A 54798-nucleotide genomic window follows, 5' to 3' on the forward strand; every position below is an offset into this window, starting at 1 on the left:
CGCTCATGCTGAGGCCCACCATGTCGCGGGCGCCAGCGCCGAAGTGCTCGATCTGCGAGCCGAGCATCGTGAGGAAAACATCGGCGCGGTCGAACCACCGGGACTCTTCGGCCAGCGCGTCCACCCACGAGTCGGTGATGTCGCGAAGGCTCAGGTTGGTGGTGGTGTGGCCGGCATCCCGCTCATGCGGAATGGTCGGGTAAACCGGCTTTAGTGGCGGAAGGATGGGAATCTGCGTTGGCTTGCCCCCGCCGAACTTGGCGACGATGGCGTCCATTGAGCCGCCCGTCTCCATGAGGATACGCAGTTCGTCGGTGAAGCCGCGCCGCTTCTCGGGATCATGGATGCCCAGCAGAATTGCCGTGTTTTCGCCGTCAATCATCGGTTCGGGCTTGCCGTCGATCTCCATAAGCGTCGCGGCAATCTCGACGCCATAGGGAGTCGCCCACATTTCGGTGTGGTTCGTCATGCCGCCACCTCCGCGAGCAGGGAGCCGGCGATGTTGGGCAGGACATCCTCAGGGAAGATCGGGCCGCTCATGTGCGCGCTCAGCAGCGCGGCGCCGATCCCCGGCATGTTCAGCCGGCCAAGTTGGCGCAAGCTGCCCCGGTTAGCCTCGAACCACCCGCGGGCGCAGGCTTGCAGGCCGTACTCGGCGGCCAGCAGGAGGACCGTGGCGGAGCAGATATCCCGAGCCCGCAGAACCTCCTTGCCCCGGCCGCTGCCGTCCAGCGACAGAAGGGCGACCGTCAGCACGGCACGTGCGTTCTTCACTGCCGTGGCGACATCGGCGGCAAAGGTGCCGCCCCGAATGAGGTGACCGCCGGTCGTGGTGCTTGCCAGGAGGGCTTTGAGACCCTTTGTGCCGACAGCGCCCTCGATACCGTCTGTCAACCGGTTGTCCACGAGGACAGCGCGGTCCAACCCCTGTCGCTGCCGGTACAGGGTACGGAACTCGCCTCCCTCCTTCAGGTTCGCCACGGCGTTGTCGGGATCGAAGGCGTGAGCCCAGTCGTGAGCGGAGATGTCCATGGATCAGGCCCTCCCCGGCATGGACGACACCAAGGGGGAAGCCTCCAGCACCGGCAAATGGGTCAACACGGTGATAGGCAATGAGGCGATTGCCCGGAACTCCACCGGGATTGTCGCCATGTTGGCTTTACGTTCTCCCATTGCGTTCTGGACGCACGGGAGCGTCGCCGCCATATTGCGGTCGCTCATTCGAAAACTCCTGCCAGGGAGGTTGGGTGAGTACTAGATCACCGCGCCAACGGTGATTTCAGAGCACGGCAGTGGGGCAGTCTCGCGCCAACGATGCGCCCCACTGACCGGCTCGATCGGTCTTCGCCTCTGGATCATGCGGCAGCCCCCATAGCCTTTGCCTCCTGCTCCTCAATCCACCGCAGCAGGGTGGACTTTCGAGCGCAGATTAGCGTTCCCATCCGAAAAACAGGAATCTTGTTAGTCTGTGCAAGGTGGTAGACCTGCCGTGGGTTGAGACCTGTAAAGGCTCCCACAGCATCGGCACCGTACAGGACATCTTGGCCGATGGTCTTCACCACAGCAGCGGGCATTACGTCCGCAAGCATTGAAGCCAATTCCTCAGAAAGCTTATCAGCAAGGCTGTCGCCGATTTGAACAGCAAGCGTGCACCCACCGGGAAGCTCAGATTTCTGAATAGTTGCCTTCGCAACCGCAAGGCAGAGAAGCTGGGTTGCCTCACCGCCAATCACCGCGTTCAACTTCATGCGCTCTCCTTTCTAAATACTATAATCCGGTTCAACACCCATATCAGACTGCTCGGCTTCTTCAAACTCCGTCTGACATTCGGCGATCCTGTATGGCAGCCCAAGAAGACGCCGAAGCATCACCTGCAAACCAATGTACAAATTTATTACAAGCGTAGAAAATCCATAGTTATTCACACCGTATATCGCGTAAGGAACCAAATCTGGCCCATCCCACAATTTAGCCCAGTATGCCTTTCCTTCCTCATCAGCACCACTCTCTCCCAGAACAGTAACCAGAAGAGAAGAAGGATCAATATCATCTACCCCAGTTCGGCGAGGGTGAGCATCTAGGTTGTTAGCTACCTTTCCCCAATAGAACTGCTCAAGGCGCTTGCGCACCACGAGCCGATTTGCCTCCCAATCAATAACACCCCACATGGTAGCAATACTGCCAAGCGCATCCGTATAAACATACTTGTTATTAACTATAAGAACATGACCAATTCGGCTTTCATGAGGAAATATCAACAGTTCTTCCGGAGAGAAAAAATCTATTCCAATGAATTTATTTCGCTCTTCAGCACTTTCGGAAATTTTGTCGAGCAAATCCAGGTCATAGAGCGACAACATATCATCCAAAGGCAGGGCATAAGCCATAGTATGCGCCATGCGCAAGCTAAAGCCAGAATTGGCGATCCGAGATGCAACGCAAATTCTGGCGATCTGCGAGGACTTCCAGAGTCGGACGCGGGATCTACCGCCGCCAGCTTGTGCTGGCACTGCTGCCTTCCAGGTGATTAGCTTCCGCAAGCTATCCATGCTGATGTCACAGGCGTGCATCACCTCCTCGTCTGTGAATAGCCGCTTCCCTGCAAATTCCGTCATGACTAACCCTTTCTGATGAGCACGCTACATACCTGCGCAACGCGGTGCAAGTTTAAACTTGCACCGCGTTGCGCAGGTATCATAAATTCCGATCCATTCCGCGCAAGCGTCATTCATGTCGAGAGGACACGGCATGGCATCAGTCCGAAAACGCACCCTGCCCAGCGGCAAGGCAGTCTGGCAGGTGGACTACAAGGATCAGTCCGGCAAACGCCGGTCACGGCAGTTCAAGACGAAGAAGGAGGCCACCGACTACGAAACCAAGGTCCGGGCCGAGATTGCAGCAGGCATCTACATGCATGCCGCCGACTCGGTTTCCGTCGAGGAGGCATGCCGCCAATACCTTGAACACCTGAAGGTGCGGCGCGACACCGGGCAGACGATGGAGCCGGCCACGTACGTGGTCTACGAGAGCTGCATCCGCCGGCACATCCTTGACCTCAAGGTCGGACTCGGGGCGGTGAAGCTGGCGAGTCTCCGAACGAAGACGGTCGCCGACTTCCGGGATCGCCTGCTGTCCTCCGGCCGCTCGGTCGCGATGACGAAGCGGATCATCGCCACGTTGGGCTTCATGCTCAAGCACGCCAGGGCGAACGACCTCATCTTCACCGACCCGGTCGAAGGCGTCGTCGTGCGCCGTCAGAGCCGGTCCAGCAGCGCCATCTCGCTTGAGGCGGCCCAACAACTCCGGGACAACGTGAAGAAGCTCCTCGGCGCCGCCGACGATGACTTCCGCCCCTATCTCGTGGTGGCGGCTCTCGCCGGCCTACGCGCGTCCGAGCAGCGCGGCTTGCGGTGGGAGAACGTGGATCTGACGAAGGGCATCATCCGCGTGAGGGAACGGGCCGACATCTTCAACAAGATCGGCGATCCCAAGAGCGAGGCCGGAACCCGCGACATCCCGATAGGGCCGATGGTCACCAACACCCTGAAGGCCTGGAAGCTCAAGTGCCCGACGTCCGAACTGGGCTTGGTGTTTCCCAACCGCAAAGGGGGCGTCCGGACACAGACCGACGTGCACCGCCTCTGGTTCAAGCCCCTATGCGGCAAGCTCGGGATCACGATGCGGTGGCACGACCTGCGTCACTTTGCCGTCTCAGCGTGGATCGACCAAGGCTTCAGCATCAAGGCCGTCATGACCTTCGCCGGCCACAAGGACTACCGGATGACGATGGAGCGCTACGGCAAGCTGTTCCCGTCCGAGGATCACCACAAGGCCGTCGCCGACATGGAGAAGCGGCTTTTCGGGTAACCGCGCCGCACGCAACACAGAAGCAACACGATTTTTATAAGCTATTGGTTTTTCTATAGCTTTCTCGCCTATTGTTCAGGATGCCCTTCTAAGGACAGCCATCACGGAACGGTCGAACGGAGAAGGGGAAGGGAGCATGGCTCCCTTCCCCCTTTCGTCGTTTCCGGACGGGCAGTTTCTGCCGCCCGGCATCTTCCGCCGCGCCCTTCCCTGCCCAGTTGGACGCGCCGATGCCCTGGAGCATTTGCGATCCCCACTTGCTTAAACATCAGGCTTGTCCCGCCAACGTGTTCAAGAGTCGCTTGGTTTCTGCTACGCTCTCTTTGGTAGCAATCGCGATCAACGAATCGCCGGATGAGAGATGGAACGGAGACCGAAATGCCGCAGCCGAGAATCTACGGAACCGAGAACAGCGATACCCTGACCATCGGTGGAAGAGGGACAAGCATCGTCTATGGCCTGGCCGGCAACGACAGCATTTCAGGTACCAATTTTGAGTTAGACGTGCTGTTCGGTGGCGACGGCATGGACTACATTTTCGGCGGAACCGGTGACTATGTGATCGGTGGCGCCGGGGATGACACCCTCTACGGCACCTATGTCACCGGTGGAGCTGGAAACGACCGTATCTCGAACGCTGTCGTCCTTCAGTACAGCGGCCCGCAAAGCGCCTATTCGATCACGTGGGTTCCCGAGATCGAATACCATTCATCGCGGAACTATACGTCGGGGTACTGGAGCATCGCCGACACGCGCCCCGGAAGCCCGGACGGGACTGATCGGGTCTATAGTTATTCCGCCATCACTTTTTCCGACACGTCCGACTTCCCGACCTCGACAACCACCGTTCCGGAATCGCAACAGACGAACGTTTACCGATTCTACAACACGCAAACGCTAACGCACTTCTATACCAACAACTTGGCAGAAGTGGACTTCATTCGGCAAAACCTGCCCACCTTCAATTATGAAGGCGCACGCTTCCAAGTCCCCATTAGCGCCGATGTTGCCGATGCAAAGCCCATGTACCGGTTCTACAACACGGTATCGCAATCCCACTTCTTTACATTCGACGAAAACGAGCGCGACTATTTAATTAGCAACTTGCCGGACTTCAAGTTTGAAGGCATCGGTATGTACGGATACACAAACAACGCGGTTGATGGCGCGCAGGAGTTGTACCGCTTCTATAACGAGGCGACGAGCCGGCATTTCTTCACGACGAGCGAGGTTGAGCGTGACTTCGTCCTCGACTCGTTGCCGAGCTATCGTTTCGAGGGCATTGCCGGGTGGGTGTTCGGCTAACACACCCGGCCCACAATCCTGCGTCATAAGCCCGCCCGCAAGGCGGGCTTTTTCATGCTTGTCAGCGGTTTCGATCGAACGGTCAATTGTGAATGGCCTGACGCGGGGCATCGTGGCGAGGACTCACGGCGGCCACATCTCCGAATCGAAAAGGCCCCCCGCCTGGATCGGTGGGAGGCCTTTTCGATTCGTGCGGACCGTGCCGGCGCGTCAGTCGTCGCGCTGGGTGCGTTCCATGCGCTCGTGCCGTTCCTGGGCTTCCAGGCTCAGCGTCGCGATGGGACGGGCGTCGAGACGGCGGACGGAAATGGGCTCGCCCGTCTCCTCGCAATAGCCGTAGCTGCCGTCCTGGATCCGCTCCAGAGCCGCGTCGATCTTGGAGATCAGCTTGCGCTCTCGGTCGCGGGTGCGCAGCTCCAGGGCCCGGTCGGTCTCGGCCGACGCGCGGTCGGCGATGTCCGGTTCCTGAATGCCGCCTTCCTGGAGGCTGTTCAGCGTCTCGTTGGACTCCGCCAGCAGCTCGGCGCGCCAGCGCAGCAGCTTCTGGCGGAAATACTCCCGCATGGCGGGGTTCATGAACTCCTCGTCTTCCGAGGGCGTGTAGTTCTTAGGCAGGAGCGGCGACGTCATCCGAGAGCATCCAACGCAAAAGGGTGATCCGGGCGGCGCGGAGTATAGGTAGGCGCTTCGCCAACCGCAACCCTGCGGTTGGCCCCGCGGCACCGGAACAAGCCCTTGGAGAAGCGAAGTTTTATAACGCCGGACCGAGCCCGGCCGAACGGCCTGGACCGGAGGCCGGTCAAGAGGTGAGCTTCGCCAGCTCGACCTGGGCACGCAGGTCGATCTGGTCGAGAATATCGGCCAGCTGCGGATCGTCCACATGGACGCGGCGCGACTGGATCACCTTGGCGAGATCCATCAGCTTCTGCGCCGGCAAGGTGCCGGACAGCAGGCCGTGCTGGATCTCCTCCAGCTTGTCGAGCATCTCCTCGGCGCGCATCTTGCCGCGCGAGGCACGAGCCGTCGCGTCGTCGACCTCCTGCAACGCCAGGACACTGGCGATGCCGGCCAGCGGCGCAGCCGCGTGGACGCCGGCCGTGCTGCTCGTCTCGCCGACGAGCTGCTTGGCGAACGTCCCGCCGGACGCACCATCGGTCTTGCCGGTACGCCGGACCGAGGAGCTGCCGCGAAGATTTCCGGGGCCTTCGACTTTCATGTTCCGTGCAACCGGTTTCGGTAATGCTCGTACTGTAGATGGAACAACCTTAACATCTGGTCAAGGCTTGCCGCAATTGGGCAAAAATTGCCGCTTCCCTGTGACAGAGAACGGGTCCTGGCGGTGCGATTTTCCGGACAACAGGACGGGAACCGGCGAATTCACCCGATCCGCGCCATGGCATGGCTTTTGTATATGCTTCGGCGTTCGTTGAGGAGTGTTCCCGTCATGCCGACCAAGACCACCGCCTTCCTGCCGATCCGCACCGCCCTGAACGCTGTCGCCGCGGCCCTGTTCGCGGCCCTGCTGGCGTTGCCTCTTGCGGCCGAAGCCTCGTCGGCCCGGATCAAGGACGTCGTTGATGTGGAGGGCGTGCGCGACAACATGCTGATCGGCTACGGCCTCGTGGTCGGCCTGAACGGCACGGGCGACAGCCTCAACAACTCCCCCTTCACCGAGCAGAGCCTCGTCGGCATGCTGGAACGGATGGGCGTCAACACCCGCGGCACCAACCTGCGCACCAAGAACGTGGCGGCGGTGATGGTGACGGCGACGCTACCGCCCTACGCCGCCCAGGGCACGCGCATCGACATAACCGTGTCGGCCATGGGCGATTCCAAGAGCCTGCTGGGCGGGACGCTGCTGGTCACGCCGCTGCTGGGCGCCGACGGCGAGGTCTACGCGGTCGGCCAGGGGCCGATCGCCGTGTCCGGCTTCTCCGCCCAGGGCCAGGGGGCCAGCGTCACGCGCGGCGTGCCGACCTCCGGCCGGATCGCTTCGGGCGCCATCGTGGAGCGCGAGATCCAATTCGCGCTGGCCGAAATGCCGGTGCTGCGCCTGTCGCTGCGCAACCCCGACTTCACCACCGCCCAGCGCGTTGCGGTCGCCATCAACACACAGCTGCGCGGCAACATGGCGCAGGCCACCGACCCGTCGTCGGTCCTGCTGACCGTGCCGGAGGTGCGGCGCGGCGACATCGTCGGCCTGATCACCGAAATCGAGCAGCTGCGCGTCACCCCCGATCAGGTCGCCCGCGTGGTGGTGGACGAGAAGTCCGGCGTGATCGTGATGGGCGAGAACGTGCGGATTTCCACCGTCGCCATCGCTCAGGGCAATCTGACCATCCGCGTCACCGAGACCCCGCAGGTCAGCCAGCCCGGCCCCTTCAGCCAGGGCGAGACCGCCGTGGTGCCGCGCACCGACATCCAAGTGGACGAGCAGTCCAACAACCGCCTTGCCGTGATGCAGTCCGGGGTGACGCTCCAGGAGTTGGTACAATCCTTGAATGCGCTTGGCGTGGGTCCGCGCGACATGATCTCGATCCTGCAATCGATCAAGGCCGCCGGCGCCCTGCAAGCCGATATCGAGGTGATCTGATGGACACGGCCCTTTCCCTCCCCAGCCTTCCGGCTCCGCGTATTCCGGCGCTGGCGGAACGCGCCCTGCAGCATCAGGCGGGCCACTCGCGGACGGAAGCCCGGCCGGACGTGGACGAGAGCAAGGTCGATCCCGCCACGCGCGCCAAGATCCGCAAGTCCGCCAACGAGTTCGAGACCATGTTCGTGAACCAGATGCTGGGCCACATGCTCGACAGCGTCCCGGTGGACGACACCTTCGGCGGCGGCCAGGGCGAGGAGATGTTCAGGTCGATGCTGAACGAGCAATACGGCAAACAAATCACCGGGCGCGGCGGCCTGGGCATCGCCGATCAGGTTTACCGCGAGCTTCTGCGCGCACAGGAGGGCAGCCATGGACAAGGTTGACGTCCGTTTCCCGCAGCCGGAAAAGAAGGCCGGCCCGCCGCCGAACCTGCCCAGGAACGCCGAGGAGCGCGCGGTCGCGCTGATCGACCTGATGGGCCGGATGAGCGCCCATCTGCGACGGGAGAGCGCCGCCGTCCTGCGCCACTGCGGCGTGGCGGAACTGGCCCGGCTGGCCAATGAGAAGCAGCCGATGATGCTGGTTTATGAGGAGGTCTCGCGCATGCTGCGCGTGGACCGCGACGGCATGGCGAAGCTGCCGGACGAGATCAAGGGCAAGCTGCGCGAGGCGACCCGCGCGCTGTACGAGGCCTCCGCCGAGAACGCGGAGGTTCTGCAACGAAACGGGGCCGCCCAAAAGGTTCTGGTGGACACCGTCGTCGGCGCGATCAACCGCGCGCGGCAGGTCACCACAGTCGCCTACGGCTCCGGTGCCTCCCCCGCCCGCGCCTACGGCCCGCCGCCGCGCGGCCAAGCGAACGCCGCCACGCTGAACACCCAGCTGTAGCCGCTGATCGCGTCTACTATTCGACCTTGAAGGGCCGCCCGCACAAGCGGCCCTTTTCTTTTGGACACCGACGCGGCAAGAAGCGCACCGTCACCCGGCGGAATTTGCCGCCCGCCGGCCGGAACTGCCGGGCTCCTCTCCCACCGGCCGCGCGGCCCTCGGAAATCCCAGGCTCCAAACCGCGTCGAGTTTGGCCCGAGAGTTGCTAGAGAAGGCATGCGCATCGCAGCCTTGAGGAATCCGTCCCATGGAAATTCAATCGAACGCCACGGCGGCGTCCCTGTTCGAGAGCCTGTCCCAAAAGGAAGGGGCCGGCGCCAAGGGCGACATGTTCGCGTCGATGATGAACCGGATCCTGACCGAGGCCGCGAACCGCAAGCGCGAACAGGCGCAGGCCGACGCAGAGGCCGCCGACCGGAAGGCGCCGGTCCGCGCCGACCGGCCCAAGCCGCGCCACGCCGACGTCAGCGCGCAGCCCCCGCGCGCACCGGAAAAGGTCGAGCCGCCGCCCGCCAAGGAGCGCCCGGAACCGAAAGCCGAGGCCAAGGACAACGCACCGCCGCGCGCGGAGAAGGCTGAGGCTCCGCAACGGGATCCTCAGGCCCCGAAGGCGGACAAGGCGGAACGCGCGGCGAAGAAGGATGCGACGGACGGCTCCCGGAAGACGGATGACACCCAGGCCAAGGACGCCCCGGCCGACCAGACCGCCGCCGGTGCGGACGAGGCGCCGCAGGACGGCAACGCCAAGGTCGCGGCTGACGGTGATGTCCCGAGCGACGCGCCGCAGGAGCTGGCCAAAGGCGACGAACTCATCGTCATCGACGCCGAACTGACGATCACCGAGACCACCATCGAGGTCATCACCGACGAAGGCGCCTTCGCGCTGGCGATGACGGAGCAGACGGCCACCCTCGACATCGAAGGCGCCGAAGCTGGAGCCGAACAGGCCGCCGAGGCGCTGAAGGCTATCACTGGCGCTGGCACTGGCGATGCCGACGCGGCCCAGCCGGCGGCCGAAGTCGATCCGGCGGTCCAGCTTGCCGCCGCCCAGGCGGCTCTGGCAGCCCAAGCCGCGGCGCAGACTCCGCAGGACGCCGCCACGGCGGGGGCCGACGCGTCGAAGGCGGCGGAGGCGGTGCACGCCGTCAAACCGGGCGAGGCGGTTCCGCTGGAGACGGTGCCGGGCGATCTGGCCGCCGATCTGGCCGCCGATGCCTTGTCGGAGACCGACGACGATGCGCCGCTGCCCGGCAATCTGGCCGAACTGGCCGCCGCGAAGGCGAAGGGCTCGGACAAGTCCGGTGCCAAGGGCGATGGCGATGCCGGCACCAAGGGCGACGGGCAGAACCAGGGCGGAAACCCGGCCCTGGCGCAGGTCCAGACCCAGCCGGCCCAGACCGCCGAATCGGCGAAGAGCACGGCGGAAACCGCCTTCGCGGCCGCCGTCGCCACCGCCGCGGATGTTGTGCCCACGGCGAAGCCGGCCGAGGCCGCGCCGACCAGCACCCATCCGGCCATCGCCGCGATGGAAGCGCCGCGCGGCGCCGCCGGCGTGGACGAACCGCAGGCCACGGCGCATCTGCGCCCGTCGCGCGGGTCGGCCGCCATGCCGCAGGGCGTGCACGAGCAGATGGCCGTCCACATCCAGAAAAACGTGTCGGACGGTAACGATCAGTTCACCATCAACCTGCGCCCGGTCGAGATGGGCCGCATCGACATCCGGCTGGAAATCGCGGCGGACGGCCGCGTCAGCGCGATGGTCGCGGTGGAGAAGGCGCAGACCCTCGAACTTCTCCAGCGCGACAGCCGCAATCTGGAACGGGCCTTGCAGGACGCTGGACTGAAGGCGGACAGCAACAGTCTCAACTTCAGCCTGCGCGGCGAAGGCGGCAATCCTTTCCAGGATGACGCCCGCCAGGGCGGCACCGGCCGACGCGGCCGGCGCGGCGGCGGAGGCGGAGGCGAGGTCGAGGATGTCACCGCCGCCTACACCGCCACGCTGGCCCCCGGCCGCGTCGATATCCACGCCTGACCAGACCAGCCTGAAGCCGAAGGACAAACGCCATGACCACGACCAACACCGACTACGGCAGCAGCTGGAACCTGAACCCCTACGGCACGGCCAAGAACACCAGCAACACCGGCAAGACATCCGGCACCGACAAGACGTCCGACGCGAACAAGACCGAGGACGAGAAAAAGCTGGATGTGGCGACCAAGGGCCTTGGTGACAATTTCGAGCACTTTCTGAAGCTGCTGACCACGCAGATGCAGAACCAGGACCCGCTGAAGCCGATGGACACGAACGACATGACCAAGCAGCTGGTCGAGTTCGCAAACGTCGAGCAGAACATCGGCACCAACAGCCGCCTGGACAGGCTGCTGAAACTGCAGGGGTCCACGGCCGCCTCGACCAACCTCGCCTATCTCGGCCGCACGGTCGTCTTCGAGGGCGACGGCTTCCAGTATACCCAGGGCATGACCCAGGCGCCGCTCGGCTACGAGCTGGAAACCGCCGCCAAGTCGGTGCGCGTCGACATCCTGGACAGCCAGAACCGCATCGTGCGCTCCGTCAAGGGCGAAACGGACGCCGGGACCCGGCACGTCGTCAACTGGGACTTCAAGGACGACCAGGGCCGCGCGGTTCAGCCCGGCAGCTATCGCCTGAACGTCGCGCCGACGTCCGAGAACAAGGACGAGACCATCAAGGCGACGACCTACACCTTCGGCACCGTCAGCGGCGTCGGCCCGAACAAGGACGGCGAGACGGCCGTCACCGTCAACGGCCAGGAAGTGCCGCTGACCAAGCTCGACAAAGTCTATTGAGCCGCGATCGCCACCACACCCCTGCCCTTTGGCTCCCGCCGCCATGCGCGGCCGGGGGCCCGCGGCGTGCCTGCGACGGGTTGGGGCGGAATGCTTTAACCTTAAAACATTAACCCTATCGTTTAGGCTTTTGTTAAGCGGAGAGGGGGTAGGTTACCACCAAATCGTGGAATACACTTGTTGATGGTGGAGCGTCCGCGCATGTCATCTCGCGAGCTCGAATTAAGCGACGATGCCAGTGGAGCGTCGGTCATCGGCCCCGCAGGGCGGCCAATGACGGAAAATGATCTTCCCCCGCCCGACACCAAGCGCTGGGTCATGCGGCGCAAGGCGGAGGTGGTGGCCGGTGTCCGCTCGGGGCTGATCAGCCTTGAGGAGGCATGCCGTCGCTATACCCTGTCGGTGGAAGAGTTCCTGTCCTGGCAACGTCTGATCGACAGCCACGGCATGCGGGGCCTGCGCGCCACGCGGCTGCAGGATTACCGTGGCGGTCCGCCGCCGGTGCGGGCGCGCATGGCGAGCCCGGCCGCAGAGTAGCCGTTTCCCCAGCCGTTCCGGTGAGACACAACGCCGCAGGCCAAGTCTGCGGCGTCTATGTTTATGGGGATTCGCGTTTCGACGCGCAGGCAGCCTCGATCAGGGCGTCGGCGGCGGAGGCGACAGATTCGCCCGTCCCTTCGGAGGCGAGCGTCTGGCCGCCCACATAGGCCCCCTCCATCAACAGCTGAAGATGCCCGGCCAAGCGGTTGGGATCGGCCGCCCCCGCCCTTTCCGCAAGATCGCGCAGCCGCGCGCGGACGGCCTGCTTGTGGCCGATCACGATGGCCCGGCCGGGATGGTCGGGATCGCGGAATTCCACCGCCGTGTTGATGAAGGGACAGCCCCGGAAGTTCGGGCTTTCGATCCAGCGGCTGAGCGAGGCGAACAGCGCCTTCAGCTGCGCCTTCGGGTCGTCGGGATGGCGCGCCGCCACCTTGTCCCACCAACCCCAGAAGGCTTGCCCGATCGCCTCCAAATAGGCGCAGACCAGATCATCCTTTGAGGCAAAGTTGCGATAAAGACTCATTTTCGCGACGCCGGAGCGGGCGATGATGGTGTCCACGCCGACCGCGCGGATGCCCTCGCGGTAGAAGAGATCCCCCGCTGTTTCCAAAATCCGCTCGCGTGCCGATTTCCGCTCCTCGCCCATCGCACACTCACCATTTGGCCGGCACCATTCGGCCGGTTGACAATGATACAGACCTGTCTCTACCATCGCAGCGGATGAGACAGACCCGTCTCTAACATAATCGTGCCGTGCGGCAGTGGAAATACGGAGGAACCCGACCGATGCGCTATCTCGACGACCTCAAGCCCGGCGATCGCTTCGGCGGCGGCCCGGTGACGGTGACCGAGGCGGAGATCATCGATTTCGCGAGCCGTTACGACCCGCAGCCCTTCCACCTCGACCCGGAAGCAGCGAAGGAGACGGTGTTCGGCGGGCTGGCGGCCAGCGGCTGGCACACGGCCGGGCTGACCATGCGGATGATCGTCACCGGGGACGGCAAGCTGGCCGGCGGTTTTGTCGGAATGGGCGTGGAAGAAGTCAGCTGGCCCAAAGCCACGCGCCCCGGCGACAGCCTGCGCATTGAGAGCGAGATTCTGGAGGTCCGCCCCTCTGCCAAACGCCCGGACCGGGGCATCGCCCGCGTGCGCACGACCACCTTCAACCAGCACGACGAGGTGGTGCAGGTCATGACCGCCAACCTGCTGGTGGCCCGCCGGGTCGGCGCCGAGGCTGCGGAGTAGTTCAGGCCCGAACACGAGCCCAAACGCACACGCCCAAACGCACAAAGGGCCGCTGAACAGCGGCCCTTTTGTGTGCGGAGATGGAATGGTGGGCGCACAAGGACTCGAACCTTGGACCCGCTGATTAAGAGTCAGCTGCTCTACCAACTGAGCTATGCGCCCATTCCGTCTAAGCTGGGAAGCGATGGTGGGCGCACAAGGACTCGAACCTTGGACCCGCTGATTAAGAGTCAGCTGCTCTACCAACTGAGCTATGCGCCCATCGCTTTCACACCGGCGGCGGCACCGTCGCTTCAACCTTGCGGCATCGACTAGGGTTCCCGTCCGGCCAAGCCGTCGTCCCGGCCGGTGTGGCGCGGTTTATAACCAAGGCCCCGGACCTTGTCGATACCAAAATGGATAGGCTTCGCATTTTTTTGGCAGCACCCCGGACCGCCGCCAAGGCGTTGTTTTTACCCGAAAGAGACCATCCGCCTCCCCGGACGCGCCATGGGCGACAAGGGATTCGGGGCCCTACACTTTCGATCGGAGAGGATGCCCGACCAAGGAGGCAGCGGCATGTGGACCAGCACCGCCGATGGAGCGCCCGCCGGCCGACCGGAGCCGGTTGCGGGCATCCCTCCCGCCCAATTGCGGCGCAAACGGCGCCCGGTCGCGCGGCGCGGCTGCGCGCTGGCCCGCCCTGCCCGGCCGGGCGAAACGCCGGCCTGCACCGCCGCGTCCTGCTGCGGCTGCCCGCGCATGGTGGACTGGCTGTCGGCGGAGACCTTCGGGTAAGACTTCCCAAGGCCGGGGTTGGCCGCTATCACCGTCCCGATCAAGGAGGGGCGGACCATGGGCAACTGGACGGAAGGTTACGTCGGCGGGATCGACTACATCCGCGCCTTCTATCGCGAGCTGTCGCCGGCGCTGCTGTCCTTCGCGCTGGTGCTGCGCGGCTGGCGTCCCCCGGCGGCTCTGACCGGCGCGTTCACCTACGCGGAACTGGGCTGCGGCCATGGCGTCAGCAGCGCCGTGCTGGCCGGCAGCCACCCGGACGCCCGGTTCGAGGCGGTGGACTTCAACCCGGCGCACATCGCCGGCGCGCGCCGGCTGGCGAACGAGGCCGGGCTCGGCAACGCCACCTTCCTGGAGGAAAGTTTTGCCGACTACGCCCGGCAGGAAGAACCGGACCTGGACATTGTTGCCCTGCACGGCGTCTGGTCCTGGGTCAGCGCCGACAACCGCGCGATTCTGGTGGACATTCTGCGCCGCCGGCTGAAGCCCGGCGGGCTGGTCTTCGTCAGCTACAACGCCCTGCCCGGCACGCTCGCCTACATGCCGCTGCGGCGGATTCTGGTGGAGCACACGGGCGACCGCAACGGAACGCTGCCGGAGCGGATCGAGCAGGCGGTGGCTTTCGCAAGCAAGCTTACGGCGCTGAACGCGGGCTGGTTCGCGCAGGCCGACGAGGTGCCGGCGCGGCTGGAATCGCTGAAGCGGAAGTCGCCCAACTACATCGCGCACGAATATCTGAACGGCGACTGGACCGCCTTCTACCACGCCGACGTGGCACGCGAACTGGCCGGGGCCAAGCTGGATTTCGCCGGGCCGTCCGTGCCCATGGAGCAGATCGACGAGCTGTCTCTGTCAGCGGACGCGCTGGCGCTGGTGCGGGAGGCGCACGACCCCGCCTATCAGGAAACCCTGCGCGACGTGCTGACCAATCGGGGCTTCCGCCGCGACCTGTTCGTGAAGGGGGCCGAGCGCCTGACGGCGGCGGAACGCTCCGAATGGCTGCGCGCCACGCGCTTCGCCCTGCTGGTGCCGCCGGACGATCTGCCGGAGGTCGTCATGACGCCGGTCGGCCGCGTGTCGTTCGAGCGTGGCCTGTATGAGCCGCTGGCGGCGGCCTTGGCGGGCGGGGTGTTGTCGCTGGGCGATCTGCTGGCCCTGCCCGATCTCGCCCGGCATGGAGAGGACGCGGTGCTGCGGGCGCTGATGATGCTGACCAGCTTGGCGCTCGTCTCCCCCGCCCTGCCCGAGGATGGGTACGAGCGGCGCAAGGCGCAGGCCGACCGCTTCAACGCCGTGGTGCTGGAACGCAACCGGACCAGCGACGAGCTGGGCTATCTGGCCTCGCCGGTGATCGGGTCCGGGGTGGCGGTGTCACGCATCGAGGCTTTGTTCCTGCTGGCGCAACGCACGGGACTGGACCCGGCGGTCTTCGCCTGGGAACGGATCGCGGCCGATGGGCTGGCGCTGTCGCGGGACGGCGTGCGGCTTGCCACGGCGGAGGAGAATGTGGCGGAACTGTGCGGGCGCTTCGACAGCTTCACCCGGCGGCGTGTGCCGGTGCTGACGGCGCTGGGGGTGCTCTAGCCCCTACCCTCGCGAACGGTCGCCCGGCGGGGCCGGCGGCGGCGCGCCGTCGGCCACGGCGCCACGGCCGGGGTCGCGCTTCTGGCATTCCAGAAGGATGTCGCGGGCAATCGGCGCCGCCGCGGTCGAGCCGCCGCCGCCGTGCTCCACGAACACCGAGCAGGCGTAGCGCGGCGAACTGACCGGAGCATAGGAGATGAACAGCGCGTGGTCGCGCTCCCGCCAGGGCAGATCCTCGTTCTTCTTCACGCCGGTGGCGCGCTCGGCCATGGTGATGCGGCGCACCTGGGCGGAGCCGGTCTTGCCGGACATCTCGAAGCCGGGCTCCGTGATGCGCGACTTGTAGGCCGTGCCGTTGGGGGCATTGGTCACCTCGAACATGCCACGCAGGACGAGATCGAGGTTCTCCTTCTTCACGCCGATGGACGGCCAGGAGGTCTGCTCCGACGACAGCGCCTTGATCTGCTTGGTCAGGTGCGGCTTCACCGCGTAGCCGCCGTTGGCCAGCCGCGCGGTCATCAGCACGAGCTGGAGCGGCGTCGAGAGCACATAGCCCTGGCCGATGGAGGCGATCAGCGTTTCGCCCGGCGACCAGGGCTTGCCGAGCGCGCCCTTCTTCCACTCAATCGACGGGATCAAGCCCGGCCGCTCGTGCGGGAGGTCGAGGCCGGAGAGTTCTCCCATGCCGAAGCGGTGCGACATCTCGGCGAGGCGGTCGATGCCGATGCGGCGCGACACGTCGTAGAACCAAACGTCGCAGGAATGGCGCAGCGCGCCGACGACATCCACCGTGCCGTGCCCGCCCTTTTTCCAGCAGTGGAAGCGGTGGTCGCCCAGGTCCATGTGGCCGGGGCAGAAGACCGTATGGTTGCGGCTGATGATGCCCGATTCCAGCGCGGCCAGCGCCACCACCGGCTTGTAGGTGGAACCCGGCGGGTACTGGCCGGCCACCGCCTTGTTGCTCAGCGGGGTCGCGGGGTTGGACAGCAGCTCTTCCCACAGTTCGGCGTTGATGCCCATGGTGAACTGGTTGGGGTCGTAGCTGGGGTGAGAGCACAGCGCGTAGATGCCGCCCGTGTGCACGTCCATCACCACGGCGGAGGCGCTGGTTTCCTGCGCCAGACGCTGCTGGACGAAGCGTTGCAGGCCGATGTCGATGGTCAGCTGAACCTCGCGGCCCGGCTGACCCTCGTCGCGGGACAGTTCACGGATGACGCGCCCGACCGCGTTGACCTCAAGCTGGCTGGTGCCGGCGGTGCCGCGCAAGGCCTTCTCGTGATACTTCTCCACGCCGGCCTTGCCGATGCGGAAGCCCGGCAGCGACAGCACGGGATCGCCGTTCAGCTCCGCCTCCGACACGGCGCCGACGTAGCCGAGGATGTGCGCGGTCGCCTCGGCGTGCGGGTAGTGGCGGATCTCGCCGACCTCGATGGCGACGCCCGGCAGGTCGGGGGTGTTCATCTCGATGGTGGCGACCTGCTCCCAGCTCAGGTTCTCGCGCACGGTGACGGGCACGAAGCGGCGCTTGCGGTGCAGCTCGCGCATCACGCGGCGGCGGTCGGCGTCGGTCAGCGGGACGATCTTGGAGACCTTGTCCAGAGTCTCCTGGATGTTGCGCGTGCGCTCCGACACCACGACGACGCGGTAGTTCTGCTGGTTGGTGGCGAGCGGCGTGCCGAACCGGTCCACGATGGGGCCGCGCGAGGGGGCGACCAAACGCAGGCTGATGCGGTTTTCCTCCGCCAGCATCGTGTATTTCTGCGACTCGACGACCTGCAGGTAATAGAGCCGGCCGACCAGCCCCGAGAGCGCGCCGAGCTTCAGCCCGCCCAGAACCAGGGCGCGACGCGTCAGAAGACGGTAGCGGTCGGTGTCGCGGTCCATGGAGCTCATCGAGAGAAACTCACGGGGGTGCTCACCCTTGCAGGAAGGCGCGGTGCACGCGGATCAGGAACCACGCCACGGCCGGGAACATCGCCATCGTCAGCAGCGCCTGGAACAGCACCGGGTTGAACGGCAGCACGGTCGCGTTCAGCGCCGAAAAGGCCAGCCACTGGATGCAGGCGACGCCCAGCATCACCATGGCGAACCCGAACCACATCAACGCGAATGTGCTGGACATCAGCACCCGGCGCTGGCTCAGCACCGCCCAATGCACGATCACCAGAACCAGCGCGTTCACGCCCAAAGGTCCGCCGGTCAGCAGATCCTGCAACAGGCCGATCAGGAAGGCCGTGCTGGGGCGCATCAGGTCCGGCCGGTGGATCGCCCAGTAGTACACGGCAATCGCCGTCAGGAACGGCGCCACCGGGGCGTAGGACGGAAGCGGCACCGGCACGAGGCCGAGCAGCACCAGCATCACGGTCACGGCAAACGGGGCGAGGTTGCGGCCCGTCTTGTCCAGCCGTTGCCAGAGGGTAAGGGTCATTTCCAATCGTTGGACGCGTCCGCTTCGCTTCCGGGCAGGCCGAAATCGATGAGCCGCAGATGCTCCACCCGCGACAGGTCGGCGTTCGGCTGCACGCGCACGCCACGCTCGCCCACCGAGGCGACGACGCCCACGGGGAGGCCCGGCGGGAACAGCCCGCCATGGCCGGAGGTCACCACCCGCTCGCCCACCTGGATCGGGGCCTCGGGCGGCAGATAGAGAAGACGGGTCTGGTCGGAGTTGTCGCCGGCCATCACCGCGCGCTGGCGCGAGCTTTCCAGCACCACGGGGATCCGCGCGTTGATGTCGGTCAGCAGCAGGATGCGCGACGACCACTCCCCCACCTCCACGACGCGGCCGACGAGGCCGGCACCGGCGATGGCCGCCTGCCCCTTGCGCACCCCGTCGCGGCGGCCGGCGGTGACCACCAGCGCACGCAGGAAGGAGGAGCCGGGCGCCGCGATGACGCGGGCGGTGATGAAGGAGGAGGATGGTTCCGGAACCGCGCGCAGCAGGGAACGGAGGCTGTTGTTCTCCGCCTCCAGCCGCAACGCCGCCTGCTTCCACTGGAGCAGACGCGCGTTTTCCGCCTTCAGCCGCTGGTTTTCCTCGAAGGCGTTCTGCACCTCCACCACCGACTCCACGACGTGCGCGGCGGTGGCGGCGGGGCGGGAAATGGCTTCGAGGATGGGCGCGAAGGCGTCGGTGACGCGGGCGCGCGCGTTGTCCACGGACAGCGCGTCGATCTTGCCCACCATCATCAGGGCGATGGAGGCGAGCACCAGAAGAAGAAAGGAGAAACGCTGGGCGAGCGCCCGGAGCGGGGCGGCAAGGCGTACGACGGATCCGGAGGTGCGAGGCTTCACAGGATCATCCCGTCCAAGTACCGGTCGAAGTACGCGGCCTGCCTCCGGCGCGCATTATCCCAGGGATTTCAGGCGCCGGAGGTATCCAACCGAGGAATACACCAATCAGTAAGCGCTGACCAAGACGTTTCGGAGCGTCTTCATCTCCTCCAGCGCGCGGCCGGTGCCGAGCGCGACGCAGGAGAGCGGGTCGTCGGCGATCGACACCGGCAGGCCGGTGGCGTGCCGCAGCACGAAGTCCAGATTGCCCAGCAGCGCGCCGCCGCCGGTGAGCACGATGCCCTTGTCCACGATGTCGGCGGCCAGTTCCGGAGCGGTGTGCTCCAGCGCCACCTTCACCGCCTCGACGATGGCCGACACCGGCTCCGCCAGGGACTCGGCGATCTGCCGCTCGGAGATGATCAGCTCCTTGGGCACGCCGTTCATCAGGTCGCGGCCCTTGATCTCCAGGATGCGGCCCTCGCCGTCTTCCGGCGGGCAGGCCGACCCGATTTCCTTCTTGATCCGCTCGGCCGAGCCTTCGCCGACCAGCAGATTGTGGGTGCGGCGGATGTAGCCGATGATGGCCTCGTCCATCTTGTCGCCGCCCACGCGCACGGAGCGCGAATAAACGATGCCGCCCAGCGACAGCACGGCCACCTCGGTGGTGCCGCCACCGATGTCGACGACCATGGAGCCGGTCGGCTCGGTGACCGGGAGCCCGGCACCGATCGCAGCGGCCATGGGTTCCTCGATCAGGAAGACCCGGCGCGCGCCGGCGGCCTCGGCCGATTCCTGGATCGCTCGGCGCTCCACGGCGGTGGAGCCCGACGGCACGCAGATGATGACCTGCGGGCTGGCGAAGCTGCGCCGGTTGTGCACCTTGCGGATGAAGTGCTTGATCATCTCCTCGGCGACTTCGAAGTCGGCGATGACGCCGTCGCGGAGGGGGCGGATGGCCTGGATGTTGCCGGGCGTCCGGCCGAGCATCATCTTCGCCTCGTCACCGACGGCGAGGACCTGCTTCTTGCCGCGCACGTTGGCGATGGCCACGACGGAGGGCTCGTTCAGAACGATGCCTCGGCCCTTGACATACACCAGGGTGTTGGCCGTCCCCAAATCGATCGCCATGTCGGCGGAAAGCACGCCGAGGAGTTTGGAAAGCATGGACCCGACTTACTCTTCAATGCGGTTGAGACGGCCTTGGCGATGGTGTGGAGAACCACGTCCGCCAACGGTTCCATAGACGAATGCCCCTTTCCGCTCAAGCGGAGAGTGCAACCGTGAAGCCTGACCCGGACACTGGACCAGCCCTCTTGCGAGGGCCGGCCCGAGAGGACCGTCAGGCCCCGAAGTCCCGGCGAAGCGCCGTGCTCCGGTGCCTGCGACACTGGCGGATCAGGGTTAATTTTCCGTCAACGGAAGGATCGAAACCTTCGCCCGCCGGCCAATGGCCCCGCTTGCGCCGGTCGTATCTCTAGGCCGAATCCCGGCCAGCCGCAACGGCTTTGTGGCCGCTTCAAAGGCTGGGGCACGGGCCGCCGGCGGGCATTTATTTGTGGTTACCACCGCCGTTGCCATGGCCGTTCGCGTGCTTGTGGTGCCCTTCCAGCCGATCCATCAGCGCCAGCAGAACGCCTGAAACGACGAAGGTCATGTGGATGATGACCAGCCACATCAACTCGTCCTGGCTGACGTTCTTGATGTTCATGAAGGACTTCAGCAGATGGATGCCCGAGATGGCGACGATGGAGGCGATGAGCTTCAGCTTCAGGCCACCGAAATCGACCTTGCCCATCCAGTCCGGCCGATCCTCGTGGTCGGCCACGTCGATCTTGGAGACGAAATTCTCGTAGCCGGAAAAGATCACCATCAGCAGCAGGTTGCCCGCCAGCGACAGATCGATCAGCGTCAGCACCGCCAGAAGGACGTCCTTCTCCTGCATTTCCAAGACGTGCGGGAAAATATGCAGAATTTCCTGCCCGAATTTGATCAGAAGCATCAGCAGCGACACGACGAGGCCCAGATAGAACGGGGCCAGAAGCCAGCGGCTGGCAAAGATGATCTGTTCGAAACGGCGTTCGATCATGGCGGTCGGCGTCCGTGATGTTTGGATGAGGTGCGGCGGGATGGTCTTTGCTGCACCCGCGTTCTGCCATTTCGGCGGTGCAAAATCAACCGCTTGCCGGAGGCGGTGAACGCTGGTCTTCCCCGGCGCAAAACGGTAACGTCGCGGAATATTTCCGCTTTTGGGCCGCCAGTCTCCGGTCCGTGTCGAAAGGTTTGAACCGATGAGGAACCCCGCCCCGCACATCGTCACCGCCTTCGAGGACGCCATGAAGCGCCTGAAAGCGAGCATCGTGCAGATGGCGGGCGCGGCCGAGGCGCAGATCGACCAGGCGCTGGCCTGCCTCACCCAGCGCAACCCGGACCTGGCGCGGGAGATCGTGGAGTCCGACGCCCGCCTCGACTCGTACGAGCATGAGATCGAGGCGCACTGCATGCGCATGCTGGTGCTGCGCCAGCCGGTCGCCGATGACCTGCGCGAGGTGATCGCGGCGCTGAAGATTTCCGGCAACCTGGAGCGCGTGGGCGACCACGCCGCCAACACCGCCCGGCGCGCCGCCGCCATGGCGAGCTTCCCGGAGACGGCGCCCATCGCCGCCCTGCCGACGCTCGGCCGGCTGGTGCGCGAGCGGCTGACCACGGTGATCGACGCCTATGTGGACGGCGACGTGGAGGCAGCCCTGCGCGTCTGGCGGTCCGACGACGAGGTGGACGAACTGTACACCAGCCTCTACGAGGGCATCGTGCGCTCCGCCCAGAAGTCGCCGGAGATGTTCGAGGCGCACATGCACCTGCTGTTCATCGCCAAAAGCCTGGAGCGCATCGGCGACCACGCGACCAACATTGCCGAGGTCGTGCATTTTGTCGCCACCGCCCGCCCCCTGCTGGACGAACGCCCCAAGGCCGACCGCTCGCGCGGGACGACCTGACGCCGACCAACCTGTAAAGGCGGAAATCCTGGCCGAACAGGCACCAATTTGTCATTCCCGCGAAGGCTCTCAGCGGATCGGCGATCCGCCGGACGCCGTCAGCGCTGGCTACGCCAGCGCGAGAGGCGGGAATCCAGTCCGTCCAAGGGCTTACCCGTCAAACGTCTGGATCCCCGCCTGCGCGGGGATGACGGTGAGGGAAGGTGGTCGTTGGCTGAAAAGCCCAGGCAATAACCTTCCCGCCCTGGCATGGGAGGGAAACACCCCCACAAACGAAAAAGCGCGCCGCAAGCGGCGCGCTTTTCCTTTGAACAAAGCGGAGACGCTCAGTTCTTGGACTTGTCCACCAGACGGCGCTCGGCGATCCAGGGCATCATGGCGCGCAGCTTTTCGCCGACCTGCTCGATCGAGTGCTCGGCGTTGCGGCGGCGGGTCGCCTTGAAGGACGGCTGGCCGGCCTTGCACTCCAGCATCCAGTCGCGGACGAAGCGGCCCGACTGGATGTCGTCCAGAACGCGCTTCATCTCGGCCTTGGTCTCGGCGGTGATGATGCGCGGGCCGGTCTTGTAGTCGCCGTATTCGGCGGTGTTGGAGATCGAGTAGCGCATGTTGGCCATGCCACCCTCGTACATCAGGTCGACGATCAGCTTCACTTCGTGCAGGCACTCGAAGTAGGCCATCTCCGGAGCGTAGCCGGCCTCGGTCAGCGTCTCGTAGCCGGCCTTGATCAGCTCGGTCAGGCCGCCGCAGAGCACGGCCTGCTCACCGAACAGGTCGGTCTCGCACTCTTCCTTGAAGGTGGTCTCAATGATGCCGGCGCGACCGCCGCCGATGGCCGAGGCGTAGGACAGGGCGATGTCCAGCGCGTTGCCCGAGGCGTTCTGGTGAACGGCCACGAGGCAGGGGACGCCGCCGCCGCGCTGGTACTCACCGCGCACGGTGTGGCCGGGGCCCTTCGGGGCGATCATGAACACGTCGAGGTCGGCGCGCGGCTCGATCAGGTTGAAGTGCACGTTCAGGCCGTGCGCGAAGGCGAGCGCGGCGCCCTCCTTCATGTTCTTCGCGAGGTCGTCGCGGTACAGGTCGGCCTGCAGCTCGTCCGGGGTGAGGATCATCACCACGTCGGCCCAGGCGGCAGCCTCGGCCGGGGACATGACCGTGAAACCGGCGCCTTCGGCCTTCTTGATGGTGGCCGAACCCGGACGCAGGGCGATGCGCACATCCTTCACACCGCTGTCACGCAGGTTGTTGGCGTGGGCGTGGCCCTGACTGCCGTAGCCGACGATGACGACCTTCTTGCCCTTGATCAGGTTCACGTCGGCATCACGATCATAATAGACGCGCATGGTGGTGCTTCCTTGGATTTTTCAGGCTGGTGACGCGGGTTTTTGCGCAGCGGAATTACTCCACCGGCGGTAAGGCCGCGTCAAGCAAAACGCCGTGAGTCCGGTGATGAAAGACGGCGGGCCACCGCGACCCGCCGCCGTGATGGGCCGGGATCAGAACCCGGCGGCTCCCTTCGACATGGCGACGACACCGGTGCGGCTGGCCTCGACGAGGCCGAGCTGGGCCATCAGGCCGACGAAATCGTCCACCTCGGCGGTCGTGCCGGTCAGTTCGAACACGAAGGAGGTCAGCGTGGCGTCCACCACCTTCGCCTTGAAGATGTCGGCCAGACGCAGCGCCTCGATGCGCTTCTCGCCGGTGCCCGCGACCTTGACCAGCGCCAGTTCGCGCTCCACCGAGGGGCCTTCGTCGGTCAGGTCGTGGACCTTGTGGACGGGCACGAGGCGGTCGAGCTGGGCCTTGATCTGCTCGACCACCATGCGGGTGCCCGAGGTGACCAGCGTGATGCGCGACAGGTGGTCGGCGTTGTTCACCTCCGCCACCGTCAGGCTTTCGATGTTGTAGCCACGGCCGGAGAACAGGCCGATGACGCGGGCGAGCACGCCGGGCTCGTTGTCCACCAGCACGGCGATGGTGTGCTTTTCGATCTTCTCTTCCACGATCCTCACTCCCCTATCCCGTGCTGCGCTTACACCAGAACCATGCCGTCTTCCGGCGTGGCGTCGGACGGGCTGTCATCCGGGCCGAGCAGGATTTCGTTGTGCGCCTTGCCGCCGGGGATCATGGGGAAGCAGTTTTCCTTCTCGTCCACGGCGATGTCGACGATGACCGGGCGGTCGGTGACCTCCAGCATCTTCTGAATGACCTGATCGACCTCCTCGACCTTGGTCGCGCGCAGGCCGACGCAGCCCCAGGCCTCCGCCAGCTTCACGAAGTCGGGCAGCGCCTCCGAGTAGCTCTGCGAGTAGCGCGAGCCGTGAAGCAGCTCCTGCCACTGGCGCACCATGCCCATGTACTTGTTGTTCAGGATGAAGATCTTGACCGGGGCGCGGTACTGAACGGCGGTGCCGATCTCCTGCATGTTCATCAGGAAGGACGCCTCGCCCGACACGTCCACCACGATGGCGTCCGGGTGCGCGAGCTGCGCGCCGATGGCCGCCGGCAGGCCGTAGCCCATGGTGCCCAGGCCGCCGGAGGTCATCCAGCGGTTCGGCTGGTCGAAGGGCAGGAATTGGGCGGCCCACATCTGGTGCTGGCCGACCTCGGTCGTGATGTAGTGGTCCTTGCCGCGCAGGGCCTCGCGCAGGCGTTCCAGCGCGTACTGCGGCTTGATGACCGATTCAGTGCGGTTGTAGTTCAGGCAGTTGCGGGCGCGCCAGCCTTCGATCTGGCCCCACCACGCCTTCAGCGCGGTCTGGTCGGCGCGCTTCTGCTTCGCCTTCCAGAGGCGGAGCATGTCCTCAAGCACCGCGCCGCAGTCGCCGACAATGGGGATGTCCACCGCAACGTTCTTGTTGATGGAGCTGGGGTCGATGTCGACGTGGATCTTCTTCGAGCCCGGCGCGAATTCCGACAGCTTGCCGGTCACGCGGTCGTCGAAGCGGGCGCCGATGTTGATCATGACGTCGCAGTTGTACATGGCGAGGTTCGCCTCGTACGTGCCGTGCATGCCCAGCATGCCCAGCCACTGCTGGTCCGACGCCGGGAAGGCGCCCAGGCCCATCAGGGTCGAGGTGATCGGGAAGCCGGTGGTCTTCACGAACTGCGTCAGCAGCTTGGCCGCGAACGGGCCGGCGTTGATGACGCCACCGCCGGTGTAGAAGATCGGCCGCTTGGCCGAGGCGATCAACTCGATGGCTTCCTCGACGCGGGCGATCTCCGGCTTCACCTGCGGGCGGTAGGTCTTGTGCTTCACCTCGGTCGGCGGCACGTAAATGCCGTCGGCGAACTGCACGTCCTTCGGCAGGTCCACCACCACCGGGCCGGGACGGCCGCTGCGGGCGACGTAGAACGCCTCGTGCAGCGTGCGGGCCAACTGGTTCACGTCCTTCACGAGGTAGTTGTGCTTCGTGCAGGGACGGGTGATGCCGGTGGTGTCCGCTTCCTGGAAGGCGTCGTTGCCGATCAGGTGCGTCGGCACCTGACCCGACAGGCAGACGATCGGAATCGAATCGCACAGCGCGTCCAGCAGGCCGGTCACCGCGTTGGTGGCGCCGGGGCCGGAGGTCACCAGCACGCAGCCCACCTTGCCGGTGGAGCGGGCGTAGCCTTCGGCCGCGTGCACGGCGGCCTGTTCGTGCCGGACGAGGATGTGCTTGATGTCGTTCTGCTGGAACAGGGCGTCGTAAATGGGAAGTACCGCGCCGCCCGGATAGCCGAAGATGATGTCTACGCCCTGATCCTTCAGGGCCTTGATGACGATCTGCGCGCCGGTCAGCTTCTGTTCGGACATGACATACGACCTTCCTGATGGGGCCCCTCGTTCCACGGGCGGCCCTGTTCCTTCGCGGTTCCGGTCCTGGCCTTGAGGCAAAACAACGGCTTAGCCCAAAAGATCAGGACCGGGAGCGGCAACCTAGACAATTCACATGTCCGTGGTCAACCCATTTTGCGAATGTTCGAAAAGCTTTTTTGACGCAGCTTTTCCGAATATTTCGCGTTTCGGGTTACGCCGCGACCGTCTGCAGAAGGCCAGTCAGGCGGCGGATGCCCTCGCGGATGCGCTGCGGGTTGGTCGCCGAGAAGCTGAGGCGCAGCGTGTTCTTGCCCGACCGGTCGGCGTGGAAGGCCGAGCCGGGGACGAAGGCCACGTTCGCCTCCCGGATGGCGCGCTCCAGCAGCGCGACGCCGTCGGTGCCCTCCGGCAGCTCGATCCAGACGAACATGCCGCCCTGCGGCTTGGTCCAGGTGACGCCTTCGGGCGCGAACTCCTCCAGCGCCGACAGCATGGCGTCGCGGCGCTCCTTGTAGGCGACGCGCAGGCGGCGGATGTGGGCGTCGAAGATCTCCGACACCACGTCGTGCAGGATGACTTGGTTGATGGTGCTGGTGTGCAGGTCGCCGGCCTGCTTCATCAGGACCAGCCGGTTGATGACCTCGGCCGGGCCGTTGATCCAGCCCACGCGGAAGGCCGGCACCATCGTCTTGGAGAAGGAGCCGCAATAGATCACGTTGGTGATCTTGCCGCCGTTGCGGGCGGCGTCCAGCGCCACGATGGGCGGCAGCGGCTCGCCGTCGTAGCGCAGCTCGGTATACGCGGCGTCCTCGACGATCGGCACGCCGTGCTTGGCGCAGAGGTCCAACAGCGCCTCGCGCCGGGCCAGCGACACGGTGGTGCCGTTGGGGTTCTGGAAGTCGGGCACGAGGTAGAGGAACTTCGGCTTCTGCTCCAGCGCCGCCTCGACGGCGGCCAGTTCCGGCCCTTCCTCGTCCATCGGGACGGAGAGGTAGGACGGCTCGTAGGGCGAGAAGGCCTGGAGGGCGCCGAGGTAGGTCGGGCGCGTCACCAGAATCTTGTCGCCGGGGCCGATCAGCAGCTTGCCGATGAACTCCAGACCCTGCTGCGAACCGCTGGTGACCACCACCTCGTCCAGGCCGGCCTTGATGGCGTGGCGGCCCATGTAGGCGCAGATCCACTCGCGCAGCGGCGTGTAGCCCTCGGAGATGGTGTATTGCAGCGCGCCGCCGGCCCCAGCGTTGGACTGGAACAGCTTCTCATAGGCGCGGGCGATGGCCGAGGTCGGGAAGAAGTCCGGGTCGGGGATGCCCCCGGCGAAGGAGATGATTTCCGGCCGGTCGACCAGCTTCAGCAGCTCCCGGATCTCCGAGGCGCTCATGCCGCCGACGCGGCCCGCAAACACGTGTGCCCAATCGACCGTCACTTTCAATCCTCCTACGGCTCAACGACGCAACGTCGTTTCAAGATAGGTCAGTATTACGTCACTATTTTCGGATGCATAGAGCGAATTCACCGTATGGCAGCCATGCGCCGACGATTCCGGCGGGCGTGCGGCCAGCTGGTGCCGGAACCACGTCACCTGACGCTTGGCGTAGCGCCGGGTCGACTGCTGCGCCAGGGCCACGGCCTCGGCCTGTGACAACTCTCCGTGCAGGTGGCGGCGCAGTTCCGGCACGCCCAGCGCCTTCATGGCCGGCAGGTCGGGATCGAGGTTCCGTGCGTCCAACCGCCGCACCTCGTCCAAGGCCCCCTGCCCCATCATGACGACGAACCGGCGGTCGCAATTGGCGTAGAGCGCCTCGCGTGGCGGGTCGATCACGATGACGGAGAAGCGCAGCCCCTCCGGCGCGCCGTCGGCGGTCTGGGTCTGCCAGTGGGACAGTGGGTGGCCGGTGGCCTCCAGCACCTCCCAGGCGCGGGTCAGGCGCGTGGTGTCGCCGGGATTCAGCTTGGCCGAGGCCGGGTCGCGACGGACAAGGTCTTCGCGGAAGGCTTCGCCGCCCAATTCCCTCAGGCGGGCGTGGGCGGCCTTCCGGATGTCGTCGGGGATGGCGGGAACGGCGCTGAGGCCCTGCATCAAGGCGCGCAGATACAGGCCGGTGCCGCCGACGACGATGGGCAGGCGCCCCGCCGCGTGGGCGGCGTCGATCTCGGCCAGCGCCATGGCCCGCCAGCGCGCGGCCGAACCGCGTTCGGAGGCCGGGAGGACGCCGTAGAGGCGGTGCGGCGCGCGGGCCAGATCCGCCGCGCCCGGCCTTGCGGTCAGCACGTCGAGGTCGGCGTAAAGCTGCATGCTGTCGGCGTTGATCACGGTGCCGCCCAGCGCCACGGCGATGTCGAGCGCCATGCCCGACTTGCCCGACGCCGTCGGCCCGCCGATCACCACCACATCTCTGTCCCGTGCCCTGTCCTGAGCCATCATGTTCGCCCGTTTCGCCTGCCGGACCAGCGTATGGCAGGGGAACAGGCCGGCGCGCAAGCTGTGGCTAACGCACGGCGCCTAACGCACGGCAATGGTCCCCGACATGCCGAAGGCGGTGTGCAGCGGCTCCTCGCAGGTCAGCGGGTAGGTGCCGGCCTGCACGGGCACGAACTCCACCACGTAGGTTTCCCCGGCGGGAACGACGAGGTTCACCAGGGCCGGCGTTTCGATGACCTTCTGGGGCGTGGTCACGCGGCGCGCGGCGATGGCCTTGAAGAAGCCTTCGGACGTGAAGGTGTGCGACTTCTTACCGACATTCTCCAGGGACAGGCGGTAAGGCGTTCCCTGGTCGAAGCTGAGCCGCTCCGGCTGGAAGGAGTACTCGTCCAGGCGCACGGTCACCGGCGTGGCCTGCTCCCAGTTGACCGCCGACACGCGGGACGCGACATCGCCGACATAACCGGGGGGCGGACGCTGGGCCAGTTCGGTGTTGGCGCAGGCGGAGAGAAGAAGAACGGCGAGAAGGGCGGAGGCCAGACAGGTCATGGCGCGGATCATGGCGCGATCCTCCTGAAGGTTTTTGTAGGGAACGCGGAAGGTGGCGGGTCGGCTCCATGATGGTTGGTGGCCGCAACGGTTGGCGGCCACGCCCCGGCTGTGCTAGGGAGCGGCCGCGCGCCCTCCACGCAGGAAGTCCTTTCCATGAACGCTGTCGTCACGCTGATCGCCGCCACCTCCGCCGCCCTGGACGAGGACGCGGCCCACGCCGCGCGGTCCGCGCTGGCCTCGCTGGGGGCGGACGCCGGAAAGCCGGATTGGCTGGCGCCCGGCCGCGCCTGCGATATCGCCTTCGGCGGTCTGGCGCCCGAGCAGGGCGAGGCCGCCGTGCGGCAGGCGCTGGGCGGAATTCCGGTGGACGTAATCGCGCAAGGGGCCGCGAACCGGAAGAAGCGTCTGCTGGTCGCCGATATGGAATCGACGATCATCGAGCAGGAGATGCTGGACGAGCTGGGCGACTATGTCGGCCTGAAGGACCACATCGCCGACATCACCGCCCGCGCTATGAACGGCGAGATCGACTTCAAGGCGGCGGTGCGTGAACGCGTCGCCCTGCTGAAGGGTCTGAACGAAAGCGTCATCGACGAGGTGTGGCAGCGCGCCACCCTGATGCCGGGTGCCAAGGCCCTGGTCGCCACCATGCGCGCCAACGGCGCCACCTGCGTGCTGGTGTCCGGCGGCTTCCGCTGCTTCACGGAGCGGGTGAAGGATTGGGTCGGCTTCGACGACGACCGGGGCAACGTGCTGGAGGTCGTGGACGGCGTGATGACCGGCAAGGTCGTGGAACCGATCCTCGACAAGGACAGCAAGCTTCAGGCGCTGCTCGCCTACGCGGGGGAACGCCACATCCCGACCGCCGAGACCATGGCGGTGGGCGACGGCGCGAACGACCTGCCGATGCTCCTGGCGGCCGGGCTGGGTGTCGCCTACCACGCCAAGCCGTCCGTCGCGGCCGAGGCGCGTGCGCGGGTGGACCACGGCGACCTGACGGCGCTGCTGTACGCCCAGGGCTACCGCGCCGGGGAAATCGTCGAGGGGTGAGCAAGCCCCTCTCCCGCCCTGGGAGAGGGAAACAAAAAGCCCCGGCGGTTTCCCGCCGGGGCTTTTTGTTTTGAGCGTTCGCCCGATCAGCCCTGGCCGAGCGGGATGGCGACGAAGCGCAGGTCACCGTGGCGATCCACCAGCAGCAGGATCGACTTCTTGCCCTGCTCCTTGGCCTTCTGGATCTTGGCGGCCACGTCTTCCGGCTTGCGGACCTCTTCCTGGCCGACCTCGATGATGACGTCGCCGGGGCGCATGCCCTTCTCGGAAGCCGTGGAATTGCCCTGAACCTCGGTCACGACCACGCCCTTCAGCTCGGGCTTGATCTCGAACTGCTGGCGCAGTTCGGGGGTGATGTTGGTCAGCTTCAGGCCCAACGCCTCGGTCGGCTTCTGCGCCGGGGTCTGCTGGGGCTGGCGGCGCTCCTCCGGAACGGCGGCGAGCAGGCCCGATTCCTCGGCGGCCTCAAGCTCACCCACCTTGACCTGAAGGTTGACGGCCTTGCCCTTGCGCCACACCTCCACCGGGACCGCCTTGTCGATGGCGGTGTCGGCGACGACGCGCGGCAGGCGGCGCATCTCGTTGATTTCCTTGCCGTCGAACTTGGTCACCACGTCGCCGGCCTGGATGCCGGCCTTGGCAGCCGGACCATTCGGGGTGACCGAGGCGACCAGCGCGCCCTTGTGGGCCTGGAGGCCGAGGCTCTCCGCGATTTCCGGGGTCACGCCCTGGATGCGCACGCCGAGCCAGCCGCGGCGGGTCTTGCCGTAATCCTTCAGCTGCGCGACCACCGACTTAGCGAGGTTCGACGGAATGGCGAAGCCGATGCCGACCGAGCCGCCCGACGGCGAGAAGATCGCGGTGTTGATGCCGATGACCTCGCCGTTCAGGTTGAACATCGGGCCGCCGGAGTTGCCGCGGTTGATCGAGGCGTCGGTCTGCAGGAAATCGTCGTACGGGCCGGCGTTGATGTCGCGCTGGCGGGCCGAGATGATGCCGGCCGTCACCGAGCCGCCGAGGCCGAACGGGTTGCCGATGGCCAGAACCCAGTCACCGACGCGCATGGCGTCCGAATCGCCGAAAGGCACGGCGACCAGCGGGTGGTTGGTCTTGATCTTCAGCAGCGCGACGTCGGTCTTCGGATCCTTGCCGACCAGTTCCGCCTTGATGTTGGTGTCGTCCTGAAGGATGACGGTGATCTCGTCGGCGTCCTGGATGACGTGATTGTTGGTGACCACGTAGCCGTTCTTGGCGTCGATGATGAAGCCGGAACCGAGCGAGGTGGACTTGCGCTGCTGCTGTGGCTGATCCTGCTGCTGGCGGTCGAAGAAGTCGCGGAAGAACTCCTCGAACGGCGAACCCGGCGGGAACTGCGGCATCTCCGGGCGGGCGCCCGGCTGGCGCTGGGGAGCGGCCTGGCTGGTGGAGATGTTGACCACGGCGGGAAGCAGCTTTTCGGCGAGGTCGGCAAAGCTGTTGGGAGCCTGCCGCGCCTGAGCCGCCGCCGGGCTGGCGACGGCGATCATCAGCGCCCACAGGAGAGCGGCAATCAGGGGAAGAACACCCGCCCAGAGGATCAGACGGTTGCGCCGGTCGTCAACGACCGCGACGGCAGCGCGCTTGGTGCGATTGTTATGGTTCAACTCAGCTCTCCCTGCCGGACGTCCGGCCGCGATTTCGTCCCGATTGGGGTGCGGACCGGGGGCGCTCACCCGATCCGTGTAGCGGATGTAGGCCCCGTACGGCACCGCTTCAAGCGACCGCACGCGGGCCGGCCGCTGCACGGCGGGCGGGCGAGTGTATGGGCACAAGTATGGCCGGAAAATGACGCGCGGGTCCATAGATCACGCGAAGAATCAGGCCACTGGACTTCACGCGGAAACATTCACGGAGCGCGCAGCAGCCAGACGAGGCCGACGCCGATCACGGCGGCGGTCAGCCCGGCGATGCGGAGCTGGTTTTCCGGCAAAGCCAGGGCTTCGGCGATGACCCGGCGCATGGTGGCGGGAAACATCGCGTAGAGAAGGCCCTCGATCACAAGGACGAGGGCCAGTGCGGTGAAGAAGTCGGTCATGGATTTGTTTCAGGTGAAGACACTTGCCCCCACCCTAACCCTCCCCCGCATTCGCAGGGGAGGGAATTCGAGACCTTACTGCGAGGCCGTCGCCGGGGCCGGCGAGGTCGGGCGTTGCGGGGCCGGGGTGCTGGTGGGGGCCGGAGCGCCCTGCCCGCCGCCGCTGGCGTCGCCGAAGTAGCGGAAGAACTCGCCGCTCGGGGACAGCACCATGGTGGTGTCGTCCTTGTTCAGCGACTTCCGGTACGCTTCCAGCGTCCGGTAGAAGCTGTAGAACTGCGGATCGACCGAGGTCGCTTCGCCGATCAGCTTGATCGCCTGGTTGTCGCCCTCGCCGCGCAGGACCTGCGAATCGCGCTGGGCCTCGGCCAGGATGACGGTGCGCTCGCGCTCGGCGCGGGCGCGGATCTGCTGGGACTGCTCCTGACCCTGCGCGCGGGCCTCCGCCGCCTCGCGTTCACGCTCGGACCGCATGCGGGCGAAGATCGACTGGCTGGTCTCCTCCGGCAGGTCGGCGCGGCGGATGCGGACATCGACGATCTCGATGCCGAAGCGCTGGGCCTCGCTGTTCACCTGACCGCGGATGTCGTTCATCACGCGGGGACGCTCGTCGGAGAGGATGGCGAGCAGCGTTACGCTGCCGAGAACGCGGCGCAGCGCCGAGTTCACGATGGCGTTCAGGCGCGTCTCGGCCACCGCCTCGGTTCCGGCGGACTGGTAGAAGCGCAGCGGGTCGAGGATGCGGTAACGGGCGAAGGCGTCCACGTCCAGGCGCTTCTGGTCGGCCAGAATGACCTGCTCGACCGGCGGGTCGAGGTCGAGGACGCGGCGGTCGAGGATGCGCACTTCCTGGATGAAGGGGATCTTGGCTTTCAGGCCCGGTTCGCGGATGACGCGCATCGGCTCGCCGAACTGGAGGACGAGGGCCTGCTGCGCCTCGTTCACCGTGAACAGGGAGGCCGAAGCAACGATGCCCGCGGCGAGGATGCCGATGCCGGCGAACAGAAGGGTACGGTTCATGGCGTCGCCTCCTCAGCGGTTCGGCTGCTGGCCGGGCTTGGCCGGCACGGTGGCGGTGGGTGCCGCCGCGGCGGGCGCCGGCTGAAGCTGGCCGAGCGGCAGGTAGGGCACGACGCCCTGGGCGCCCTGCGCGTTGCCGTCGATGATGACCTTGTGGGCGCCGCGCAGGATCTCTTCCATCGTTTCCAGATACATGCGCTTGGCGGTCACGTCGCGGGCCAGCGAGAAGGCCTCGTACACCTTGCGGAAACGCTCGGCGTCACCCTGCGCCAGGCTGACGACCTGCTCGCGGTAGGCCGAGGCCTCCTGGATCAGGCGTTCCGCCTCGCCTCGGGCGCGCGGGATGATGTCGTTGCGGTAGGCTTCCGCCTCGTTGCGGGCGCGTTCGCGGTCGGCGCGGGCGCGCTGCACGTCGTTGAAGGCGTCGATGACGGGCGCCGGCGGGTCGGCCTTCTGCAACTGGATCTGCGTCACCTCGATGCCCGCCTGATATTCGTCCAGCATGGCCTGGAGCAGCTGGCGGGTGGAGGTTTCGATCTGCTGGCGGGCCTCGGTCAGGGCGGGCTGCAGGTCGGTGCGGCCGATGACCTCACGCATCGCGCTTTCAGCCGCCTTCTTTACGGTGACCTCGGGCTCGCGAATCTTGAACAGATACTGGCCCGCGTCCTTGATGACCCAGAAGACGGTGAAGTCGATGTCGACGATGTTCTCGTCGCCGGTCAGCATCAGCGATTCGTCGGAAACGTCGCGATCGCCGCGCCGTCCCTCGCCGGCCGAACGGTAGCCGATCTCGATTCGGTTGACGCGCGTGACCTTCGGCAGAAGCACCGTCTCGATGGGCGCCGGCAGGTGATAGCGCAGACCCGGCTGTTCGGTGCGGACCCACTGGCCGAAGCGCATAACCACGCCCTGCTCGTCCGCCTCGACCCGGTAGATGCCGCTGGCAAGCCAGATGGCGGCGAGCAGGCCGACGACCAGCGCGATGCCCCGGCCACTGCCGACGCCGCCGGGCATGACCCGCTTCAGGCGATCCTGGCCACGGCGCAGCAGATCCTCAAGGTCGGGCGGCTGCGGGCCGCCACCGCCCCCACCTCCACCGCCGCCACCCGGCGGACGACCCCACGGATTCGGGCCGCCGCCCGGCGGAGGTCCCCAGGGGCCGCCACCGCCACCCCCACCCTGATTGGTCCAAGGCATTCCGTTCGTTCCCCTTCGCGCTCTCTCGTTCCTGGACCGATCCCTTGCCGGTATGAGCTTGCCGGATGGTTCGGTCCCTTTACCATTATTGCCCGACGGCCCTATAGTGCCTCTCCCTTCGGAGAGGATTCCACCGACGGATATCCGCCAATATCGGGAAGGCAGCGGAGTTTTCAACCATGGCGCAGGTCAGCGAAGCTCAAGTCCTTGATGCTCTCAGGACCGTGATCGATTCGGACCGGGGCAAGGACATCGTCAGCCTCGGCATGTTGTCGGGCCTTGTGGTCCGGGACGGCAACGTCGCCTTTTCCATCGAAGTGGACCCCAAGCGCGGCGCCCAGGCCGAGCCGGTGCGCCACGCCGCCGAGAAGGCCGTGGAAAGGCTGCCGGGCGTTCTGTCGGTCACGGCCGTCCTGACGGCCCACCGCGAAGCCGGTCAGGCCGCCCCGCAGCAGGCGCATCAGCATGGCGGTCATCAGCACGGCGGGCACGGGCACGCCCACGGCGGCGCCGGCGAGCAGAAGGCGCTGGTTCCGGGCGTGAAGGCGATCATCGCGGTCGCTTCGGGCAAGGGCGGCGTGGGCAAGTCCACCACGGCCAGCAACCTCGCGCTGGCCATGGCGGCGAACGGGCTGAAGGTCGGCCTGCTCGACGCCGACATCTACGGCCCCTCCATGCCGCGCATGCTGGGGATATCCGGCCGGCCGACCAGCCACGACGGCCGCATCCTGGAGCCGATGGAGAACTACGGCATCAAGGTGATGTCCATGGGCTTCTTGGTGGCCGAGGACACGCCGATGATCTGGCGCGGGCCCATGGTGATGAGCGCGCTACAGCAGATGCTGCGCGACGTGAACTGGGGCACGCTGGACGTGCTGGTGGTGGACATGCCGCCGGGCACCGGCGACGCACAGCTGACCATGGCGCAGCAGGTGCCGCTGGCCGGCGCGGTCATCGTCTCGACCCCGCAGGACATCGCGCTGCTGGACGCCCGCAAGGGGCTGAACATGTTCCGCCGCGTGGACGTGCCCGTCCTCGGCATCATCGAGAACATGAGCTATTTCTGCTGCCCCAACTGCGGCCACCGCAGCGACATCTTCAGCCATGGCGGCGCCCGCAAGGAGGCAGAGACGCTGGGGATGGAGTTCCTGGGCGAGGTGCCACTGCACATCGACATCCGCGAGACCTCCGACCAGGGCCAGCCCATCGTGGTCTCCCAGCCCGAATCGGAGCACGCCAAGGCCTACCGCCGGATCGCCACCCGCGTCTGGGAGAAGGTCTCCGGCGACCAGGGTCCGGTCCGCGCCGCACCGCGCATCGTGGTGCAGTGAGAGAACGCCGAACTCCCTCCCCCGTAGAGAGAGGGAGTTCGGCGCCTCACGCGTCTTCCAGGAGCCTGACCAGATCCTGGCTGCGGATCGGCTTGCGCAGCAGTTGGGCGCCGGCGCGGCGGGCCTGCGGCTCGATGTCGTCGGCCGGGTCGCCCGTCACGATGCAGACCTTGACGTCGTCGCCGAGCCGTTCGCGAACGGCTCGGATGACGGCCAACCCGTTGGCGTCGCCGGGAAGCCGATAGTCGGAAATCACCAGATCCGGGTCGAGATCGGCATCCTCGGCCAAGGCCATCGCCTCGGCCGCGCTCTCCACGCTCACCACGTCGCAGCCCAGTTCGTCCAGAACCAGCGCCATGGCCGCCGACACCAGCGGGTCGTCCTCGACCACCCACACCCGCTTGCGCGTCGCGCCGGAGGGCTTCGCGGCGGACGCCGTCACGGCCTGCCCCGGAAATGCGGAGGTCCCGGCGAGCGGCACGCTCACCTGGAAGCAGCTGCCGCGCCCCGGCGTGCTGTCCAGCCCGAGGGGATGGTTCAGCAGATCGGCCGTCCGCTTGGCGATGGCGAGGCCCAGACCATGGCCGCCGTCGCGCTGCCGTGCCGGGTTGGCCAGCTGGAAGAACTCCTCGAAGACGCGCCGCTGGTCCTCCGGCGGGATGCCGGGGCCGGTGTCGTGCACCTCGATCCGCAGGACATCGCCGCGACGGCGGCACCCGACGAGCACCTTGCCCGACTCCGTGTAGCGAATCGCGTTGGACACGAGGTTGCGCAGAATCCGCTCCAGCAGGGGCGCGTCCGTCATCAGCACCCCCCGGCTGGGCACGACGCGCAGGTCCAGCCCCTTCGCCTTCGCCATGCCTGAGAAATCGGTGCGCAGCCGTTCCAGAATCGGCGCGGCGGGGACGGGTTTCACCTCGATCTCCACGGCGCCGCTTTCCAGCTTGGACAGGTCGAGGAGCGCGTTGAACAGCTCGATCATCGCGTCGAGCGAGGTCTGGATCTGGGGCACCACGGTCTTGCCCACCTCATCGACGTGTGTTTGCAGCACGCCCAGGAACAGGCTCATGGCGTTGAGCGGCTGGCGCAGGTCGTGGCTGGCGGCGGCGAGAAAGCGGGACTTGGCCCGGTTCGCCCGCTCCGCCTCCAGCCGGGCAGCGTGCAGGGCCTGCTCCGCCCGCTTGCGGTCGTCGATGTCCGCCGCCGACCCCATCCAGCGGCGGATGTCCCCGTTGGCATCACGGACGGGAAAGGCGCGCACCACGAACCACCGATAGCCGCCGTCGGCCATGCGCACCCGGCATTCATCCTCGAAGACCGCCCCGGTGCGGCCGCTGCTCGCCCATCGCTGGAGGTAGCGTTCGCGATCGTCGGGGTGCAGAACCGCCGTGCCGTAGGTGCTGGCCTCCTCAGCCATGGAAAGCCCGGTCAGATCGTAGAAGCGCTGGTTGTGATACTCGCAGGTCCCGTCCGACCGTTGAATGAAGAGGATGTCGGGCACGGAGTTGGCCATGGTCCGGAACCGCTCCTCGGATTCGCGCAGCGCCCGCTCCATCCGCCTGCGCTCAGTGACGTCGCGCAGTACGCCGAGATATCGCGGCGCCAAGTCGTCCGGCGACGGCATGACCTCTCCCCGCGAGGAGATCCAGCGCACCGTTCCATCCGGCCAGCGCACGCGGTATTCGATGTTGACGTGGCCGCCGCTGCTCGCCGCCTCCCGGAAGACCCGCCGCACCTCCACGGCGTCCTCCGGATGGACGCGGGCGTAGAACTCCTCCCCGTCCCGTTCGACGCCGTCCAGGGGAAAGCCGAACATCTCGTCCACCAGCGGAGAGCGGATAAACCGCCCGCTTCGCAGGTCGTAATCGGCCATGCCCATCGCGGCGCTTTCCAGCGCGATCCGCAGGCGCGCCTCGCTGGTCGTCAGCGCCTGTTCGCGCGCCAGCAACTCCTCAGCCATCCGGTCGTAGGCATCGCCCAGCAGCCGAAGCTCGGCCGCACCCGCCTCCGGCACCGTCGAGCGCACGCGCAGATCGCCGTGCGCCAGACGCTCCGCCTGCTGCATCAGGCTGCGCACGCCCCGCAGGATGAGGAAATCGGCCGCCGCCCAGAACACGGCCATGGACAGCAGGATGACGGCGGCAAGGACGGCCAGCCGGTCCCGCAGGTCGCGGTCGAGGTCAGCGTCGATCGTCGCGGCCGGGATGTAGGCGGCGATGTGCAAACCGCCCAGCATGTCGTCGCGCGTGACGAAACTGGCCAACACCCGCACACCGTTCGGGTTGAGGTACTCGCCGCGCCCTTCCCGCCTTTCCGCGACGAGTTCGCCGAGCGGAGCGGCAACAGAACCGGGAGAGGCGGCGGGCGACGTGCCGGCCGCCGGCAGTTGGGCGAGGATGGATCCCCGACTGTCGAACAGGACCAGCCCGGCGTTGTCCTTGGGGACCGCCTTGGCGAGTTCCGCCTGAAACCAAGCCAGGTCCAACCCCGTGTTGACGATGCCGATCGCGTCGCCGGACGGATTCAGGATGGGCAGGGAAAAGACGATGATCCGCTGGCCGGATATCGGTCCGGTGGCGACGGGGCTGACCAATGCGATCCGGCTGGAGAAGGCGTTGAGGAGCGCCGGGTCTCCGGAAACGTCCAGCGGCCGTCCGATCGGCTGGGAGCTGCAGGTGATGCGCCCCCGCGCGTCCACCCGCGTGAAGGCGGTGTATTGCCGATACTGGGTCGCGACACGGGCCAGCGTTTCGGAACAGGCCGCGTCATCCCCGCTTCGCACCGCTTCGATCTGCGACAGGGCGCGGAGAATGTCGTGGGTTGCCTGGAACAGGACCGACTTCACCTGCTCGGCCCCGTCCACCCGGTCGCTCAGCATGTCCAGTTCATGCTGGAAACGTTCCTGGCGGTTCTTGACCTCCATCACCACGCCGTGGGCGACGATCGGCAGCAGGAGCAGAAGGAACAGAATCCACAGCCGCACCCCGGTGCGACGATGCAGGGGGATGCCCAGAGCGGCGGTTTCCGCCGCCCGTCTCCGCCCCGTCAGGAGCGAAACTTCGGGAATCGCACGCACCATCACCGCCTCGACCGGGGTTGTCGTCCTCAGACAGAGGGTTTCGGTCATAATACTGCAGCAATGCCCAAGTCATTGAAATTAACGCCATAGCATCCCGGCCGTCATGCATACTTGAGTATGCCGAACCGCGTAGCACGAGAACGCTTTTCCGATCCGGGGCTTGGCCCCGTGTTCGCCGCACTATCGCCGCCGCCCCATATACTCACCCGAATGCAAAGGCCGGGGCGGGGCGCATGTCGGATCTCATCACACTGGTGGTTCTGCTGGCGGCGGTGGTGCTGGCCGTGCCGGTGGCCAAGCGCCTCGGCTTCGGGGCTCCGCTGGGCTATCTGGCGGCGGGGCTGGTCATCGGGCCGGGCGGCTTGGGGCTCGTGACCGACGTGGAGGCCATCGCCCACGTGTCGGAACTGGGCGTGGTGATGCTGCTGTTCCTGATCGGGCTGGAGCTGCGGCCGGCGCGTCTGTGGGTGATGCGCAAGGCCGTGCTGGGGCTGGGCGGCGCGCAGGTGGTGGTGACGGGTGCCGTGATCGCCGGGGCCGCCGTGATGCTGCTGAAGCTGCCGCTGGCGGCCTCGGTGGTGATCGGGTTCGGGCTGGCGCTGTCCTCCACCGCTATGGTGCTGCCCATGCTGGCGGAGCGGGAACTGCTGACGACCAACGCCGGGCGCAGCGCCTTTTCCATCCTGCTGTTCCAGGATCTCGCCATCATCCCGGCGGTGGCGCTGCTGCCGCTGCTCGGAAACGGGGGTGAACTGCCGGATGCCGACGGGGCGTGGGTGGCGGTCGCCAAAGGGGGGCTGGCCGTCGCGGCGATCCTGATCGGCGGGCGCTATCTGCTGCGCCCGGTGTTCCGGGCGGTGGACGCGGCCAAGACGCCGGAGATCTTCACGGCGACCGCCCTGCTGATCGTTCTGGGCACGGCGGAGCTGGCGGCCTGGGCGGGCCTGTCCATGTCGCTGGGCGCCTTCATGGCCGGGGTGCTGCTGTCCGACAGCGAATACCGGCACGAGGTGCAGGCCGACATCGCGCCGTTCGAGGGGCTGTTGCTGGGGTTCTTCTTCGTGTCGGTGGGCATGGGGGCGGACATCAAGGCGCTGATGGCCGAGCCGATGCGCTTCCTGGCGCTGGCGCTGGGGCTGATGGTCCTGAAGGCGGCGGTGCTGTTCGGGTTGGCGCGCGCGTCCGGGCTGCGGTCGGGCGGATCGGCGCGGCTGGCCTCCGTGCTGAGCCAGGGCGGCGAGTTCGGCTTCGTGCTGTTCGGGCTGGCGGTGGCGGTCGGCGCCATGACGGCGGAGCAGTCGGCGGCGGCGATGCTGGTGGTGACGCTGTCGATGATCGCGACGCCCTTTATCTTCTCCGCCGAGGAGCGCTGGCTGGCGCCCCGCCTCATCAAGCGCCCGGTGCGCCCGTTCGACGCCATCGATGGAGACGAGGAGCCGCCGGTCATCATCTGCGGTTTCGGGCGGGTCGGGCAGATCGTCGGGCGCGTGTTGCGCCTGCGCGGCATCCCCTTCACCGCGCTGGAGCAGAGCGCCGCGCAGGTCGATTTCGTGCGCCGCTTCGGCAACAAGGTCTATTACGGCGACCCGACGCGGGAAGACCTTCTGCGCGCCGCCGGAGCCGAGAAGGCCAAGGTGCTGGTGGTCGCGCTGGAGGACATGGAACAGTCGCTGCGCGTGGTGGAGATCGCCACGCGCCATTTCCCCCAGCTGACCATCCTGGCCCGCGCCCGCAACCGGCGGCACGCCCACCACCTGATGGACCGGGGCGTGCGCCACATCGTGCGCGAGACCTTCGATTCCAGCCTGCGCCTGACCGGCGACGTGCTGCGCACGTTGGGCCTGCCGGAGGACGAGGCGCGTCACACGGTCGAGACCTTCCGCGCGCATGACGAGCGCACGCTGATCCGCCAGCACGCCGTCCACCATGACGAAAGCCGGCTGATCCAGTCCTCCCGGCAGGCCGCCGCCGAACTGCAAGCCCTGTTCGAAGCCGACCGGGAGGAGCGGTAGATCTCAGCCGATCAACAGGCTGTCGTCGGTGATGTCCTCGCCGCCGCGCTGCCTAGCGAACAGGGCCAACAGATGCGGCACGTCGAGGCCGGCGCGCTCCTCGCCCGAAACGTCGAGCACGATCCGGCCCTCGTGCAGCATCACCGTGCGGTCGCCGTAATCCAGCGCCTGCCGCATGGAGTGGGTGACCATCAGCGTGGTCAAGCCGTTCTCCTGCACGATGCGGCGGGTCAGGCCCAGCACGAACTCCGCCGTTCCGGGGTCGAGGGCGGCGGTGTGCTCGTCCAGCAGCAGGATCTTGGAGCCGGACAGCGTCGCCATCAGCAGGCTGACCGCTTGGCGCTGGCCGCCGGACAGCAGGCCCATGCGGTCGTGCAGTCGGTTCTCCAGCCCCAGGCCAAGCTCCGCGATGCGGTCGCGGAAGTGGTGGCGGCGATCGTGGCCCAGCGCGAGGCCGAGGCCGCGCTTGCGCCCGCGCGATGCCGCCAGCGCCATGTTCTCCTCGATGGTCAGGGCGGTGCAGCTGCCGACCATCGGATCCTGGAAGACGCGGGCGACGAGGCCGGCGCGCTTGGGCGTTGCCCAGCGCGTCACGTCGATCCCGTCGATGGAAATGCTGCCTTGCTCCGCGATCACGTCGCCGGCCAGCGAGCCCAGGAAGGTGGACTTGCCGGCGCCGTTGGAGCCGATGACGGTGACGAACTGCCCTTCCGGAATGGTCAGATCCACGCCGCGCAGGGCGTGCTTTTCCAGGGGCGTGCCGCGGCCGAAGGTGACGTGGATGTCGTTGACGGTGATCATCGAGCTGCCCCCGCCTTCTTGAGCCGCACGCGCGGCAGGATCAGGGCAACCGCCACCAGAAGGGCGGTGACGAGGTTGAGGTCCGACGCCTGGAGGCCGATCACGTCGGCCGACAGCGCCAGCTGCACGGCGAGGCGGTAGAGGATCGAGCCGACGACGCAGCCAACCAGCGCCCACAGCATGGCGCGGGCGGGCAGCACCGTCTCGCCCACGATGACGGCGGCGAGGCCGACCACGATGGTGCCGATGCCCGTGGTCACGTCGGCGAAGCCGTTGGTCTGCGCGAACAGCGCGCCGGCGAGGCCGCACAGGCCGTTCGACAGGGCCATGCCCGTGTAGATGTGGAAGTCGGTCTGGACGCCCTGCGCGCGGGCCATGCGCGCGTTGACGCCGGTCGCCCGCATGGCGAGGCCGAATTCCGACGCCAGGAAGCGGGCCAGCAACAGCACCACCACCACGACGACCAGCAGCACGACCAGCGGGCGCACCACATGGTCCGGCAGGCCAAGGCCGTAAAACGGCGTCAGCACCGTATCCTGCATCAGCAGCGCCACGTTCGGCCGCCCCATCACGCGCAGGTTCACGGAGAACAGCGCGATCATGGTCAGGATGCTGGCGAGCAGGTGCAGGATCTTGAAGCGTACGTTCAGTGTCGCGGTGACCAGACCGGCGACGGACCCCGCCAGCGCGGCGGCGATGCTGGCCAGCCATGGGTTCACCCCGGCGACCAGCAGAGTCGCGGCCACGGCGGCGCCCAGCGGAAAGCTGCCGTCCACCGTCAGGTCGGGGAAGTCGAGCACGCGGAACGACAGGTACACGCCGAGGGCGACCAGCGCGTACACCAGCCCAATCTCGACCGCCCCGAAAAAGGCAATTTCACTCATTCAAAGCCCATGAGTTCCCTCGGTGGGCCCCCACCCTAACCCTCCCCCACCTTCGGCGAGGGAGGGAACTCAAGCCCCTTCCCCCGCCGAAGGCGGAGGAAGGTTGGGATGGGGGCTCATTGCGGAACCTTTCACATCAAAAGTTGCTGCTCGGACGTTACTGCCCGACCACCTTGGTCGCGCGTTTGGTCACAGCCTCGGGGATGGTGACGCCCATCGCCTCGGCGGATTTCGGATTTACGAACAGATCGGTGCCCTTGGCGTAGGTGGCCGGGATGTCGCCGGGCTTCTCGCCCTTCAGGACGCGGACGACGACCTCGCCGGTCTGGCGGCCGACCTGACGGTAGTCGAAGCCGATGGAAGCCACCGCACCGCGCGCAACGCTGTCGGTGTCGGCGGAGAAGACCGGCAGCTTCGACTGCTGGCCGACGGCGACGACGCTCTCCAGGGCGGAAACGACCGTGTTGTCCAGCGGCACGTAGAGCGCGTCCACCTTGCCGACGAGGCTGCGGGCCGCCTGCTGGGCGTCGGCGGACTTGGTGGCGGTCGCCTCGGTCACGGTCAGGCCGGCTTTCGTGGCCTCGTCCTTCAGGGCCTTGACCAGGGAGACGGAGTTCGGCTCACCGGGGTTGTAGAGCACGCCAAGGCGCTTCACGGCCGGCACGATCTCGCGGATCAGGGCGACGTGCTCGCCGACCGGGGCCATGTCCGACACGCCGGTGACGTTGCCGCCGGGCTTCTCCATGCTCTTGACCAGCTGGGCGCCGACCGGGTCGGTCACGGCGGTGAAGACCACCGGAATGTCGCGGGTGGAGGCCGCCACGGCCTGGGCCGAGGGGGTGGAGATCGGAACGATCACATCCGGACGGGAACCCGCGAACTGGCGCGCGATCTGCGCGGCGGTAGCGGGGTTGCCCTGGGCGCTCTGATACTCGACCTTCAGGTTCTGGCCCGGCGTGAATCCGGCTGCCTTCAGCGCGTCCACCACGCCGTCGCGGGTGGCGTCCAGCGCCGGATGCTCGACGATGGCGGTGATGGCGACGGTCTTGGTCTGGGCGTACGCCACCGAGGTCGTCAGGGCGACAGCCGCCGTGGCGGCGAGGAACAGGCGGGTGATCTTCATGGCTCCAACCTCTCCGGGAGTGGTTATCCTTCCCGTAGACGCCGCGGCCCCTTACGTCAACTGCTCGGAGCAGGATGCAATGAGTAAAGATCCTCGCGAGGCCCGAATCCGCGAATTGGAGCAGGCCATCGCCGACATCGCGGCCGAAGCGCACGCCGCCTCATACGCGCTGTGCGCCCATGAACTCCAGATGCGGCTGGAGAACATCGCCCGCCGCGCTGAGGCCGTGCACAAGGAAGAGCCGCCCACCCAACCGTCCGCGACGTGAACTTGCGACCGCCGCTCCCCATATGACGCGAAACGCGAGGGAGAGGCGAAGGACATGGCGACCGGACCGGAGTCCCGATCCAAGATCTCGGCGGCCTTGCGCGGGCTGATGGGCAGCTGCCCGGCCTGTGGGCGGGGCCGCCTGCTGAAGAGCTACCTGAAGCCGGTGGACCGCTGCGCCCACTGCGGCGAGGAGTACGGGCATTTCCGCGCCGACGACGCGCCGCCTTGGATGACCATCCTGATCGTCGGCCACATCGTCATTCCGCTGCTGCTGTCCTTCGAACAGAACTACCAGCCGGCAGCCTGGGTGCATTTCGCCATCTGGCCGGCGCTGACCCTGCTGCTGACGCTGGTTCTGCTGCCGCGCTGCAAGGGCGTGGTGCTGGGCCTGCTGTGGAGCACCGGCGCGCCCGGTTCCGAGCGCGCCTGACGCTGCGTCAATCGAAGCTGAGGGAGAAGGACGCCCGCCCCTGCCCGGATTCGAAGCGCTGCCACATCACACCGTAGGCCGCTTCCAGCGCGCGGGTGAAGCGGACGCCATCCAGCGCCGGGGATTTGGCGAGGCGATCGCGCAGGCTTCCGCGCAGGCGGGACAGTTCGGCGGGGTCGGCCACCAGGGACGCGGCCTTGGCGACGTAGGCGTCCGGGCCGTCGGCGACCAGATCGGACAGGCCGGCGGAGGCGAGGTGCGTGACGGCATGGCGCGCGCTGAAGCGGTCGCCGCCCAGCGTCACCACGGGCACGCCCATCCAAAGCGCCTCCAGCGTCGTCAGACCGCCGGAGTACGGGAACGGGTCCAGCGCCACATCCACGCCCGCGTAGCCGGCCAGGAAAGCGCGGTGCGGCGCCCCGCGCAGCAGGTCCAGGCGGGCCGGGTCCACGCCCGCGCGCTCGAACCGGGCCCGGACGAGCGATGCAGTGCCCTCGTCCTCGAACCCCGGCGCGCGGAGCAGCAGGCGCGAGTCGGGCACAGCGGCCAGAACGCGCGCCCACAGCGCCACCACCTCGTCGTTCAGCTTGGGCAGGGCATTGAAGGAGCCGAAAGTGGGGTAGCCGCGCGCGGCGAGCGGCAGCGGCGACACCGGCGGCGCGTCCTCCGGCGGTCCCCAGGGGACGTAGGCGTCGGGCATGCGCACCACGCCCTCGATGCACCAGCCGTCAGCCCCCTCGGGGCTCTGGCGCGCGTCGGAGATCAGATAGTCCATGGCCGGCAGGCCGGTGGTGCCGACATAGCCGGCCCAGGTCGCCTGCACCGGCGCCGCGCGGCGGGCGAAGACCGGCAGGCGGTTGCCGGCGGTGTGGCCGGCCAGATCGACCAGAATGTGGATGCCGTCGGCGCGGATGCGCTCGGCCAGTGCCTCGTCGTCCAGGCCGGTGGTCCACACCCACTGGTCGGCGTGGTCCATCAACCGCTGGGTCTTCCAGTCGGAGTTGACGGTGTTGGCGTAGCAAATAGCCTCGAACTCCGTGCGGTCGTGATGGGCCAGCACGGGTTCCAGGAAGAAGCCGACGGGATGCGCGCGGAAGTCCGGCGAGACGTAGCCGATCCGCAGCTTCGGCGCGGGGGCCGGCACGGCGGGCGGCGGGCGGTCCGGGTGGCGGGCGCCCCAGTCGGCGTGCGCCTGGGCGATCTGCGGCAGCGTCAGGCCGGGCTGGAGCTGCATCAGGCAAAGGCGCGCGGCGTGCAGCGCGTCGGCGTCGGGGAACAGGGCCAGCGCGCTGTCGATCTCGGCCAGCGCCTCGTCGGCGCGGCCCTGCATGGCGAGCGCGCGGGTCGCGCGGTTGGCCCGGATCTCCGCCCGGCCAGGGTCGAGCGCAAGGGCCGTCTGATAAGCGGCGTCGGCCTCGCTCAGCCGGTTCATCTCGGCCAGCGTGTTGCCGAGGTTGTAGGGGTGAACCCAGCTGGCCGGGTCGAGCCGGGCGGCGCGGTCGTAGAGCGCGAGGGCCTCCGCCCGCCGGTCCTGCACGCGCCGCAGCACGGCCAGATTGGCGACGGCGGCGAGGCTCTTCGGGTTCAGGGCGACGGCGCGGTGGAGCGTGTCGCTGGCCTTGTCGGCGTGCCCGGCGGCACGGATCGCCTCGGTCGCGGCGAGCAGCCCCTCCATCGCGATGTCCTGCGACGGGTCGAGGTTCAGCGCGCCGCAGTAGGCGTTCGCGGCGGCCGCCGCGTGCCCCATGCTTTCCAGCACGAGGCCGTAGTTGGCCCACCAGATCGGCACGCCGGGATAGGCCTCGATGGCCTTGCCGATCAGGTCCAGCGCGTCCTCGAACCGGCCGGCCTGCGCCGCGACGAGGCCCTGGCGGTGAAGTCCATCGGCCTCGTGCGGCGTCATGGGGATGCTCCTAGGAGGCGGTTTACTCGGGGCGGCCCAGCTGGTCCATCAGTTCGCGCCATTCGCGCTTGGACAGGCCGCTGTTGTCCTGGGTAACGGTCTCGCCGGACAGCATGCGCTTCACGACCTCCAGCCCGGTCTTCGAGACGTGCGTTCCGCCGAGGCGGTATTCGCTGAAGGACTCGAACACGGCCGGAACCCAGCGCTTCACGACGTCCAGCATGGCTTCCGCATAGACGCGGATCTCGTACTGGGCGTGGGTGTCGGCGCGCAGGGACAGGAAGTGCAGGAGGTTGTGGAGATCGACCTTCCAGTACCACTGCGTGTAGTAGTTCAGCGTCAGGTTCATGCGCGCCAGCTCGCGGGCGAGGCCCTGGCGAGACTCGTCGATGGTCGTGCCATCCTCGCGCTGGTTCAGCATCTCCTCATAGTGCGCGTAGACGGCTTCGGAATCGTCGCGCAGCAGCTTCAGGACGCTGGCCGCCTCCTCGCCTTCCAGCACGTCGCCACGGCCCTGGCGGTTCACCACGGCCTGGGCGCCCAGCTGTTCGAGGGCCGGAATGTAGAACTCGCGATCGAGGATCGAATAGCGCGCGGAGTATTCGTTGACGTTCGCCGTGCGATGGCGAATCCACTGGCGCGCCACGAAGATGGGCAGCTTGACGTGGAACTTGATCTCGCACATCTCGAACGGGGTCGAGTGGCGGTGGCGCATCAGATACTTGATAAGGCCGGCGTCCTCGGTGACCTTCTTCGTGCCCTTGCCGTAGGACACGCGGGCGGCTTGCACGACGGCCGAATCGTCGCCCATATAATCGATGACGCGCACAAAGCCGTGGTCCAGGACCTCGATCGGCTCGTAGAGGATCTCCTCCAGGGCCGGGACGGTGGCGCGGCGGGTGGTTGCGGTGACGGCGCGCAGGCGGTCGATCTCGGCGCGCTGCTCGGGCGTGATCGGCATGGGTACTCCGGGACTGAATTCGGGGCGCACTCTACGACCGGTCGGATTTCCCGTCATCCCCTTTCAGATTCTCCCCCTCCCCCCTTTCATTAACGGGCGGAAGCGCATATATTACCTGCGTCGGTCGCACCGACTATGGCGATAAACGCCTTGCGGAATAAGCGTTGTGGACCCGGGGGCGGTACCCGGCGCCTCCACCAACACACACACCGGACCTTTGGTCGTTGGGCCTTGGGGGCGGGTTCGTTGGGGGCGAAATAGGATCGACACGCGTGGTAAAGGCATGGTCTTCGCTCGGCATGGTTCCGCCGTTATCGGGCCATTGCAATAGTTGCCAACGACAACGTTGCTCCGGTCGCCGTCGCCGCTTAATGCGGTTAGGTGATCGAAATTAAATCCCTGATGGGTTGCACCTGAGGGTGGGGCCGTGGGCCGCCTAGCAACAGAAGGCCCACACTTACCTTTTCTGGCGTTAAGGACCGCCCAAGCATGCCGAGAGAGCAGTTGCGTTATGACCGTATGGTCGAGGCCGCCTTGCGCGGTGTCGTCCGAGACGCACTTCGCGAAGTCGCCGAACGCGGGCTCCCAGGCAACCATCACTTCTACCTGACCTTCCGCACGTCCTTTCCGGGCATCGAGATCCCGGAATATCTGGCGGCGCAGTATCCCAACGAAATGACCATCGTGATCCAGTACCAGTATTATGGGCTGGAGGTGCTCGACGATCATTTCGAGGTGACGCTGAGCTTCAACAACATGCATGAGCGGCTGGTCATTCCCTACGCCGCCATCACCACCTTCGCCGACCCGTCGGTGAATTTCGCCCTGCAGTTCCAGCCGATGGCTCCGGCCGAATCGGCCGAAGTCGCCTCCATCCCGGCCCGCGAGGCGCCGGAACGCAAGGAGGAGGCCAAGCCGGCCGCCAAGCTGGCCAAGGTCGAGACGGACGCCGCCGAGGACGCGCCGAAGCGCGGCGAAGTCGTGGCGCTCGACGCCTTCCGCAAGAAGTAAGCCCCAGAAGCAAGCCCGCACCCCATGGCCCCGGCCCCGCCCAGCGACTTCGTCCAGATGGTCTGCGAGTCGCTGGCGCCGATGGGCGATCTGGCCGTCCGCCGCATGTTCGGCGGGTACGGGATCTATTGCGACGGGATGTTCTTCGCGCTGGTTGCGGACGAGACTCTGTATTTCAAGGTCGATGATGGCAACCGCGCCGACTACGAGGCGCTGGGACTGAAGCCCTTCAAGCCGCTCGACGACAAGCCCGTGACGCTGTCCTACTATCCCCCACCCGAATCGGCGCTGGATGAACCGGGCAAACTGCTGCGCTGGGCTCGTCCGGCCTTCGCCGCGGCGGTAAGGGCCGCCGCCGCGAAGAAGCCGAAACGGAAGACCGTGAAGGCCTAGAGACTTTCCGCCCTAAATGTTCTCCGCCATGTGAATGGTGGCGTTGGCGGCCTGGACGCTGTCGCTGCGCTGACGGATCAGCCGGGCGAAGCGCATGGGGCTCGGCAGGTGGGTCAGCAGGCTGCCGAAGCGCCCCACCGACGACACGGCCTTGCCCATGTTCATCACGTCGTTCAGGCGCCGGTCCACGAAGGCCCAGGTCTCCTCGTGCCCTTCGGAGCGGTCGTCGAGCCAGTAGAAGGTCGCGGAGCTGAGCACCGCTGCCAGCGTGGCGCGCTTGGTGTAGTGGTTGAAGTCGGTCGCCGTGTCGCCGGCCGCGAACCACATGGCGTCCACCGTCCGGTACAACATGCGCAGGCCGAGTGGAATGTTCTGCGGCATGGCCAGATAGGCGATCAGGCGCCGCTTGGCCTCCATGTGCGGCTCCAGCACCTCGAAATGGGTGCGGACGGCCAGCGCGATCTTGTCGCGCACCTTCATGTCGTCCAGCGGGTGCTTGTCCAGCTCCGCCAGCATGCGGCGGTCGGTCCAGTCACCGAAATGCTCGACCAGTTCCACGACCTCGCCGGGGAAGGCGCGGTGCATGGTCGCCGTGTCGTAGCCGGCCATCTGCGCGCCGTCGCGCAGGGCCTGCATGCTCCAGCCGTCGAAGACGACGTTGGGCAGCGTGGACAGCAGGATGTCGTCCCGCACCACGTCCATATCCAGGGCAGCATCCATCACTCAGTCCCTCCCCTGTTCACCCGTGAGCGCGGCGGCCACGTGGTGCGACTCTTCATTGAACGCGAGATAGCGCAGATCGGGCATGCGGTCGATGTAAAGAACGCCATCCAAGTGATCGGCCTCGTGCTGGATGACGCGGGCGTGGAAGCCGCTGGCCTCGCGCTCGATGGCCTCGCCGTCCAGCCCGACGCCGCGATAGCGGATCCGGGCGTGGCGCGGCACGACTCCGCGCATGCCGGGAATCGACAGGCAGCCTTCCCAGCCCAGTTCCATCTCCTCGCCCAGCGGTTCGATGACCGGGTTGACGAGGACGGTGGTCGCCACCGATTCGCCGCCCGAGCGGTCGGCGGGCACGCGGAAGACGATGATCCGCCGCGACTCGTGCACCTGCGGAGCCGCCAGCCCGACGCCGGGCGCATCCATCATGGTGTCGATCATGTCGGCGGCGAGCCGCCGGATCTCCGGATCGGTCGGGTCCGGCACGGGCGATGCCACCGCGCGCAGGACCGGATGCCCCATGCGGGCGATCTTCAAAAGGGCCATGAATCCATTATCTGGGAGGGGAACCGCGTCCGGCAACCGTTGCGTCCGCGCCGCGCCCTGCTCTTTGACTCAAGACTCCGCTTCACATGGGGTCTTATCCGTGGTACACAATCGTCCACACAAGGGGTGCGCCCGCAAGCGCATGCCTGTTTGTTGCCTAAAAGCAACTCGGCTCACTTGGAAGGGTGACAGTTAACGTGCAAGTTCTGGTCCGAGACAACAACGTCGATCAGGCCCTCCGCGCGCTGAAGAAGAAGATGCAGCGCGAGGGCATTTTCCGGGAAATGAAGCTGCGCCGGAACTACGAGAAGCCCTCGGAGAAGCGCGCTCGCGAGAAGGCTGAGGCGGTGCGCCGCACCCGCAAGCTGCTCCGCAAGCGTATGGAGCGCGAGGGCTACTAGTCGCCGGGCGCGTTTCGCGCCGGATTGACAGGCGCGCTTCGGCGCGCTGGGCACCCAAGGCGCGTACGCGCGCCAGCCCCTCTTGTGTCTTGCACCTGCCGCCCCGCGCCTGTCGCGTGGGCGGTTTTGGTGTATCCGCATCTTGCCGGCCGAAATCCGGCGAATCGATGAGGTGGGCCGTTGAGCGCTTCGAAGGACATTGCCCGTGTTTCCGTGCCCGCCTTGCGCGCCCGCAAGGGTGGTGAGCCGATCGTCTGCCTGACCGCCTACACGGCTCCGATCGCCCGTCACCTCGACCCGCACGTCGATCTGCTACTGGTCGGCGACTCGCTGGGCATGGTGGTTTACGGCTTCGACAGCACCTTGGCCGTCACGCTGGACATGATGATCGCCCATGGCGCCGCCGTGGTGCGCGCCTCCCGCCACGCCTGCGTGGTGGTGGACCTGCCCTTCGGCAGCTATCAGGAAAGCCCCCAGGTGGCCTACCGCAACGCCGCCCGCGTGATGTCGGAGACCGGCGCCCAGGCGGTGAAGCTGGAAGGCGGGGCGGAGATGGCCGAGACGGTCGCCTTCCTGACCAGCCGAGGCGTGCCGGTGATGGGCCATGTCGGCCTGCTGCCGCAGTCGGTCAACGCGCTGGGCGGCTACAAGGCCGTCGGCCGCGACCCGGCCAGCGCCGAGCGCATCCGCGCCGACGCCCAGGCGATCGCCGATGCCGGGGCCTTCTCCATCGTGATCGAGGGCACCATGGAGTCGCTGGCCCGCCAGATCACCGAGGACGTGGCGGTTCCCACCATCGGCATCGGCGCCTCGCCGGCCTGCGACGGCCAAGTGCTGGTCACCGACGACCTGCTGGGCCTGTTCAGCGACTTCCAGCCGAAGTTCGTGAAGCGCTACGCGCAGCTTGGCGACGCGGTGGGCGCGGCGGCGGCCGAGTACGCCGCCGACGTGAAGACACGGCGCTTTCCGGGGCCGGAGCATTGCTTCGGGGTGAAGAAGGCGACGGCGTAGGCGCGGTCGCCCCTCCCCTGCTCCCGCGCAAGAATCGGGTGGCCCGCGCCGAGCGGGCCGATGCATCGTCCCCCTCCATAATTGACGGAGGAACGGGATGACGCCGCGCATGGGGGGCCGGGAGTGGCTCTTGCTAGTGCTGCTGTCGGTGCTGTGGGGCGGGTCGTTCTTCTTCAGCAAGGTGGCGCTGGCGGAGTTAAAGCCCTTCACCGTCGTGCTGGGGCGGGTCGGCCTCGCGGCGGTCGCGCTGCTGGTCATCCTGCGCCTTTCGGGGTTCCGCATGCCCGACTCGGCGCGGATGTGGGGCGCCTTCGTCGCGATGGGCACGCTCAACAACCTGATCCCGTTCAGCCTGATCTTCTGGGGGCAGACGCAGATCGCCAGCGGGCTCGCGGCGATTCTCAACGCGACGACTCCGCTGTTCACCGCCGTGCTGGCGCATGCCCTGACGCGGGATGAACGACTGACGCCGAACCGGCTCGGCGGGGTGCTGCTGGGGGTGGTGGGCGTCGCCGTCATGATCGGGCCGGCGGCCATGGAAGGGCTCGGGCTGAACGTGCTGGCGCAAGCGGCCGTGCTGGGCGCCGCCGTGTCCTACGCCTGCGCGGGCATCTTCGGGCGGCGCTTCCGGGGAATGCCGCCGTTGGTCACGGCGGCCGGGCAAGTGACGGCGACGGCGGTGATGATGCTGCCCATCGCGTTGATCGTGGACCGGCCGTGGACCGGTGTCATGCCCGGACCCGCGACGCTGGGGGCGCTGGCCAGTCTGGCACTGCTCAGCACGGCCGTGGCCTACGTGATCTTCTTCCGCATCTTGGCGACGGCCGGGGCGGTCAACATCGCGCTCGTCACCTTCCTGATTCCGGTCAGCGCGTTGCTGCTCGGCATGGGCATCCTGGGCGAGACCATCGAGCCGCGCCAGTTCGCCGGGATGGGCTTCATCGGGCTGGGACTGGCGGCCATCGACGGACGGCCGCTCCGCCTGCTCATAGGTCGGCGGAGGATCACTTCCAGTGCCCGCCGACCGTGAAACTTGGCAAATCAATGCGCCAGCTCTCGCCCTGCGCCTTTGGCGAAGGGCTGCCGCCAGCGCTTTCAGAATGAAAGCGCGATAGGCATTGATCGAGAGGGTGATACGGCCGGAGCCTTCAGGCGCGGCCGTATCAGGCGCCGTCTACCAGCATCATCCTGAAATCGGCGGCGTTCTTGCGGGCCTCGCGCGCCTCGCGGTACTCGGGGCTGTCGTAGAAGCGCTTGGCCGTGGCGTAGTCCGGGAATTCCAGGATCACCGTGCGGTTGGCGGGCCAGTCGCCCTCCAGCGTCTCGGCCTGACCGCCGCGCGCCAGGAACCGGCCGCCATGGGCGGCGATGGCGGCGGGGGTAAGCTTCTTGTACTCCTCGTAGGCGACGGGGTCGGTGACCTTCACGTCGGCGATGATGTAGGCGGGCATCGTTTCCTCCCTTTCCTCGGATGTGCAAAACCCCCGAGGCACAGGATGCCTCGGGGGTTTGCGTCATACCAGAGCCGATCAGGAAGAGCTTACGCTTCCATCGACTTCACGACCTCTTCGGTGACCTTCTTAGCGTCGCCGAACAGCATCATGGTGTTAGGGCGGAAGAACAGCTCGTTCTCCACGCCGGCGTAGCCGGAGGCCATCGAGCGCTTGATGAAGAACACCGTCTTGGCCTTCTCCACGTCGAGGATCGGCATGCCGTAGATCGGGCTTTGCGGGTCGGTCTTGGCCGCCGGGTTGGTCACGTCGTTGGCCCCGATCACGAAGGCCACGTCGGCCGTGCCGAAGTCGCGGTTCACGTCCTCCAGCTCGAACACCTCGTCGTACGGCACGTTGGCCTCGGCCAGCAGCACGTTCATGTGCCCGGGCATGCGCCCCGCCACCGGGTGGATGGCGTACTTGACCTCCACGCCCTCCTTCTTCAGGTGGTCGGCCATCTCGCGCAGCGCGTGCTGCGCCTGCGCCACCGCCATGCCGTAGCCCGGCACGATGATCACCGACTGCGCGTTCTTCATGATGTAGGCCGCGTCCTCCGGCGAGCCGGCCTTCACCGTCCCGCGCTCGCCGCCGCCGCCCGCCGCCGCCGCCGCGCCCTCGCCGCCGAAGCCGCCGAGGATCACGTTGAAGATCGAGCGGTTCATGCCCTTGCACATGATGTAGGACAGGATCGCACCCGACGAGCCGACCAGCGCCCCGGTGATGATCAGCAGGTTGTTCTGCAGCGTGAAGCCGATGCCCGCCGCCGCCCAGCCGGAGTAGCTGTTCAGCATCGAGATGACCACCGGCATGTCCGCCCCGCCGATGGGGAGGATCAGCAGGAAGCCGAGCGCCAGCGCCACGATCACGATCAGCCACATGGCGACCGAGGCGTTCGACTGCACCAGCCAGAGGATCAGCAGGATGGTCAGCACGCCCAGGCCGGCGTTGAGGTGGTGCTGGAAGGGGAAGACCAGCGGCTTGCCCGAGACCAGCCCCTGCAGCTTGGCGAACGCGACGATGGAGCCGGTGAAGGTGATGGCGCCGATGGCGGTGCCGAGCGCCATCTCGACCAGCGAGCCCTTGGCGATGGCGCCGGGCACGCCGATGCCGTAGGCGGCCGGCGAGTAGAAGGCGGCGAGCGCGACGAACACGGCGGCCAGACCGACCAGGCTGTGGAAGGCGGCGACCAGCTGGGGCAGCGCGGTCATCTCGATCTTCTTGGCGATGACGTAGCCGATGCCGCCGCCAATCGCGATGCCGAGGACGATCATCCAGTAGGACTGGACGATGGGCAGGGCCAGCGTGGTGAGGATGGCGATGGTCATGCCGACCATGCCGTAGATGTTGCCCTGGCGCGAGGTCTCCGGGCTGGAGAGGCCGCGCAGCGCCATGACGAAGCAGACCGAGGCGACCAGATAGAGAAGGGCGGCGAGGGTTTCCATCTTACTGACCCTTCTTCTTGAACATGCTGAGCATGCGCTGGGTGACGAGGAAGCCGCCGAAGATGTTGACGCTGGCCAGGATGACGGCGAGGAAGCCCATCACCTTGGAAAAGCCGAACCCGGCCGGGCCGGCGGCGATCAGGGCGCCGACGATGATCACCGAGGACACCGCGTTGGTCACCGCCATCAGCGGCGAGTGCAGCGCCGGGGTGACCCGCCACACCACGTAGTAGCCCACAAAGCAGGCCAGCACGAACACCGTCAGGCCGGTGATGAAAAAGCTGCCGTGGCCGGCGGCCTCCGCCGGGACGGCGGGCACCTGGGTGGCCACCTGGGCGGCCAGCGCGTCGGCCTGCTGGCTGAGCGCGGCAAGGTTCGCCTTCAGCTCGGCAAGGCGCGCGGTCAGTTGGGTCTGGTCCATGTGTTTCCTCCCTTAGACCGTCTGGCCGGCGAAGGCGGGGTGGACGACCTGGCCGTCGCGGGTCAGCGCGATGGCCTTGACGATCTCGTCGTCCCAGTTGAGCGCGATGCCCGTGTCCTTGTCGTGCAGCGACTGCAGCAGGGCGAGCAGGTTCTTGGCGTAGAGCAGCGACGCCGACTCGGCGATGCGGCTGGGGTAGTTGCCGTGCCCGACGATCTTCACACCATTGGCTGTGGTCACCACCTCGCCGAGCTTGGAGCCCTCGACGTTTCCGCCCTGCTCCACCGCAAGGTCGATGATCACCGAGCCCGGCTTCATCGAGGCGACATGCTCGGCGGTCACCAGCACCGGGGCCTTCCGGCCGGGGATCAGCGCGGTGGTGATGACGATGTCCTGCTTCTTGATGTGCTCGGCCACCAGCGCCGCCTGCTGGCGCTTGTAGTCGTCCGACATCTCCTTGGCGTAGCCGCCGGCCGTCTCGGCCTGTTTGAACTCCTCGTTCTCCACCGCGACAAAGCTGCCGCCCAGGCTCTGCACCTGCTCCTTGAC

General features: G+C 66.8%; 57 protein-coding genes, 2 tRNA genes and 1 other RNA gene (2 of these 60 only partly in view). 24 read left to right on the forward strand and 36 right to left on the reverse strand.

Translation table 11 applies throughout. From position 1 onward, the window contains the following. Both J2852_RS05985 and J2852_RS05990 read right to left on the reverse strand, forming a co-directional pair. On the reverse strand, nt 1–469 hold the 5' portion of the coding sequence (locus J2852_RS05985) for a hypothetical protein (RefSeq protein ID WP_209872449.1). 242 nt of this gene lie to the left of the window's left edge; the window shows 469 of its 711 coding nt (coding positions 1–469); it begins with the start codon at nt 467–469; its stop codon lies off the left edge, out of view. Beyond that, nucleotides 466–1032, reverse strand: a complete 567-nt coding sequence (locus tag J2852_RS05990; protein ID WP_209872452.1) for a hypothetical protein — start codon at nt 1030–1032, stop codon at nt 466–468. The genes J2852_RS05985 and J2852_RS05990 overlap by 4 nt, the downstream gene beginning before the upstream one ends. Here J2852_RS05990 and J2852_RS05995 point away from each other — a divergent pair. Continuing rightward, nucleotides 1031–1258 carry a hypothetical protein gene (locus tag J2852_RS05995; protein ID WP_209872454.1) on the forward strand — a complete coding sequence of 76 codons (228 nt, stop codon included), beginning with the start codon at nt 1031–1033 and terminating at the stop codon, nt 1256–1258. The genes J2852_RS05990 and J2852_RS05995 overlap by 2 nt on opposite strands. Nucleotides 1259–1355: 97 nt before the next feature. Here J2852_RS05995 and J2852_RS06000 read toward each other — a convergent pair whose 3' ends face one another. Together J2852_RS06000 and J2852_RS06005 are read right to left on the reverse strand one after the other, a co-directional pair. Further along, complete coding sequence (locus tag J2852_RS06000; protein WP_209872457.1) at nt 1356–1748, reverse strand: hypothetical protein; 393 nt, start codon at nt 1746–1748, stop codon at nt 1356–1358. A 12-nt stretch (nt 1749–1760) separates the two neighbouring features. Beyond that, a complete protein-coding gene (locus J2852_RS06005; protein WP_209872460.1) occupies nt 1761–2615 on the reverse strand; it encodes a hypothetical protein in 855 nt (284 codons plus the stop codon). Between the two features lie 184 nt (nt 2616–2799). On the opposite strand from J2852_RS06005, the gene J2852_RS06010 reads away from it, so the two are divergent. Both J2852_RS06010 and J2852_RS06015 read left to right on the forward strand, forming a co-directional pair. Beyond that, entirely contained in the window at nt 2800–3867 is a 1068-nt protein-coding gene (locus J2852_RS06010) for a tyrosine-type recombinase/integrase (RefSeq protein ID WP_343206685.1), read from the forward strand. 378 nt (nt 3868–4245) lie between these two features. Beyond that, the gene (locus J2852_RS06015; protein WP_209872463.1) at nt 4246–5172 is read left to right on the forward strand and encodes a hypothetical protein; all 927 of its coding nucleotides are present in this window, start codon (nt 4246–4248) and stop codon (nt 5170–5172) included. A gap of 210 nt (nt 5173–5382) precedes the next feature. Here J2852_RS06015 and dksA read toward each other — a convergent pair whose 3' ends face one another. Next, the gene (gene dksA / locus J2852_RS06020) at nt 5383–5802 is read right to left on the reverse strand and encodes an RNA polymerase-binding protein DksA (RefSeq protein WP_209872466.1); all 420 of its coding nucleotides are present in this window, start codon (nt 5800–5802) and stop codon (nt 5383–5385) included. Nucleotides 5803–5971: 169 nt separating this feature from the next. Then, nucleotides 5972–6388, reverse strand: a complete 417-nt coding sequence (locus J2852_RS06025) for a flagellar assembly protein FliX (RefSeq protein ID WP_209872469.1) — start codon at nt 6386–6388, stop codon at nt 5972–5974. A gap of 228 nt (nt 6389–6616) precedes the next feature. On the opposite strand from J2852_RS06025, the gene J2852_RS06030 reads away from it, so the two are divergent. The 6 genes from J2852_RS06030 (at nt 6617) to sciP (ending at nt 12019) form a co-directional block, all read left to right on the forward strand. Next, nucleotides 6617–7765 carry a flagellar basal body P-ring protein FlgI gene (locus J2852_RS06030; protein WP_209872471.1) on the forward strand — a complete coding sequence of 383 codons (1149 nt, stop codon included), beginning with the start codon at nt 6617–6619 and terminating at the stop codon, nt 7763–7765. After that, nucleotides 7765–8151, forward strand: coding sequence for a rod-binding protein (locus J2852_RS06035; protein ID WP_209872474.1), 387 nt, complete (start codon nt 7765–7767; stop codon nt 8149–8151). Before J2852_RS06030 ends, J2852_RS06035 begins: the two co-directional genes overlap by 1 nt. Next, nucleotides 8138–8656 carry a flagellar basal-body protein gene (locus J2852_RS06040; RefSeq protein ID WP_209872476.1) on the forward strand — a complete coding sequence of 173 codons (519 nt, stop codon included), beginning with the start codon at nt 8138–8140 and terminating at the stop codon, nt 8654–8656. The genes J2852_RS06035 and J2852_RS06040 overlap by 14 nt, the downstream gene beginning before the upstream one ends. A gap of 247 nt (nt 8657–8903) precedes the next feature. Beyond that, entirely contained in the window at nt 8904–10688 is a 1785-nt protein-coding gene (locus tag J2852_RS06045; RefSeq protein WP_209872479.1) for a flagellar hook-length control protein FliK, read from the forward strand. Between the two features lie 32 nt (nt 10689–10720). Beyond that, nucleotides 10721–11482 (forward strand): flagellar hook assembly protein FlgD, encoded by a 762-nt coding sequence (locus tag J2852_RS06050; RefSeq protein WP_209872482.1) that lies wholly within the window; start codon nt 10721–10723, stop codon nt 11480–11482. Between the two features lie 201 nt (nt 11483–11683). Then, nucleotides 11684–12019, forward strand: a complete 336-nt coding sequence (gene sciP / locus J2852_RS06055; RefSeq protein WP_209872484.1) for a CtrA inhibitor SciP — start codon at nt 11684–11686, stop codon at nt 12017–12019. 61 nt (nt 12020–12080) lie between these two features. Here the strand turns inward: sciP and J2852_RS06060 are convergent, their stop codons facing one another. Next, a complete protein-coding gene (locus J2852_RS06060; RefSeq protein ID WP_209872487.1) occupies nt 12081–12671 on the reverse strand; it encodes a TetR/AcrR family transcriptional regulator in 591 nt (196 codons plus the stop codon). A 140-nt stretch (nt 12672–12811) separates the two neighbouring features. Here J2852_RS06060 and J2852_RS06065 point away from each other — a divergent pair, with 140 nt between their 5' ends. Next, nucleotides 12812–13270: a MaoC family dehydratase gene (locus J2852_RS06065; RefSeq protein ID WP_209872490.1), complete on the forward strand. Its 459-nt coding sequence runs from the start codon at nt 12812–12814 to the stop codon at nt 13268–13270. An 86-nt stretch (nt 13271–13356) separates the two neighbouring features. On the opposite strand, the gene J2852_RS06070 is transcribed toward J2852_RS06065, so the two are convergent. Together J2852_RS06070 and J2852_RS06075 are read right to left on the reverse strand one after the other, a co-directional pair. Then, nucleotides 13357–13432 (reverse strand) — tRNA-Lys (locus J2852_RS06070). A 23-nt stretch (nt 13433–13455) separates the two neighbouring features. Further along, nucleotides 13456–13531: transfer RNA gene (locus J2852_RS06075), tRNA-Lys, on the reverse strand. A 297-nt stretch (nt 13532–13828) separates the two neighbouring features. Between J2852_RS06075 and J2852_RS06080 the strand changes: the two genes are divergently transcribed. Next, on the forward strand, nt 13829–14047 hold the full coding sequence (locus tag J2852_RS06080; RefSeq protein WP_209872493.1) for a hypothetical protein: 219 nt from the start codon (nt 13829–13831) through the stop codon (nt 14045–14047). A 57-nt stretch (nt 14048–14104) separates the two neighbouring features. Continuing rightward, nucleotides 14105–15631 carry a class I SAM-dependent methyltransferase gene (locus J2852_RS06085; protein ID WP_209872496.1) on the forward strand — a complete coding sequence of 509 codons (1527 nt, stop codon included), beginning with the start codon at nt 14105–14107 and terminating at the stop codon, nt 15629–15631. Between the two features lie 3 nt (nt 15632–15634). On the opposite strand, the gene mrdA is transcribed toward J2852_RS06085, so the two are convergent. The 5 genes from mrdA to J2852_RS06110 all read right to left on the reverse strand — a co-directional run bounded on the left by mrdA (nt 15635) and on the right by J2852_RS06110 (nt 20993). Next, nucleotides 15635–17524 carry a penicillin-binding protein 2 gene (gene mrdA / locus J2852_RS06090; protein WP_209872499.1) on the reverse strand — a complete coding sequence of 630 codons (1890 nt, stop codon included), beginning with the start codon at nt 17522–17524 and terminating at the stop codon, nt 15635–15637. 22 nt (nt 17525–17546) lie between these two features. Next, nucleotides 17547–18059 carry a rod shape-determining protein MreD gene (mreD, locus tag J2852_RS06095; protein ID WP_209872502.1) on the reverse strand — a complete coding sequence of 171 codons (513 nt, stop codon included), beginning with the start codon at nt 18057–18059 and terminating at the stop codon, nt 17547–17549. Next, a complete protein-coding gene (mreC, locus tag J2852_RS06100) occupies nt 18056–18925 on the reverse strand; it encodes a rod shape-determining protein MreC (RefSeq protein ID WP_209872505.1) in 870 nt (289 codons plus the stop codon). Before mreC ends, mreD begins: the two co-directional genes overlap by 4 nt. A gap of 105 nt (nt 18926–19030) precedes the next feature. Further along, complete coding sequence (locus J2852_RS06105) at nt 19031–20071, reverse strand: rod shape-determining protein (RefSeq protein WP_014240000.1); 1041 nt, start codon at nt 20069–20071, stop codon at nt 19031–19033. Nucleotides 20072–20456: 385 nt separating this feature from the next. After that, nucleotides 20457–20993, reverse strand: a complete 537-nt coding sequence (locus tag J2852_RS06110; RefSeq protein ID WP_209872507.1) for a TIGR00645 family protein — start codon at nt 20991–20993, stop codon at nt 20457–20459. 202 nt (nt 20994–21195) lie between these two features. Between J2852_RS06110 and phoU the strand changes: the two genes are divergently transcribed. Next, a complete protein-coding gene (gene phoU, locus J2852_RS06115; RefSeq protein ID WP_209872510.1) occupies nt 21196–21900 on the forward strand; it encodes a phosphate signaling complex protein PhoU in 705 nt (234 codons plus the stop codon). Nucleotides 21901–22226: 326 nt separating this feature from the next. Here the strand turns inward: phoU and ilvC are convergent, their stop codons facing one another. The 6 genes from ilvC to J2852_RS06145 all read right to left on the reverse strand — a co-directional run bounded on the left by ilvC (nt 22227) and on the right by J2852_RS06145 (nt 28685). Then, nucleotides 22227–23246, reverse strand: coding sequence for a ketol-acid reductoisomerase (gene ilvC, locus J2852_RS06120; RefSeq protein ID WP_209872512.1), 1020 nt, complete (start codon nt 23244–23246; stop codon nt 22227–22229). A 153-nt stretch (nt 23247–23399) separates the two neighbouring features. After that, nucleotides 23400–23906, reverse strand: a complete 507-nt coding sequence (gene ilvN / locus J2852_RS06125; protein WP_209872515.1) for an acetolactate synthase small subunit — start codon at nt 23904–23906, stop codon at nt 23400–23402. Between the two features lie 29 nt (nt 23907–23935). Then, nucleotides 23936–25699 carry an acetolactate synthase 3 large subunit gene (locus J2852_RS06130; protein WP_209872518.1) on the reverse strand — a complete coding sequence of 588 codons (1764 nt, stop codon included), beginning with the start codon at nt 25697–25699 and terminating at the stop codon, nt 23936–23938. 214 nt (nt 25700–25913) lie between these two features. Next, on the reverse strand, nt 25914–27128 hold the full coding sequence (locus tag J2852_RS06135; protein ID WP_209872521.1) for an aminotransferase-like domain-containing protein: 1215 nt from the start codon (nt 27126–27128) through the stop codon (nt 25914–25916). 18 nt (nt 27129–27146) lie between these two features. Further along, complete coding sequence (miaA, locus tag J2852_RS06140; RefSeq protein ID WP_246499331.1) at nt 27147–28127, reverse strand: tRNA (adenosine(37)-N6)-dimethylallyltransferase MiaA; 981 nt, start codon at nt 28125–28127, stop codon at nt 27147–27149. A gap of 78 nt (nt 28128–28205) precedes the next feature. Next, entirely contained in the window at nt 28206–28685 is a 480-nt protein-coding gene (locus J2852_RS06145; RefSeq protein WP_209872523.1) for a cupredoxin domain-containing protein, read from the reverse strand. A 144-nt stretch (nt 28686–28829) separates the two neighbouring features. On the opposite strand from J2852_RS06145, the gene serB reads away from it, so the two are divergent. Continuing rightward, nucleotides 28830–29726 (forward strand): phosphoserine phosphatase SerB, encoded by an 897-nt coding sequence (gene serB, locus J2852_RS06150; protein WP_209872526.1) that lies wholly within the window; start codon nt 28830–28832, stop codon nt 29724–29726. Nucleotides 29727–29812: 86 nt separating this feature from the next. On the opposite strand, the gene J2852_RS06155 is transcribed toward serB, so the two are convergent. The 4 genes from J2852_RS06155 to hflK all read right to left on the reverse strand — a co-directional run bounded on the left by J2852_RS06155 (nt 29813) and on the right by hflK (nt 34017). Then, entirely contained in the window at nt 29813–31252 is a 1440-nt protein-coding gene (locus tag J2852_RS06155) for a DegQ family serine endoprotease (protein WP_246499355.1), read from the reverse strand. A gap of 359 nt (nt 31253–31611) precedes the next feature. Beyond that, nucleotides 31612–31800 (reverse strand): DUF2065 domain-containing protein, encoded by a 189-nt coding sequence (locus tag J2852_RS06160; protein WP_209872529.1) that lies wholly within the window; start codon nt 31798–31800, stop codon nt 31612–31614. A gap of 75 nt (nt 31801–31875) precedes the next feature. Continuing rightward, on the reverse strand, nt 31876–32820 hold the full coding sequence (gene hflC / locus J2852_RS06165; protein ID WP_209872532.1) for a protease modulator HflC: 945 nt from the start codon (nt 32818–32820) through the stop codon (nt 31876–31878). A gap of 12 nt (nt 32821–32832) precedes the next feature. Continuing rightward, nucleotides 32833–34017 carry an FtsH protease activity modulator HflK gene (gene hflK, locus J2852_RS06170; protein WP_209872536.1) on the reverse strand — a complete coding sequence of 395 codons (1185 nt, stop codon included), beginning with the start codon at nt 34015–34017 and terminating at the stop codon, nt 32833–32835. A gap of 179 nt (nt 34018–34196) precedes the next feature. On the opposite strand from hflK, the gene apbC reads away from it, so the two are divergent. Next, nucleotides 34197–35348: an iron-sulfur cluster carrier protein ApbC gene (gene apbC / locus J2852_RS06175; protein WP_209872539.1), complete on the forward strand. Its 1152-nt coding sequence runs from the start codon at nt 34197–34199 to the stop codon at nt 35346–35348. Between the two features lie 46 nt (nt 35349–35394). On the opposite strand, the gene J2852_RS06180 is transcribed toward apbC, so the two are convergent. After that, nucleotides 35395–38427 (reverse strand): PAS domain-containing protein, encoded by a 3033-nt coding sequence (locus J2852_RS06180; RefSeq protein WP_209872541.1) that lies wholly within the window; start codon nt 38425–38427, stop codon nt 35395–35397. 233 nt (nt 38428–38660) lie between these two features. On the opposite strand from J2852_RS06180, the gene J2852_RS06185 reads away from it, so the two are divergent. After that, the gene (locus J2852_RS06185) at nt 38661–40439 is read left to right on the forward strand and encodes a monovalent cation:proton antiporter-2 (CPA2) family protein (RefSeq protein WP_209872544.1); all 1779 of its coding nucleotides are present in this window, start codon (nt 38661–38663) and stop codon (nt 40437–40439) included. 3 nt (nt 40440–40442) lie between these two features. On the opposite strand, the gene J2852_RS06190 is transcribed toward J2852_RS06185, so the two are convergent. From J2852_RS06190 to J2852_RS06200, 3 genes are all read right to left on the reverse strand, one after another. Further along, nucleotides 40443–41240, reverse strand: coding sequence for an ABC transporter ATP-binding protein (locus tag J2852_RS06190; RefSeq protein WP_209872547.1), 798 nt, complete (start codon nt 41238–41240; stop codon nt 40443–40445). After that, on the reverse strand, nt 41237–42124 hold the full coding sequence (locus J2852_RS06195; RefSeq protein WP_209872550.1) for an ABC transporter permease: 888 nt from the start codon (nt 42122–42124) through the stop codon (nt 41237–41239). Before J2852_RS06195 ends, J2852_RS06190 begins: the two co-directional genes overlap by 4 nt. 157 nt (nt 42125–42281) lie before the next feature. Then, nucleotides 42282–43247 carry an ABC transporter substrate-binding protein gene (locus J2852_RS06200; RefSeq protein WP_209872554.1) on the reverse strand — a complete coding sequence of 322 codons (966 nt, stop codon included), beginning with the start codon at nt 43245–43247 and terminating at the stop codon, nt 42282–42284. Nucleotides 43248–43326: 79 nt separating this feature from the next. Here J2852_RS06200 and J2852_RS06205 point away from each other — a divergent pair, with 79 nt between their 5' ends. Together J2852_RS06205 and J2852_RS06210 are read left to right on the forward strand one after the other, a co-directional pair. Beyond that, nucleotides 43327–43515, forward strand: coding sequence for a hypothetical protein (locus tag J2852_RS06205; RefSeq protein ID WP_209872557.1), 189 nt, complete (start codon nt 43327–43329; stop codon nt 43513–43515). A 54-nt stretch (nt 43516–43569) separates the two neighbouring features. Next, nucleotides 43570–43947, forward strand: coding sequence for a DUF983 domain-containing protein (locus tag J2852_RS06210; protein WP_209872559.1), 378 nt, complete (start codon nt 43570–43572; stop codon nt 43945–43947). Nucleotides 43948–43954: 7 nt separating this feature from the next. On the opposite strand, the gene J2852_RS06215 is transcribed toward J2852_RS06210, so the two are convergent. Next, on the reverse strand, nt 43955–45850 hold the full coding sequence (locus tag J2852_RS06215) for an O-linked N-acetylglucosamine transferase, SPINDLY family protein (protein ID WP_209872562.1): 1896 nt from the start codon (nt 45848–45850) through the stop codon (nt 43955–43957). A gap of 22 nt (nt 45851–45872) precedes the next feature. Continuing rightward, nucleotides 45873–46811, reverse strand: coding sequence for an FAD-dependent thymidylate synthase (thyX, locus tag J2852_RS06220; protein WP_209872565.1), 939 nt, complete (start codon nt 46809–46811; stop codon nt 45873–45875). Between the two features lie 80 nt (nt 46812–46891). Between thyX and ssrA the strand changes: the two genes are divergently transcribed. From ssrA to J2852_RS06235, 3 genes are all read left to right on the forward strand, one after another. Then, nucleotides 46892–47269, forward strand: a transfer-messenger RNA (tmRNA) gene (gene ssrA / locus J2852_RS06225). 31 nt (nt 47270–47300) lie between these two features. Further along, nucleotides 47301–47822, forward strand: coding sequence for an SspB family protein (locus J2852_RS06230; RefSeq protein ID WP_209872567.1), 522 nt, complete (start codon nt 47301–47303; stop codon nt 47820–47822). A gap of 24 nt (nt 47823–47846) precedes the next feature. Next, nucleotides 47847–48215, forward strand: coding sequence for a TfoX/Sxy family protein (locus tag J2852_RS06235; protein ID WP_209872570.1), 369 nt, complete (start codon nt 47847–47849; stop codon nt 48213–48215). A gap of 12 nt (nt 48216–48227) precedes the next feature. On the opposite strand, the gene J2852_RS06240 is transcribed toward J2852_RS06235, so the two are convergent. After that, nucleotides 48228–48935, reverse strand: coding sequence for a COQ9 family protein (locus J2852_RS06240; RefSeq protein WP_209872573.1), 708 nt, complete (start codon nt 48933–48935; stop codon nt 48228–48230). A 3-nt stretch (nt 48936–48938) separates the two neighbouring features. Beyond that, entirely contained in the window at nt 48939–49481 is a 543-nt protein-coding gene (def, locus tag J2852_RS06245; protein ID WP_209872576.1) for a peptide deformylase, read from the reverse strand. A gap of 197 nt (nt 49482–49678) precedes the next feature. Here def and rpsU point away from each other — a divergent pair, with 197 nt between their 5' ends. From rpsU to J2852_RS06260, 3 genes are all read left to right on the forward strand, one after another. Continuing rightward, a complete protein-coding gene (gene rpsU, locus J2852_RS06250; protein ID WP_012974546.1) occupies nt 49679–49882 on the forward strand; it encodes a 30S ribosomal protein S21 in 204 nt (67 codons plus the stop codon). A gap of 198 nt (nt 49883–50080) precedes the next feature. After that, complete coding sequence (panB, locus tag J2852_RS06255; RefSeq protein ID WP_425514357.1) at nt 50081–50893, forward strand: 3-methyl-2-oxobutanoate hydroxymethyltransferase; 813 nt, start codon at nt 50081–50083, stop codon at nt 50891–50893. A gap of 97 nt (nt 50894–50990) precedes the next feature. Next, a complete protein-coding gene (locus tag J2852_RS06260) occupies nt 50991–51923 on the forward strand; it encodes a DMT family transporter (RefSeq protein ID WP_246499332.1) in 933 nt (310 codons plus the stop codon). A gap of 133 nt (nt 51924–52056) precedes the next feature. Here the strand turns inward: J2852_RS06260 and J2852_RS06265 are convergent, their stop codons facing one another. From J2852_RS06265 to J2852_RS06280, 4 genes are all read right to left on the reverse strand, one after another. Next, nucleotides 52057–52344, reverse strand: a complete 288-nt coding sequence (locus J2852_RS06265) for a DUF1330 domain-containing protein (RefSeq protein ID WP_209872583.1) — start codon at nt 52342–52344, stop codon at nt 52057–52059. An 89-nt stretch (nt 52345–52433) separates the two neighbouring features. Then, complete coding sequence (locus J2852_RS06270) at nt 52434–53828, reverse strand: NAD(P)(+) transhydrogenase (Re/Si-specific) subunit beta (RefSeq protein ID WP_209872586.1); 1395 nt, start codon at nt 53826–53828, stop codon at nt 52434–52436. 1 nt (nt 53829) lies between these two features. Further along, nucleotides 53830–54249 (reverse strand): NAD(P) transhydrogenase subunit alpha part 2, encoded by a 420-nt coding sequence (locus J2852_RS06275; RefSeq protein WP_209872589.1) that lies wholly within the window; start codon nt 54247–54249, stop codon nt 53830–53832. 12 nt (nt 54250–54261) lie between these two features. Next, nucleotides 54262–54798 carry the final stretch of a Re/Si-specific NAD(P)(+) transhydrogenase subunit alpha gene (locus J2852_RS06280; protein ID WP_209872592.1) on the reverse strand. Its footprint extends 621 nt past the window's final position, so 537 of the gene's 1158 nt are visible here — the last part of the coding sequence; the start codon falls outside the window, past its right edge — the gene reads right to left on this strand; the stop codon is at nt 54262–54264.

Source organism: Azospirillum soli (genome assembly GCF_017876165.1).
Lineage (GTDB): Bacteria > Pseudomonadota > Alphaproteobacteria > Azospirillales > Azospirillaceae > Azospirillum > Azospirillum soli.

Excerpts from the sequence above, each read along its gene's own strand:
- J2852_RS05995 (WP_209872454.1), top strand. The coding sequence starts at position 1,031 with ATGGATCAGGCCCTCCCCGGCATGGACGACACCAAGGGGGAAGCCTCC.
- J2852_RS05990 (WP_209872452.1), bottom strand. The coding sequence starts at position 1,032 with ATGGACATCTCCGCTCACGACTGGGCTCACGCCTTCGATCCCGACAAC.
- J2852_RS06000 (WP_209872457.1), bottom strand. The coding sequence starts at position 1,748 with ATGAAGTTGAACGCGGTGATTGGCGGTGAGGCAACCCAGCTTCTCTGC.
- J2852_RS06005 (WP_209872460.1), bottom strand. The coding sequence starts at position 2,615 with ATGACGGAATTTGCAGGGAAGCGGCTATTCACAGACGAGGAGGTGATG.
- J2852_RS06015 (WP_209872463.1), top strand. The coding sequence starts at position 4,246 with ATGCCGCAGCCGAGAATCTACGGAACCGAGAACAGCGATACCCTGACC.
- dksA (WP_209872466.1), bottom strand. The coding sequence starts at position 5,802 with ATGACGTCGCCGCTCCTGCCTAAGAACTACACGCCCTCGGAAGACGAG.
- J2852_RS06025 (WP_209872469.1), bottom strand. The coding sequence starts at position 6,388 with ATGAAAGTCGAAGGCCCCGGAAATCTTCGCGGCAGCTCCTCGGTCCGG.
- J2852_RS06030 (WP_209872471.1), top strand. The coding sequence starts at position 6,617 with ATGCCGACCAAGACCACCGCCTTCCTGCCGATCCGCACCGCCCTGAAC.
- J2852_RS06035 (WP_209872474.1), top strand. The coding sequence starts at position 7,765 with ATGGACACGGCCCTTTCCCTCCCCAGCCTTCCGGCTCCGCGTATTCCG.
- J2852_RS06040 (WP_209872476.1), top strand. The coding sequence starts at position 8,138 with ATGGACAAGGTTGACGTCCGTTTCCCGCAGCCGGAAAAGAAGGCCGGC.
- J2852_RS06045 (WP_209872479.1), top strand. The coding sequence starts at position 8,904 with ATGGAAATTCAATCGAACGCCACGGCGGCGTCCCTGTTCGAGAGCCTG.
- J2852_RS06050 (WP_209872482.1), top strand. The coding sequence starts at position 10,721 with ATGACCACGACCAACACCGACTACGGCAGCAGCTGGAACCTGAACCCC.
- sciP (WP_209872484.1), top strand. The coding sequence starts at position 11,684 with ATGTCATCTCGCGAGCTCGAATTAAGCGACGATGCCAGTGGAGCGTCG.
- J2852_RS06060 (WP_209872487.1), bottom strand. The coding sequence starts at position 12,671 with ATGGGCGAGGAGCGGAAATCGGCACGCGAGCGGATTTTGGAAACAGCG.
- J2852_RS06065 (WP_209872490.1), top strand. The coding sequence starts at position 12,812 with ATGCGCTATCTCGACGACCTCAAGCCCGGCGATCGCTTCGGCGGCGGC.
- J2852_RS06080 (WP_209872493.1), top strand. The coding sequence starts at position 13,829 with ATGTGGACCAGCACCGCCGATGGAGCGCCCGCCGGCCGACCGGAGCCG.
- J2852_RS06085 (WP_209872496.1), top strand. The coding sequence starts at position 14,105 with ATGGGCAACTGGACGGAAGGTTACGTCGGCGGGATCGACTACATCCGC.
- mrdA (WP_209872499.1), bottom strand. The coding sequence starts at position 17,524 with ATGAGCTCCATGGACCGCGACACCGACCGCTACCGTCTTCTGACGCGT.
- mreD (WP_209872502.1), bottom strand. The coding sequence starts at position 18,059 with ATGACCCTTACCCTCTGGCAACGGCTGGACAAGACGGGCCGCAACCTC.
- J2852_RS06105 (WP_014240000.1), bottom strand. The coding sequence starts at position 20,071 with ATGCTTTCCAAACTCCTCGGCGTGCTTTCCGCCGACATGGCGATCGAT.
- J2852_RS06110 (WP_209872507.1), bottom strand. The coding sequence starts at position 20,993 with ATGATCGAACGCCGTTTCGAACAGATCATCTTTGCCAGCCGCTGGCTT.
- phoU (WP_209872510.1), top strand. The coding sequence starts at position 21,196 with ATGAGGAACCCCGCCCCGCACATCGTCACCGCCTTCGAGGACGCCATG.
- ilvC (WP_209872512.1), bottom strand. The coding sequence starts at position 23,246 with ATGCGCGTCTATTATGATCGTGATGCCGACGTGAACCTGATCAAGGGC.
- J2852_RS06130 (WP_209872518.1), bottom strand. The coding sequence starts at position 25,699 with ATGTCCGAACAGAAGCTGACCGGCGCGCAGATCGTCATCAAGGCCCTG.
- miaA (WP_246499331.1), bottom strand. The coding sequence starts at position 28,127 with ATGATGGCTCAGGACAGGGCACGGGACAGAGATGTGGTGGTGATCGGC.
- J2852_RS06145 (WP_209872523.1), bottom strand. The coding sequence starts at position 28,685 with ATGATCCGCGCCATGACCTGTCTGGCCTCCGCCCTTCTCGCCGTTCTT.
- serB (WP_209872526.1), top strand. The coding sequence starts at position 28,830 with ATGAACGCTGTCGTCACGCTGATCGCCGCCACCTCCGCCGCCCTGGAC.
- J2852_RS06155 (WP_246499355.1), bottom strand. The coding sequence starts at position 31,252 with ATGATCGCCGTCGCCAGCCCGGCGGCGGCTCAGGCGCGGCAGGCTCCC.
- J2852_RS06160 (WP_209872529.1), bottom strand. The coding sequence starts at position 31,800 with ATGACCGACTTCTTCACCGCACTGGCCCTCGTCCTTGTGATCGAGGGC.
- hflC (WP_209872532.1), bottom strand. The coding sequence starts at position 32,820 with ATGAACCGTACCCTTCTGTTCGCCGGCATCGGCATCCTCGCCGCGGGC.
- hflK (WP_209872536.1), bottom strand. The coding sequence starts at position 34,017 with ATGCCTTGGACCAATCAGGGTGGGGGTGGCGGTGGCGGCCCCTGGGGA.
- apbC (WP_209872539.1), top strand. The coding sequence starts at position 34,197 with ATGGCGCAGGTCAGCGAAGCTCAAGTCCTTGATGCTCTCAGGACCGTG.
- J2852_RS06180 (WP_209872541.1), bottom strand. The coding sequence starts at position 38,427 with ATGGTGCGTGCGATTCCCGAAGTTTCGCTCCTGACGGGGCGGAGACGG.
- J2852_RS06185 (WP_209872544.1), top strand. The coding sequence starts at position 38,661 with ATGTCGGATCTCATCACACTGGTGGTTCTGCTGGCGGCGGTGGTGCTG.
- J2852_RS06190 (WP_209872547.1), bottom strand. The coding sequence starts at position 41,240 with ATGATCACCGTCAACGACATCCACGTCACCTTCGGCCGCGGCACGCCC.
- J2852_RS06195 (WP_209872550.1), bottom strand. The coding sequence starts at position 42,124 with ATGAGTGAAATTGCCTTTTTCGGGGCGGTCGAGATTGGGCTGGTGTAC.
- J2852_RS06200 (WP_209872554.1), bottom strand. The coding sequence starts at position 43,247 with ATGAAGATCACCCGCCTGTTCCTCGCCGCCACGGCGGCTGTCGCCCTG.
- J2852_RS06205 (WP_209872557.1), top strand. The coding sequence starts at position 43,327 with ATGAGTAAAGATCCTCGCGAGGCCCGAATCCGCGAATTGGAGCAGGCC.
- J2852_RS06210 (WP_209872559.1), top strand. The coding sequence starts at position 43,570 with ATGGCGACCGGACCGGAGTCCCGATCCAAGATCTCGGCGGCCTTGCGC.
- J2852_RS06215 (WP_209872562.1), bottom strand. The coding sequence starts at position 45,850 with ATGACGCCGCACGAGGCCGATGGACTTCACCGCCAGGGCCTCGTCGCG.
- thyX (WP_209872565.1), bottom strand. The coding sequence starts at position 46,811 with ATGCCGATCACGCCCGAGCAGCGCGCCGAGATCGACCGCCTGCGCGCC.
- J2852_RS06230 (WP_209872567.1), top strand. The coding sequence starts at position 47,301 with ATGCCGAGAGAGCAGTTGCGTTATGACCGTATGGTCGAGGCCGCCTTG.
- J2852_RS06235 (WP_209872570.1), top strand. The coding sequence starts at position 47,847 with ATGGCCCCGGCCCCGCCCAGCGACTTCGTCCAGATGGTCTGCGAGTCG.
- J2852_RS06240 (WP_209872573.1), bottom strand. The coding sequence starts at position 48,935 with ATGGATGCTGCCCTGGATATGGACGTGGTGCGGGACGACATCCTGCTG.
- def (WP_209872576.1), bottom strand. The coding sequence starts at position 49,481 with ATGGCCCTTTTGAAGATCGCCCGCATGGGGCATCCGGTCCTGCGCGCG.
- J2852_RS06260 (WP_246499332.1), top strand. The coding sequence starts at position 50,991 with ATGACGCCGCGCATGGGGGGCCGGGAGTGGCTCTTGCTAGTGCTGCTG.
- J2852_RS06265 (WP_209872583.1), bottom strand. The coding sequence starts at position 52,344 with ATGCCCGCCTACATCATCGCCGACGTGAAGGTCACCGACCCCGTCGCC.
- J2852_RS06270 (WP_209872586.1), bottom strand. The coding sequence starts at position 53,828 with ATGGAAACCCTCGCCGCCCTTCTCTATCTGGTCGCCTCGGTCTGCTTC.
- J2852_RS06275 (WP_209872589.1), bottom strand. The coding sequence starts at position 54,249 with ATGGACCAGACCCAACTGACCGCGCGCCTTGCCGAGCTGAAGGCGAAC.